Here is a 57671-nt window from a genome sequence, read left to right on the forward strand (position 1 = left end):
GTTCCGTTGCCGGTCCGAATTCGTTTCCGATTCCCCGTCGGAGGGGGTTTTGCCGCGCCTTTCGGCGTGTTCACTACGTTAGCGGAATTCCTCGTTGACGCATAATCACGCCGCGGTCCGAATTTCGGCATGCCGAAATTGTTCCCGGTGAGGGGCCGTGCAGTAGTGGTGTGCCGCGAGGCGGCGGGATGGTCGCGCGGGGCCGGTCGGCTCCGCGGCAACTCGGAGAACAGTACACGAGCGGGTGAGGTGCTTCAAACCCGTGCCGGGCACGGGTTTGCGCGGTACTTTGGGCGGCATGACTGCGCATGCGCTCGTACAGCAGTGGTGGCCCGCCTGACGGCGGCCGACCACAGTGCATGCATGACCACGGCCGCCGCCTCGGCGGCCGTTCGCGTTTCTGCTTCTCGTAACCGGCCGGCGAGGTCGGCGGTCTCGATGCGCACCCCGGGAGTTCCGGGAGTGCGGGAATCGGGAGAGACGGCGGATGAGTGAACTGGTGAGGGAGCAGGCCGGCGCGGCCGGGGGCGACCTGGTGCGGGGGCGCGGCGGTCGCGTGCGGGTGTTCAGCGGGGTGCAGCCGACGGGGCATCTGACGCTGGGGAATTACCTCGGGGCGATCCGTCGGTGGGTGACGGAGGACCAGCACCGGGCGGACGCGCTGTTCTGCGTGGTGGACCTGCATGCGCTGACCGTGGAGCACGATCCGGCGCGGGTGCGGCGGCTGAGCCGGCAGGCCGCGTCATTGCTGCTGGCCGCGGGGCTGGATCCGGAGCAGTGCACGGTCTTCGTACAGAGCCACGTCGATGAACATCTGCGGCTGGCGTTCCTGATGGAGTGCACCGCCACCGACGGGGAAATGCGGCGCATGATCCAGTACAAGGAGAAAGCGGCGCGGGAGCAGGCGCGCGGCGGGAGTGTGCGGCTGTCGCTGCTGACGTATCCGACGCTGATGGCGGCGGACATCCTCGCGTACGGGACGGACGAGGTGCCGGTCGGGGACGACCAGACCCAGCATGTGCAGCTGACGCGGGACGTCGCGGTGCGGTTCAACCAGCGGTACGGGCCGACGTTCGTCGTACCGAAGGCGACGTCTCCGAGGGTGGCCGCGCGGGTGATGGATCTGCAGGATCCGACGTCGAAGATGGGCAAGTCGCACGCCCGGACGGCGGGGACCGTCTTTCTGCTGGACGAGCCGGAGGCGGTGCGGAAGAAGGTGATGCGGGCGGTGACCGACGGCGGCGATGACGTCGTCTACGAACGGGAGGCGCGGCCGGGCGTCGCGAACCTGCTGGATGTGCTGGCGGCCTGTACGGACGGGGATCCGGAGCGGCTGGCCGAGGGCTTCGCGTCGTACGGGGCCCTGAAGAAGGACGTGGCGGACGCGGTGGTGGAAACGCTGCGTCCGGTACGCGAACGCCACGCGGAACTGGCGGCCGACCCGGCGTACATCGACGAAGTCCTCCGCACCGGCGCCGACCGCGCCCGCACCCTGGCGAAGCCACGGGTGGACGCGGCGTATCGGGCTATGGGGGTGGGGGTGGGGGGTTAAGGACTGGAGGGCGTTGGGGGTTGTGGGTGCCCGCCTGGGGGGCGGGCACCTCGTGCCGGGGCGGGGGAGGCGGGTACGCGCGTCTCTTGCGGGGGGGGGGGAAGAGATGCCGGGCGCCTCGGGGAGGCAGGTACGGGCGCCTCGGGGGTCTCGCTTGGGGGGGGCGTACTCGTACCGCCAGCGGGCGGCACCCGTAACCGTCAGCCGTTGCCGGTGGCCAGTTCGCGGCTGCGGTCGCGGGCGGCTTCGAGGGCGGCGATGAGGGCGGCGCGGACGCCGTGGTTCTCCAGTTCGCGGATGGCGTTGATGGTGGTGCCGGCCGGGGAGGTGACGTTTTCGCGGAGTGTGACCGGGTGTTCGCCGCTGTCGCGGAGCATCACGGCGGCGCCGATCGCGGCCTGGACGATGAGGTCGTGGGCCTTGTCGCGGGGCAGGCCGAGCAGGATGCCGGCGTCTGTCATGGCCTCGACGAGGAAGTAGAAGTACGCGGGGCCCGAGCCGGAGAGGGCGGTCGCGGCGTCCTGCTGGCTCTCGGGGACACGGAGGGTCTTGCCGACGGTGGAGAAGATCTCCTCGGCAAGGGTGAGGTGGGCGGCGGTGGCGTGGGTGCCGGCGGAGATGACGGACATCGCCTCGTCGACGAGGGCCGGGGTGTTCGTCATGACCCGGACGACCGGGGTGCCGGTGGCCAGGCGCTCCTCGAAGTACGAGGTGGGGATGCCGGCCGCACCGCTGATGACCAGGCGATCGGTGGGGACGTGCGGGGCCAGCTCGCGGAGCAGGGCGCCCATGTCCTGGGGCTTGACGGTGAGGATCAGGGTGTCGGCGGACTTGGCGGCCTCGGCGTTGCTGACCGCTTCGACGCCGTAACGGTCGTGCAGCTGGGCGGCGCGCTCCTGGCGGCGGGCGGTGACCAGCAGGTCGGACGGGGCCCAGCCGCCGCGGATCATTCCGCTGAGGAGGGCTTCGCCGATCTTTCCGGTGCCGAGGACTGCGACCTTCTGGGTCATGGTGCCGGTTCGCCTTTCCGCTGCGCTGTGCCGGTGCTGCTTGTGCCTGGGTGTGGGGCGGGTGGGGTGGCTGGGCCTCCGGTCGGCCAACCGCCTCCATCCACGTGCCTGATGTCGTTCGTGCCGGACGCCGTCATCCTCGCACCGCGGGTTGGTCGGTGGCGGCGCGTTCCGCTGGGTGGACCGCGGCGTGGCCTGTCTCCACATGGCCTGTCACCACGTCACGTGAAGCGCGGAGGGATGGCGGAGGACGCGGGGTGGGTGGGCCGGGGACGGCGCGAGGGGTCGGGGAGGCGTTGCGGGCCGATGGTCGGGGGCAGGTCCACGGTCAGCGGGTGGGGTGAGGCGGGCGGTTGGTGGGGCGGGGGCTGGTGGCGGCGGAGGTGGGGCGGCGTCGGTTTGGTGGGGGTGGGGTGGGGCGTGGGGTGGTGATTGTGCGGTGGGGGTGGCTGCGGGGGTGCCTTGGGGCCGGGCCGCCGCTGCCTCCTTAATCCGGCAACGATTACGGAGAGTGATTAGTTCCTGTTGAGAGTAGCAGAGAGTGGCGGAGTGGTGTGGGTGGCTGGGGAGGGGGATTCACCTGGGCTGTTGTGGGGCGGGGTGGGGCTGGAGTGCGGGTGGAAGAGGGGTGCGGTGGGGCGCGTGGGGGCGGGTTTGGGGCGCCGGCGGGCGCCGGAGCGAACGGAACCATTCCGTCCTGTTGGATAACTCCGCGTTTACAGGGTGGTTACCTGATGAGTTGCGGCTCGGCGGCTCGTTCTCGACACAATGGGGTGACCTGTCCAGCCGCGCCGGAGGGGGCGACGATGGCGAAGATCCGGGTCGGCGGCCTCGGCCGGCTCTTGTTGATCGTCGTGATTGTCGTCGTGGCCCTCGTCGTGGCGTTCGTGCCCGTGCCGCCGTCCAGTGGCTCCAATGGCTCGGGTGTATACGGAGCGGTGGGTGGGCGGGGTGGGCCGGCCTCCCCGGTCACGTACGGCGAGGCCGAGGCGGCCGGATACACCGGATACAGCGGCCCCTATGCGGTCGATTACGACGCCCCCGACACAGTCGATTACGGCGTCCACGATGCGGTCGCACGTCGCGTCGGTGAGTCAGGGCGGTGGGCTGAGTCGGGGTGGTCGTCCGCGCCAGGGAGGTCGGCTGGGGCGGAGCGGCCGTCCGCGTCGGGGTGGTCGGCTGGGGCGGGGCGGTCGTCCGTGGCGGAGCGGTCGGTGGTGGACGGGCCGGTGGTGGGGGATGGGTTGGGGCATCCGCAGGCCGTTGGGGGGCGTTGTCCGGCGCGGCGGGGTGGGCGGTCCACCGGTTCGCTGTGTGCTCCGGTGCCCTCGGGGACCGTCGTGTCGACCGCCGCGCCCGTACGGACCGTTGAGGGCGGGCCTGCCATCACTGTGCCAGTGACGGGGCGTCGGGCCGTGCCGGTGTCGAGGTCGGGCGAACTGCCCGTACACCACCTCGTTTTCCGCTGCTGAGATTTTCCGCTGCTGAGAGCTGAGAGCTGAGAGCTGCCCCAGGGCCCTTCCCCGGCCCGCGCATCCGACGGAATCCAGCCGTCATCGCACCGCACCTTTCATGGCGCCTGCCGCGTGGTTCGCGCGTGCCGGTGCGGACCCGTACGCGCTCATGTGCGGCCTTGTGCCCGCCTCCGGCCGTGCTGGTTCGTGCCTGCCGTGTGTGTCCGCGTGCCGGGGCGCCGCATTCCGATTCGCTGGAGGCATCTCATGCGTAGGTTCCGAGTCCGCCGCGGTCGTTCCGTCCAGCCGTCCATACCGTCCCGTGACCGCACACCGGCCAGTGAACACACCACGGCCAGTGAACACACCACGGCCAGTGACCGCACACCGTCCCGCGACCGCTCCCCGGCCAGTGAGCACACCACGGCCCGTCACGACGCCCCGACTCGTCAGGACGCCCCGGCCAGTGAGCACACCCCAAACCGGTCGGACACCCCGACTCGTCAGGACACCTCGGCCCGGCCGGACGCCCCGGCCCGGCACGTCGCCTCGTTCCCGCACGGTGCGCCAGGACACGAGGTCGGGGAGGGGTGTGAGGCACCTGAGGTGGGTGAGGTGCGTGAGCCTTGTTCGGCTCGTCCGGCCAGGCCGGTCGCGCCGGCCCCCGTCCGGTCGGGCCGCCTCCAGCCATCCCGCGTCCGGCTGTCCCGCCTCCGGCCGTCCCGCGTCCGGCCGTTCCGTTTCCGTTCGGCCTCTGGCCGGCCGTTGCGCGTCCGGTCGTCGTACGTCCGGGCCGATGTCACGGCCTCGCTCGTGGTCTTTCTCGTGGCGGTGCCGCTGTGTGTCGGGGTGGCCGTGGCGTCCGGGGTGCCGGCCGAGTTGGGGCTGGTCACCGGGATCGTCGGGGGGTTGCTCACCGGGTTGCTGCCGGGGAGCAGTCTGCAGGTCAGCGGGCCGGCCGCGGGGCTGACCGTGCTGGTTTACGAGGCCGTGCAGGAGTACGGGCTCGGTGCGCTGGGCGTACTGGTGCTGAGCGCCGGGGTGCTGCAGCTGGTGATGGGGGCGCTGCGGCTGGGGCGCTGGTTCCGGGCGATCTCCGTGGCGGTCGTCCAGGGGATGCTGGCCGGCATCGGGCTGGTGTTGATCGCCGGGCAGCTGTACGCCCTGGTGGACGCCAAGGCTCCGGGCAACGGGCCGGCGAATCTGGGCGGGCTGCCGGACCTCGCGGTGGACACCATCGGGTCCGACCCGGCGTTGGTGGCGTTGGCGGTCGGGGCGTCGACGATGGCGGTGCTGGTGTTCTGGCCGAAGTGGCGGCGGGCGGCGCGGGTGCTGCCCGCGCCGCTGGTCGGGGTGGGGCTGGCCACCGTCGCCGTGGCGGTGCTGGAACTGCCGGTGGCGCGGGTCGAGGTGTCGGGCCTCCTGGAGGTGGTCCAGCCGCCGGGCGGGGCGGATGTCGCCCGGCTGGTGGAGGCCGGTGCGGTGGCCGGGGTACTGGGCACGGTGCTGGCCTTCGCGTTGATCGCGTCCGCCGAATCGCTGTTCAGTGCGGCGGCGGTGGACCGGCTGCACGACGGGCCGAAGACCCAGTACGACAAGGAGCTGATGGCCCAGGGGGCCGGCAACACGGTGTGCGGCCTGCTCGGGGCGCTGCCGATGACCGCGGTGATCGTACGCAGTGCCGCCAATGTGCAGGCCGGGGCGCGGACGAAGGCGTCGCGGGTGCTGCACGGGGTGTGGCTGCTGGTGTTCGCGGCGGCGTTCCCGGTGGCGCTGGGTGTCGTCCCGATCGCGGCGCTGGCTGCCGTACTGGTGCATGCGGGCTGGAAGTTGCTGCCGGTACGGACGTGGCGGCCGCTGTGGCGGGAGCACCGGGGCGAGGCCGTGGTGCTGGCGGCGACGGCGGTGGCGATCGTGGCCACCAACATGTTCGAGGGGGTGCTGCTCGGGCTGCTGCTGGCGGTCGCCAAGTCGGCGTGGGCGACCTCCCAGGTGCACCTCGAGGTGACCGGCCTGGAGGGGAGCGGGGCGATCCGGGTACGGGCCGTGGGCCATGCGACGTTCCTGCGGCTGCCGAAGCTGCTCGACCAGTTGGAGGCGCTGCCCCGGGACCGGGAGATCGAGCTGGATCTGTCCGGACTGCGCCACCTCGACCACGCGTGTGCGGCCGCGCTCGGCAACTGGGAGCAGCAGCGCCGCGGCCCGGACGGCACGGCGCGGCGGTCGACGCGGTCGGTGGCGCCGTAGGGGCGGGGCGGGGGCCGGGGCCGGGGCGTAGGCCTCGGCCATGGGCCTGTGAGCCCGGTGGGCCGCTGGCCCTGTGAGCCGGTGGGCCGGTGAGCCGGTGAGCCGGCGAGCCGGGAGGCCCGTAAGCCTGCCGCCTGGGGAAGGACCCGAAGGCCGGCAGCGGGCCGTGGTCGCCAGCGGGGGGCCGCAGTCGCCGGCGCCGGGCCGTCATCTCCGACAGCGGGCCGTAGTCTCCGACAGCGGCCCGTTGCCGCGCCGACGGCCCGTTGCGGCGACCAACAGCCCTTACGGGAGCCCTTACGGCCCCTTACCGCCCTTACGGCGGCGAAGGCCCCTTACCGCGAACAGAGCGGCGTTACGGCGGAAAGGACCGTAAGGTCGGAGGGCTGGTGACCACCGACCCGAGGAGCGAGCGCTGTGAACCGCCGGCCCCTTCGTCGCTGCGGGGCGACCGCCGCCCTGTCCGTCGCCCTGCTGCTGTCCTCCTGCACCGGTGCCGCCCTGAGCGCCACCGGGGCGGCGGGCAGCGGCGGGGTGGGCGACCCGCTCTTCCCGGCGCTCGGGAACGGCGGTTACGACGTACGGCATTACGGCCTCGACCTGGACTACGACGTCCGGCGCAAGCATCTGGACGCGACCGCGGAGATCACCGCCCGGGCCACCCAGGACCTGCGTTCCTTCAAGCTGGACCTGGAGGGGCTGCGGGTGTCCGCGGTCCGCGTCGACGGCGAGGACGCGTCGTTCTCCCGCAAGGGCCACAAGCTCACGGTGCGGCCGCCGGTGGGCATCGCGAAGGGCGCCCAGTTCCGTACCACCGTCGACTACGCGGGCACGCCGCGGGAGCTGAAGGATCCTGACGAGTCGACGGAGGGGTGGGTCAAGACGTCCGACGGGGCGTTCGTGTCGGGGGAACCGGCCGGGGCGATGACGTGGTTCCCCGGCAACAACCACCCGGAGGACAAGGCCACCTACGACTTCCGGATCACCGTTCCGCGGCGCTACACGGCCGTCGCCAACGGGGAGCTGCGGTCGCAGAAGGTGTCCAAGGGGAAGACCACGTTCACCTGGCACAACCGGGAGCCGATGGCCAGCTATCTGGCGACCGCCACCATCGGCACGTTCGACGTCCACACCTCCCGCACGCCCGACGGGCTGCCGCTGTACGTCGCGGTGGACCCGGCGGAGGCCGCGGCGAGCCGGCGGCCGCTGGCCCGGCTGCCGGAGATCATCAAGTGGGAGAGCGGGCTGTTCGGGAAGTACCCGTTCTCCTCGGCGGGCGCGATCGTCGACCACACCCCGTCGCGGATCGACTGGTCCGCGCTGGAGTCCCAGACCAAGCCGGTCTACGCCGGGGCGCCGGACACCGTGACCGTGGTGCACGAGATGGCGCACCAGTGGTTCGGCGACTCGGTGACGCCGAAGACCTGGCAGGACACCTGGCTCAACGAGGGCTTCGCGACCTACGTCGAGTGGCTGTGGGAGGAGCACGAGGGCGGCAAGACGCCCCAGCAGCAGTTCGACGCGCTCTACAAGGACGACCCGCACAACGAGCGCTGGGACTTCCCGCCGGGCCGCCCGGGCGCGGCGAAGAACGTCACCGGCACGGCCGTGTACGAGCGCGGCGCGATGCTGCTGCAGCAGCTCCGCAAGGCCGTGGGTGACGAGACGTTCTTCCGGATCCTGAAGGAGTGGCCGGCCAAGTACCGCTACTCCAACGCCGATGCGAAGGACTTCATCGCCTTCTGCCAGGCGCGCACGGACGTGGACCTGAAGCCCCTCTTCGACGCGTGGCTGTACGGGAAGGGGAAGCCGGAGCGCGTCTTCTGAGGGGGCCTCGCAGAGGGGGGCTCGTAGATGGGGCCTCGCATCGGTTCGGCTCTCGTACTGACTCGGCTGTCCTCGATTCGGCTGGTGTTAGCGGAAGTTGGGGATCAGGCGGACGGCTGCGGGGTGGCGGGCCGTGAGGGTCAGGAGGTGGCGGGTGGAGCGGACCACCTGTTCCTTGACGTGGGCTGCCGGGCGGCCGGTCAGTACCGTTTCGCGCGGGGTGTCGTCGGCGCGTAGGGACTGGATCAGGGCGTCGTGCCGGCCCAGGCTCACGCACTGCACGAAGTACGAGAACGACAGCGGCCGGGGCTGCCGGCCGCGGAGTTCGGCGATGATGCCGCCGGCCGCGTGGGCGCCGGTCGGCAGGGCGGTGGCGCAGGCCATGCGGAGGGTGCCGCCGCGGGGGGATCGGGATTCGGCCGCGTCGCCGGCGACATAGACGTCCGGGTGGCTGACCGAGCGCAGGGCGGCGTCGACCCGGATGCGGCCGGTTGCCGGGTCGGTGTCGAGGCCCGCGTCCCGGGCGAGGTCCCCGGTGGCCCGTAGGGCGGCCGTCCAGACCACGGCGTCCGCGTCCAGGTCGTCCGCGTCGGCGACGCGTCGGCCTTCGGTGACGCGTACCCGCAGCCGGTCGAGGACGGTCCGTACGTGGGCCCGGCCGCGGGCCGACAGCCCCGGGCCGAGTTCGCCGGCGGTGAGCAGCCGGATCTCCCACTCCGGGTGGGCCTCGGCGAGTTCGGCGGCCATCTCGATGCCGGTGAGGCCGCCGCCGACCACGGCCAGTGCGCCGCCGGGTCCGGTCAGCAGCCGCTGGTGGAGGGCGGTGGCGGTCTCGGCGGTGAAGGACCGCCGGCCGGCGCCGCGCGGGTCGGTGTGGCTGCCGAGGGCGTAGACCAGACGGTCGTAGAGGAGGGTGCGGCCGCGGTCGGTGTGCACGGCGCGGGCGTCCGGGTCGAGGGCGGTGGCCCGGGCGGCGAGATGCTCGACGCCGGTGCCGCGCAGCAACTCCGCCCGGGAATGGGCGACTTCGGGTCGTCCGGCGGCGACTTCGTGCAGCCGTACGCGTTCGGTGAGCCGGTCGCCGGGGTCGACCAGCGTCACCCGCGCGTACGGGGCGAGCCGCAGCGCGGCCATCATGCCCGCGTAGCCACCGCCGAGGACGACGACCCGGCCGCCTGCGGCCTTACGGGGGTGGGGGCGGGGGCTGGGGTGCGGGTGGGGGTTGGGGTGGTGGCGTGCGCGGTGCGGCTGCTGGTCCGGCGTGTTCGGCTGGGCCGGGGGGTTCGGCTGGTCCGGCGGGTTCGGCTGCTGGTCCGGCGTGTTCGGCTGGTCCGGCGGGTTGGTCTGGTCCGGCAGGTTGGTCTGGTCCGGGGTATTGGGCATGGCGTCCTCCTGGGTGGGGCGCCGCACCGGGGTGGTGCGGCGCCGTAAGGGGGACGACGCGGGCGGCGGGAATGTGACAACGGGGGCACGAGCCGGGACGGGCGTGGAGAGGCGGGGGCGGGCAGGGCGGGCGTACGGGCCGGGGCGAGCCGGTACCCGCCGGGACGGTTGCGGCTTCGGGGCTATGGGGCTTTGGGCTTCGGGGCTTTGGGGCTTACCCCTTGGGACGAAGTGGCGGGGCGGCGTGTGACACCGGTGGGCGGCGGGCGACGGTGAGGTCGAGGGCGTACGCCTCCTCGACCGTGCCGTCCGGGAAGACGTCCAGCAGGGCGGCCCGTTCGGCCTCCAGGACGGGGGCGGCGGCCGCCGGGCCGAGGGCCGCGAAGTACGAGCGGCTGCCGAGCATGGCGAGGTGGGTGTCGAGGGACACCCGCCGGGTCCAGTGCAGGACGCGGAGTTCCGGGTGCAGGCCGAGTTCCAGGCCGCGGAGCAGGTCGCCTGCCTGCGGTGCGACCGGGTGGGCGTGGTAGCCGGGCAGCCGGCGGGCGAGCCTGGCCTCCTGTTCGGCGGCCCAGGCGACGTCCGGGTCGGGCACGTTCCACCACAGCGCGAGCGCGCCCCCGGGACGCAGTACGCGCAGCGCCTCCGGGACGGAGCGCGCCGGGTCGGTCCAGTGCCAGGCCTGGGCGTAGCCGACGAGGTCGAAGCCCGCGTCGTCGGAGAAGGGGAGTGCCTCGCCGATGCCGCGGACGAGCGGGACGTCCGGGTGGGCGGCGCGCAGTTGGGCGGCCATGGCGGCGCCCGGCTCCACGGCCGTCACCCGCGCGCCGCGCGCCGTGAGCAGTCCGGTCGCGATGCCCGTTCCGGCCCCGACGTCCAGTACCCGCGCCCCGGCCAGCGGCCGTCCGGCCAGTTCCTCGATGGCGGCGAAGAGGGCCGGTGGATAGCCGGGCCGGGCGGACGCGTACTGCCCGGCCACGGCGTCGAAGGAACGGGCGAGGGTGCCCGGGGGCGGCGGCTGGACGGGCGGGTGCGGGGTGCCGGTCATACGGGCATGCTGCCGCGCGCCCGGCCCGTCGCGCCGCCGATTGACGAGAAAGTCATCGCTTGCCCAGAAAGTCGGCGCTTCGCAGGAAGCCATGCACCGTCCTACCGTGCCCCCGTGCCCCCGTGCCCACCGCGCCCGCCGGGCCCACGTGTCCACCGCGCCCGCCTTCCCCCATCGCGCCCATCGCACCCTCGCACCCATCGCGCCCATCGCGCTCCAAGAAAATCCAGACTCGGTTCATTTTCATCCCCGGTCTAGGTACAGTCCTGCCATGGCTGGTTTGCGGGAGCGGAAGAAGGAGCGGACCCGGCAGCGAATCGCGGCCGTGGCCTGGCAGTTGTTCGCGGAGCGCGGGTTCGAGGCGGTGACGGTCAACGAGATCGCGGAGGCCGCCGAGGTCGCCAAGGCGACGCTGTTCGCGTACTTCCCGACGAAGGAGTCGCTGGCGCTCCAGGGGGTCGGGGACGACGACCTGGCGGGGATCGTCACCGGGCGGCCGGCCGGACAGTCGCCGCTGGAGGCGCTCCGGTCGTATTTCCGGGCGTTCGCCGCCGGCCCGATGACCGGGTTCGATCCGGAGGTGCTGGTCTCCCGGGTCCGCGTGATCTTCGACAGTCCCGCACTCAGCGCCGCCGCCAATGCCCTGCTCTACCAACAGCGGCAACAGCTCGCCGAGGCCCTCAAGGCGGAAGCCGTAACGGTCGAGGCGGAAGCCGAGGAAGTCAGGGTGGAAGGCCGGGCGGCCAAGGGGGAAGGCGGGGAACGGGACGCCGGCGGGCGGTGGGAGATGGCGGCCGTCCTGATGGCGGCGCAGATCAGCGCGTCACTGGTCACGCTCCAGGAGACGTTCTTCCGTCGGCTCGCCGACGGCACCTCCGTGGACGATGCCCGCCAACTGCTCGCCGAGGACGTCGAGTTGGCGTTCTCCCTGCTGGCGGACGGCCTTGAGGCACATATGCCGCCCACCGCACACGCGTAACAGCACAAGGGCGTAAACAGCACACGGCGTAACAGCACAGCGGCGTAAACAGAACTCACGGGCGCACGCACACGCACAAAGCGCAGAGGACCGAGCGCAGAGCACAGAGCGCGGAGCACGCCCAGCAGACACCGACCCGAGGGGACACTGAACAGATCATGCGCGCACGGGGCATCAACTACGACACCGGATTTCTTCCCGGCGAGGACTTTTCGCGCAAGACCTTCACCGAGGAGGCGGTCCGCAAGGACATGGCCGTCATCGCCCGGGAGCTGCACTGCGACGCGGTGCGGATATCGGGCGGCGACCCGGAGCGGCTGACCGTGGCCGCCCGCTGCGCGGCGGAGGTCGGCCTGGAGGTGTGGTTCGCGCCGTTCCCGGTGGACCTGGGGCCGGCCGAGCTGCGGACGTTCTTCGCGGACTGCGCGGACCGCGCCGAGGCCGTACGGGCCGGCGGGGCCGAGGTGGTGTTCGTCACCGGCTGCGAGATCAGCGCGTTCTGCTCGGGATTCATCCCCGGCGAGAAGTACGGCGAGCGGCTGGACGCGATGGTGGCCGGGGACCGGGACTGGTGGATGTCGCTGGGACCGGTGCAGGAGCGGCTCAACGCGTTCCTCGGCGAGGTCGCGGCGCTGGTGAGGGGCCGCTTCGGCGGGCGGATCACGTACGCCTCGGGCCCCTGGGAGAAGGTCGACTGGCAGCCCTTCGACCTGGTGGGCGTGGACGCGTACCGGGCGGCGTACAACGCGGCGAGGTTCCGCGAGGAGGTGCGCGAGCACTTCGCGCACGGCAAGCCGGTCGCGGTGACCGAATTCGGCACCTGCGCCTACCGGGGCGCGGGCGAGCGGGGCGGGATCGCCTGGCAGCCGCCGGCGGGTGCGGTGCCGGACGAGGGCGAGCAGGTGCGTTACTTCGGCGAGCTGCTGGACGTCTTCGAGGAGGAGGGCGTGGACACCGCACTGTGGTTCACCTTCGCCGCGTTCAACACCCGTAAGGGCGCGGACCTTTCGTCGTACGGCGTGGTGACGATGCTCGACGAGACGCATTGGGAGCCGCGGGAGGTCTTCGGGGCGATGGCGGCCCGGTACGGGGAGACCGGCCCTCGATAGGTCGCGTCGGCCTATCGAGAGGTCGCGTCGGCCTATCGAGAGGTCGCCTCGGGGGCGGCCCTCAGCCGGCGGACTTGGGGGCGGGGCGCGGTCGACAGCCCTCAGCCGGCCCTCGGTAGGAGGCCTTGGGGGCGGAGCGCGGTCGGCAGCCCTCAGCCGGTGCTCATCGGGTGGCCCCCGGCTCCGCCCGGTTGGCGCCCGGTGGGTGCCCCGGCTCCCCTCGGTGGGTGCCCCGGCTCCCCTCCATGGGTGCCCGGCTCCCCTCCGTAGGTGCCCCTAGGGTGCGGCCGAACAGATCCCGTAGGGGATGAACGCGCCCCCTGCGGGGCCACAACGCCGGCCGGGTGATGGCGTATTCCACACGAGCACCCGTCCGTCACCGTGCAACCTGGCGGGCCCAACTGGGCAGGGGCGCAGTCCAGGACGCCCGCCCGTCACTGTTTGCGAGCGCCGGTGGCCGTGGCCGCCGGCTTCCTCGTCCGGGCGCGGCCGAGGGACCATGCGACCAGGCCCGTCAGTACGGCCGCCCCGGCGCCGTACACGGGCAGCCACAGGGTCGTGGTGGCCGACAGGCAGTCGGCAACGGCGACATGGCTCTGCGCTGCCTGCGCATGGGCCAGGGCGGCGCCGTCGCGACCGGCGAGGCCCGCGAGCGCGGCCTCCGCCCGGATGCCCTCGTACCTGCCCACCGCAGGACACGCGGCACGAGTCCCCGGCATCGGGAACAGCCATGCCCAGCGCTGCAGCACGGGCGCCAGGGTGATCGCTACGCACAGGCCGACGACCAGCGAATACGCCACCAGGTTCGCCAGGTACGCGGATCCGAGGCCGGGCCGCCACGTCGGCAGACGGTAGAAGCAGAAGATCAGCGCAAGGAGCGTCACCCCGATGTAGGTGGAGAACCACTGCCAGGAGCCCTGCGCGAGCGCGGCCGTCAGTACGGCTGCGAGCGCGATGCCGATGACCCCCGGCTGACCGGGAGTGTCATGGCCCGCAGCGGTGGAACTCGCTCGACGGGCCTCCTGCAGGCCGGAGTGGTCGCCCATGGTCTCTCCTGCGTGGGGGTCCGGAGGCCCTCAGCATCCGGGCCCCGCGCGCCCTGGCACGACGCCATGCCGGACCGGCTCGCGAGCCCCGCCCGGTTGGCGGGCTTACGAGCCCACCGGCCTGGGACGGCCGCGGCCCGGAAATCCACACCACGATCCGCACCACCCGGTCACGATCCGCACCACCCGGCCCGTCAATGTCAATGACGGTTCTTGGGACCCTTGGAATTCCTCGGACTCTTGGAGTCCTTGTGACCCTTGGGGTTCTTCTGATCCTTGGGGCTCTTCTGTTCCTTGGGCTTTCGGGCCGCCGGGTTGCCCGTACGGGTGCTGCGGCGGCGTTCGTGGCGCTCGCGGGCGGCCGCGTACTCGGCCCGGTGCAGCCGCTCCCCCGGGGCCTCGACGAGGCTGCGGCAGAAGTACGCGAGCAGCGACCCGATGAAGCCGATGAGCATCAGGCTCTGCCCCGACGTGTCACCCGCACCCGCCGCCGACGACGAGCCGGGGCGGCGTACGAAACCGTCCCAGGTGCGGCGGAAGGCCAACGCGCTGCAGATGGCGAAGCCGGCGACCACCAGGATGCCGACGAACGGGCCGACCGCGGCGATCTCCAGCCCCTGGAACGCGAAGCGCAGCACGACGGCCCCGGCCGCGGCGAGCGCCAGCGAACCCACCGCGACGCCGGCCCGGCGCAACGCGTACCCGCCGTCGTGGTGGACCCAGGTGGTGCCGAAGAAGCGGATCGGCTCCGGCTGCGGTCCACCGCTCACCGGGGCCTCCAGGGCTCCCGGGGCTGGCAGGACTCCCGGCGCTTCCGGACCGCGTCCGCCACTCTCCGGCTCGCCGCTCTCCGGCCCGCCGCTCTCCGGACCACCCGCCTCCGGACGGCCGGAGGCCGGCGTCTGCTCGTCGCTCATGGCACCGATTATCCCCGGCCAGCCGTCGGCAGCCCGTGGCCGCTCAGCCCATGCACCAGCTCACACGCCACCGCACACGCCATACGACGCCCAACCCACGGCACCAACCCGCGCACCACACGACGCCAGCCCGCGGCACCAGCCTCCACGCCACACGGCGCCCAGCCCGCCCCGCGCCCCGCCGCTCAGCCCATGCAGCGCGGCGCGACCATTCCGTCGCTGCCGGTGTGGACGTACGTGTCGGAGATGTACTGGCCGGGGCCGATGCTGTCCCAGATGTCCGAGGTGCCGTACGGGCCGCTGACCCGCTCGCCGCGCCGCTGGCAGCGGATCTCGATCCGTGCTCCCTCCGCCAGCCGCCGGACGACCGGGTAGCCGGTGCCGGGGCCCTTGCGGACCTTGACGCGGTAGCCGGGCGCGACCGGATAGCTGAGCCCCCCGGCCGCGGCGAGCACCTGCCCACCGTCGACCGGCTCCGCGGATTCCTGTGTCGTCATGTGCGTTCCCCCGTTGACGATGTCCCCATGTTCGTTCCCCCCGTTGACGATGTCCCCATGTTCGTTCCCCCCGTTGACGATGTCTCCGGCCGGCGGTGCCGGGCCGGTTGGGCCACGCCCGGCGGTGCCCGGCCGGTTGTGCCACGCGCACGCTAGCAAGCCTCACCGCTTTCGTACGTGCCATCGACTAGGCTCCGCGCGTCGCACCTGCGACCGATTGGCACGGGGAATGACACGGGGGTGGAACCATGCCAGCGCTGCGCGATTCCGGCGTCGGGCCGGAAGCGGAGCGTCCGGAATACGCCGGGAAATACCGGCTGGAAGCGCGGCTCGGGGCCGGCGGTATGGGCGTGGTCCATCTGGCCCGCTCCTCCTCCGGACTGTTGCTCGCGGTCAAGGTCATCCATGCCGAGTTCGCCCAAGACCCGGAGTTCCGGGGGCGGTTCCGGCAGGAAGTGGCGGCCGCCCGCCGGGTCAGCGGGGCCTTCACGGCCCCCGTCGTGGACGCCGACCCGGACGCCGGACGCCCCTGGATGGCCACCCTCCACATCCCCGGTCCGACGCTCTCCGAGCATGTGAAGCGGAACGGCCCGCTGACCCCCGGCGAGGTGCGCCGGCTGGCCGCCGGACTCGCCGAGGCGCTGCGCGACATCCACCGCGCCGGGGTCGTGCACCGCGACCTCAAGCCGGGGAACGTACTGCTCGCCGCGGATGGGCCGAAAGTCATCGACTTCGGCATCTCGCGCCCGTCGGACAGCGATATGCGCACCGAGACCGGCAAGTTGATCGGGACGCCGCCGTTCATGGCGCCCGAGCAGTTCCAGCGGCCGCGCGAGGTCGGCCCGGCGGCGGACGTCTTCGCGCTGGGCTCGGTGCTGGTGCACGCCGCCACCGGGCGCGGCCCGTTCGACTCGGAGAGCCCGTACATCGTCGCCTACCAGGTGGTGCACGACGACGCGGATCTCGCGGGCGTACCGCGGGAGTTGGTGCCGCTGATCGAGAGCTGCCTGGCGAAGGAGCCGGCGGACCGGCCGACGCCGGACGCCCTGATGGAGCTGCTGCGGACGGACGCGCCGGAGGACGCCCCGGTGCCGGGCACGGTGGCGGGGTTGCGGACGGGGGTGCCACCGGGGGAGGCCGGGGCGCGGGGTGCGCCGCGCTCGGCCGCGTCGCTGCCGTCGTCGCAGGCCGCAAGCCTCATGCCGGACCCGAACCCGGACTCGGAACCGGCCCCTGCTGCGGACCCGGGACCGGGCTGGGGCATGCCCCCCGGCCCGAACCCGGAGAGGGACATGGGCAGTACGGGTCCGCGCATACCCGAGCAGCGCGGCGGGGCGGTACGGGCCGCGGCCACCCCCTCACGGGCGGAGACCACCCACGTACGCTCCCCCGCCCCGATACCCCAGATGCCCCCGGTACCCCTACCCCTACCCGTACCGGAGTCGCCCGCACCGACGGGAACGACCGCCGCACCGCCGGAATCAACCGCCGCACCGACGGCCGCGCCGCCGGGCGCACCGGCAACGCCCGTGCCCCCTAAGGACGCCCACGCCGCGGGCCGGGAAGTACGGACCTCCCGCCGCCCCCTGCTCCGGCTCCGGCTCCGGCTGCTCCCCCGGCGCCGCGCCACGCTCCTCGCCGCGGCCCTGGCCGTCACCGTCACTGGCGCCGCCGTCTTCGCCGGCGTACGACTCCTGTCCCCCGGTTCCGGCCAGGACCCCGCGCTCCAGACCCACGCACCGCGCACCGCCACCGGCGACGCCCGCCCTTGGCGGATCACGCTCACCCCGCGCCCCCGGGGCCACGACGCCGAGATGGCGTACTGCACCGGCGGCTCCGGCGCCGTCTTCTGCGGCCAGTCCGGCCTGCCGGCCGCCCGGCTCGACCCGGAAACCGGCCACGTGGCCTGGCGGCACACCGGCGCCCCCGCCGGCAAACGGGCCACGACCCCGACCCCGCCCGTGCTCTCCGGCGGCCTGCTCTACGTCTTCTCCGCCGACGGCAAACGCCTCACGGCCCTCGACCCCTCCCCCACCGGCCGGGGCGCCACCCGTTGGAGCAAGGACGTCTCCGGCTACGAGGGCGGGGCCGCCGTCATCGGCGACCGCGTACTGCTGACCGCCTCGGACGGCGCGGTCACCGCGCTGGACAGCACCACCCATCAGCAGCGCTGGCACCGGCGCTTCGCGGGCCACGAACTGCCGCTGTTCACGGCGTTCGCCGGCGCCCCGCACACCGCGTACGCGGCCGAGCCGACCCCCGACGGCACCCACTCCCAGGTCACCGCCATCGACCCGGCCACCGGCACGGTCCGCTGGGCGCGCCGGCTCCCCGGCCTCCTCACCCCGGCCGGACCGGCAGGACCAGCCAGAGGGGCAGGACCAGCCAGAGGGGCCGGACCGGCAGGAAGGTCCACGGGGGCGGGAAACAGCACCGCTGATGCGCTGTTCCTCACGGTCACCGACCCCAAGCTGTCGTACCGCACCACCGCCGTCCTGCGGTACGACCCCGCCACCGGCCGCACCCGCACGCTTCCGGTGACCGGCTCACCGGACCAGGTGTCGGCCGTGGTGCACGGCGAAACGGTGTATCTCCTGGGCGAGGGCGGCGCGTTGCAGGCCACCGGGGCACACCACTGGTACACCGAGACGTCGGTGAGCCGGGGGTCGGCGCCGGTGGTGAGCGGCGGCCGGCTGTTCTTCAGCGCGGCCGACGGGCGGCTGATCGCCGTGGACACCGCCAACGGCGGGGTCGTGGGCCAGACCCGGCCACGGCTGTCCGGCACGCGCAGCAACGGCTTCCTGGAGACGGTGCCCGCCCCCTGGGCCGACCCCCGCCGCGGCCGGATCTACGCGGCGGCGCCCGACGGCACGGTGTTCTCCGCCTCGCTGAAGGACCCCGCGAGCTGGTAGGGCCGTACGGGCCGCAGCGGCGTGTCGATGAACATCGGCCCGCTCATGGCGTCGTACGCGTACGGACTCCGGTGCCGCGGCAACGGCACGCGGGGCGGCACCGGCGCGCGGTGTGGCACTGGGGCGCGGTGCGGCAGTGGCGCGTGGTGCGGCATCGGCACGCGGTGCGGCAGTGCCGTGCGGTGCGGGGGCGGCACGCGGTGCCCGTGCCGCGCGGTGAGGCGCGTCGAGGGGCCGCTCACCGCCCCGCCGCCTTCCTCAGCGCCGCGATCAGCTTGAACGTCGTCTCCAGGTTGCACCGCCCCAACTCGATCAGCGGACGCGGGTGTTGATAGCTGTACGACACCGGGTCGACGCTCAGCGACGGCAGCACGATGCCGGTCCGCGCCAACGCCTTCATCAACTCATCACGCGCCTCTTCCGCCGCCGCGTTCCCGCTGAACCGTTCCGCCGTCATGGACGACCAACCCTTCCGTCGTTTCCCTGCGTTTCCCTGTCGGGACTCCGAAGGCCGACTACTCTGCGTATTCCAACCCTCACCAGAATGCATGCCGAGAAGGACGCAAATCCCCCTTGCGGGGCGTACTTCGCCGCGCTGAGACGTACGTTCCACACCTTCCACGGAGGAGGTCGCCATGCCGCCGAGACGAGCGGTCACCGGCCGCAGCCAGGAGCCGCGCCAACGCTTCGTGGAGGAACTCCGATTACTCCGCTCCCGCAAGGGCGACACCCTCCGCCAGCTCGGCGAGACGCTGGGCTGGGACTGGTCCCTCTTCGGCAAAATGGAATCCGGCCACACCCTCGGCAGCCCCGAGGTCGTCGAAGCCCTGGACCAGCACTACGGGACACCTGGACTCCTGCTGACCCTCTGGGAGTTGGCAGCGGGCGACCCTACGCAGTTCCGCGAGCGGTACCGGCGGTACATGACGCTGGAGGCGGAGGCGGTGAGCTTGTGGCATTACGCGGTGAGCGTTCTCCCTGGCCTTCTCCAAACCGAGGCGTACGCCCGCGACCTGCTGTCGGCAGGAGGCAGTAGAGGTCAGGAACTGACACGCCAGGTGCAAGCCCGCATAGGGCGTCGCGAGTTGCTGGACGGTGACGCAGCCCCGCGCTTCCGCACCATCTTGTCCGAGGCGGTGTTGCGCACTCCCTTGGAGAATGCCGAGGAGTGGCGTGCGCAGCTTGAGCACCTCGTGGCCTTGGGCGAGCGCCCGAACGTCATCGTGCAGGTCGTGCCACAGGAGCTCGGTCTCCACGCCCTGACGAACACGGACACGATGTTCTTGCGGCTGCCTGACGGACACACCGTGGCGTGGGTGGAGACCGGGTATTCGGGCCAACTTGTCGAAGAAACGGCCGCAGTCGAACGACTTCAGCTCAGCTACGATCTGGTTCGCGACCTAGCCCTATCACCAGTTGAATCACGGAAGTTCATCAGGCGGACGTTGGAGGGAGACTCGTGCGAGCCATCGACCTGAGCGCACTCACCTGGCGAAAGAGCTCATACAGCAACCAGGACGGCGGCCAGTGCATCGAGGTGTCCGACGACCTTCTGACGGCTGCCACCTGGCGCAAGTCCAGCCACAGCAACCCCGACGGCGGCGCCTGCGTCGAAGTCTCCCCCGACCTCCCCGCCCTCGTCCCCGTCCGTGACAGCAAGGACCCGCACGGTCCCGCGCTCATCTTCCCCGCGGCCGCCTGGGGCTCGTTCGTCAGCGCCGTGAAGGGCGGGGCGCTGCCAGGCGCCTGACGCCGCGGAGGTCCCGCGAACAGGAGGGAGCCCCCACCGAGGTGGGGGCTCCCTCGCGTCCGATGTCCGCCGTGCGGAGCCGGGGCTCAGCCCAGCAGGTTCACGTCGCGGACCGCGCCCTTGTCGGCGCTGGTGGCCATCGCCGCGTACGCGCGCAACGCCGCGGAGACCTTGCGTTCGCGGTTCTTGGGGGCGTAGACGCCGCCGAGGGCCGCGCGGCGGGTGGCCAGTTCCTCGTCGCTGACGAGGAGTTCGATCGTGCGGTTCGGGATGTCGATGCGGATGCGGTCGCCGTCCTCGACGAGGGCGATCGTGCCGCCGCCGGCCGCCTCGGGGGAGGCGTGGCCGATGGACAGGCCGGACGTGCCGCCGGAGAAGCGGCCGTCGGTGATCAGTGCGCAGGTCTTCCCCAGGCCCCGGCCCTTCAGGTACGAGGTCGGGTAGAGCATCTCCTGCATGCCGGGGCCGCCCTTGGGGCCCTCGTAGCGGATGACGACCACGTCGCCGTCCTTGACCTGCTTGTTCAGGATCTTCTCGACGGCCTGTTCCTGGGACTCGCAGACCACGGCCGGGCCCTCGAAGGTCCAGATCGACTCATCGACACCGGCCGTCTTCACGACGCAGCCGTCGACGGCGAGGTTGCCCTTGAGGACCGCGAGGCCGCCGTCCTTCGAGTACGCGTGCTCGGCGCTGCGGATGCAGCCGTTCTCGGCGTCCTCGTCGAGGGCCGCCCAGCGCTCGGACTGGGAGAAGGCCTCGGCGGAGCGGACGCAGCCGGGGGCCGCGTGCCACAGTTCGACGGCCTCCGCGGAGGGCGAACCGCCGCGCACGTCCCAGGTCTTGAGCCAGTCGGCGAGCGACGGACTGTGGACGGAGTTCACGTCCTCGTTGAGCAGTCCGGCGCGGTGCAGCTCGCCGAGGAGGGCGGGGATACCGCCGGCGCGGTGCACGTCCTCCATGTAGTACGTGCGGTCCTTGGCGACGTTGGGCGCGACCTTGGCGAGGCACGGGACGCGGCGCGAGACCGCGTCGATGGCCTCCAGGCCGAACGGGACGCCGGCCTCCTGGGCCGCGGCGAGCAGGTGCAGGATCGTGTTCGTCGAGCCGCCCATGGCGATGTCCAGGGCCATGGCGTTCTCGAACGCGTCGAAGGTGGCGATGTTGCGCGGCAGGACCGACTCGTCGCCGCCGTCGTAGTAGCGCTTGGTGAGCTCGACGACCGTACGGCCGGCCCGCTCGTACAGGGCCTTGCGGGCGGTGTGCGTGGCCAGCACCGAGCCGTTGCCCGGCAGCGAGAGGCCGATCGCCTCGGTCAGGCAGTTCATCGAGTTGGCGGTGAACATGCCGGAACAGGAACCGCAGGTCGGGCAGGCGTTCTCCTCGATGCGGAGGATGTCCGCGTCGGAGATCTTGTCGTTCACCGCGTCCGAGATCGCGTCGACCAGGTCGAGGGTGCGGACCGTGCCGTCGACGAGGGTGGCGCGGCCGGACTCCATCGGGCCGCCGGAGACGAAGACGGTCGGGATGTTGAGCCGCAGCGCGGCGTTCAGCATGCCCGGGGTGATCTTGTCGCAGTTGGAGATGCAGATCAGCGCGTCCGCGCAGTGCGCCTCGACCATGTACTCCACGCTGTCCGCGATCAGGTCGCGGGAGGGCAGGGAGTACAGCATGCCGCCGTGGCCCATGGCGATGCCGTCGTCGACGGCGATGGTGTTGAACTCGCGCGGGATGCCGCCGGCCTCCTTGACCGCCTCGCTGACGATCCGGCCGACCGGCTGGAGGTGGGTGTGGCCCGGCACGAACTCGGTGAAGGAGTTCGCCACGGCGATGATCGGCTTGCGGCCGATGTCCGCGCCCGCTACGCCCGAGGCGCGCATAAGGGCGCGGGCGCCCGCCATGTTGCGGCCATGGGTAACGGTGCGGGACCTCAGCTCGGGCACGATGGTCACTCCCTCGGGATACGTACGTTCAGCCGTACAGCAGCAGCGGCATACCGCAGCTGGTCCCGAGGTTACGCTCTTGATCCAAGATCCGGACAGTGACTCCGGGATGTGAGACGGGTGACCGGAGTACGGACGGCAGCCCGGCCGGACTGGCCGGACTGACGGGAGGGGCCGGGCTGGCTGGACGGGCCGGACCGGCTGGACGGGCGGGAGGGACTGGAGGGGCTGGAGGGGCCGGACCCGCTGCGGCCCCGTCGTCGGCTATCTCGCCCCCTTCAGGACCCCGACACCCACGTCGGTGAGGCCAGGTGGAGGCGGGTGAAGGCCAGCGCCTCGGCCAGGTCGGCTTCGCGTTCGGCGGCGGACATCGCCCGGCGGGTGTTGACCTCGACGACCACGTGCCCGGAGAAGTTGGTGGCGGCCAGCCGCTCCAGCACCTCGGCGCAGGGCTGGCTGCCGCGGCCCGGTACGAGGTGCTCGTCCTTGGCGGAGCCGTTGCCGTCGGCGAGGTGGACGTGCGCCAGCCGGTCGCCCATCCGCTCCACCATCTCCAGCGCGTCGTTACGGGCCGTCGCGGTGTGCGACAGGTCGACGGTGAAGTGCCGGTAGTCGTCGTTGGTGGGGTCCCAGTCCGGGGCGTACGCCAGCATCTCGCGGTCCCGGTAGCGCCACGGGTACATGTTCTCGACGGCGAACCGCACGTCCGTCTCGTTCGCCATCCGCCACACCCCGCGGACGAAATCCCGGGCGTAGCTGCGCTGCCAGCGGAACGGCGGGTGCACGACGACCGTGGAGGCGCCGAGCTTCTCGGCGGCGTTGCGGGCGCGCTGCAGCTTGACCCACGGGTCGGTCGACCAGACCCGCTGGGTGATCAGCAGACAGGGCGCGTGCACCGCCAGGACCGGCACACCGTGGTAGTCGGAGAGCCGGCGCAGCGCCTCGATGTCCTGACTGACCGGGTCGGTCCACACCATGACCTCGACGCCGTCGTACCCCAGGCGCGCGGCGATCTCGAAGGCCGTCGCCGTCGACTCCGGATACACCGAGGCCGTGGACAGCGCGACCTTCGCATCCGGGATGCGCACCACAGGCTCTGTCACGAGGGACAGCGTACGGGCCGGAGCTGTGCACAGGGCAGGAGGTCCGGGCCCCCGGCGCCCGGCGTTGTGGCTTGTGGGGCAGGGGGTACGCAGGTGACGGGGCTGATCGGGCGCGTGACGAGTCTCACGTGCGTGTCTTCGCCTCCGCCCGCAGACCGGGGCCGTCCGGCAACCGCCGCAGCCACCCTACGCACCGCCTCCCCGGAGCCGCCAACGCCGACGGGGCAGCCCCTACGGCAGACGGCCGGCCACCCCCTACGCAGACAGCCCGGCCCTACGGAGACGGTCCCCCTTACGGCAGACGGCCCTACCCCTACGGCAGATGGTCCAGCCGCCGCAGGATGACGCCCTCGCGCAGCGCCCACGGGCAGATCTCCAGGGTCTCCACCCCGAACAGGTCCATCGCCGCCTCGGCCACCAGTGCGCCGGCCAGCAGCTGCCGCGCCCGCCCCTCGGACACCCCGGGCAGCTCCGACCGCTCCTGCGCGGACATGCCGGCCAGCCGCGGCACCCACTCCTCCAGCTTCTTGCGGGTCAGCTCGCGCTGGACGTAGAGGCCCTCGGCGGAGCGGGCCGCACCGGCGATCCGGGCCAGCTGCCGGAACGTCTTGGACGTGCCGACGATCCGGTCGGGCGTGCCGTAGCGACGGAACTCGCTCACCACCCGGGCGATCTCGGCCCGGATCCGGCGCCGCAGCGTGCGCACGTCCTCGGTGTCGGGCGGATCGCCGGGCAGCGCGGTCGCGGTCAGCCGGCCGGCGCCCAGCGGCAGCGACACCGCCACGTCCGGGTCCTCGTCGAGGCCGTAGGCGACCTCCAGCGAACCGCCGCCGATGTCGAGGACCAGCAGCCGCCCGGCGGACCAGCCCAGCCACCGGCGGGCGGCGAGGAAGGTGAGCCGCGCCTCGTCCTCACCGGACAGCACCTGCAGCTCCACCTCGGTCTCCTCGGCGACCCGGCGCAGCACGTCCTCCCCGTTGGAGGCCTCCCGCACCGCGGACGTCGCGAACGGCAGCACGCTCTCCACGCCCTTGTCCTCGGCCACCTGCAGCGCTTCGAGGACGGTGGCCACCAGCCGCTCCACCCCGGCGTCACTGATCGCGCCGTCGTCGAGGAGCTCGGCCAGCCGCAGCTCGGCCTTGTGCGAATAGGCGGGCAGCGGGCGTGCGCCGGGGTGTGCGTCCACCACCAGCAGATGGACCGTATTCGAACCCACATCGAGGACACCGAGTCTCATACGGGGAAACCTACTGCGACGCCCGACCGGGCTCGTCGGCGCGGTCCGTACCGTGGGGCGGAGGGGTGCGGCCGGCGGCTCCGGCGCGGTGCGTGGCCCGTCCCGTCCGGGTGTCGTGCGGCGCGCCTTACGCTGGAGTCGTGGCAAAGACGAAAAAGGCGAAGCACGAAAAAGCGCCGAAGAAGGCAGAAAAGCGGCGCGCCCAGGCGGCCGAGGGGAACCGGCCCCCGGCCGACGAGGTCGGACTCGACTTCGCCCGCGCCTGGGTCACCTTCCCCGACCCGGCCGACGACGAACAGATCTTCCGCTGCGACCTGACCTGGCTGACGTCCCGCTGGACCTGCATCTTCGGCAGCGGCTGCCAGGGCATCCAGGCCGGCCGGGCGGACGACGGGTGCTGCACGCTCGGCGCGCACTTCTCGGACGACGACGACGAGAAGCGGGTCGCCGGGCACGTGGCGCGGCTCACACCCGACCTGTGGCAGTTCCACGACGTGGGCACCGAGACCGGCTGGGTCGAGGTCGACGAGGACGGCGAACGGCAGACCCGCCGCTGGCAGGGCTCCTGCATCTTCCAGAACCGCCCCGGATTCGAGGGCGGCGCCGGCTGCTCGCTGCACATCCTCGCGCTGCGCGAGGGCCGCGAACCGCTGGAGACCAAGCCCGACGTCTGCTGGCAGCTGCCGATCCGGCGCACCTTCGACTGGATCGACCGGCCCGACGACACCCAGGTGCTGCAGGTCACCATCGGCGAGTACGACCGGCGCGGCTGGGGCCCCGGCGGCCACGACCTGCACTGGTGGTGCACCTCCGCGACCTCGGCGCACGGCGCGGGCGAACCGGTCTATGTCTCGTACAAGCCGGAGCTGACCGAGCTGATGGGCAAGAAGGGCTACGCCAAGCTCGCCGAACTGTGCGAACAGCGGCTGGCGTCGCAGCTGCCGATGGCCCCGCACCCGGCGGACCCCCGTCCGTAGGTGCGTTGGCCTGTAGGGGCCTCGGGCCGTGGGTCGCTCGGCCCGTAGGTGCCTCGTAGTTCGCTTGACCCGTAGGTGCCTTGGTCCGTAGGCCCCTTCGTTCGTAGGTCCCTTGATCGTGTCCCCCGCCCGGTCCGCGGCTCAGCGGGGCGGGCGGGTCGTGTGCGACGGGGTGTCCGAGGGCTTGAAGGGCGTCGGCCCGGTGCTCGCGGTGGGCCCGCTCGGGGACGGGGTCGGCGTCGGGTCCGAGGGGCCGGGCGTCGGGCTCGTCGGCGTCGGCGTCGGCGTCGGGTGCGTGGGCGACGGGTTCGTGGGTGTCGGGTGCGTGGGTGTCGGCGTGTGGTGCGGGGGACGCGACGGCGACGGGCCCTGCGGGCCGGTCTCCGGGCCGGTGCCGCCGTAGCCCTCCAGCGTGACCGTGGTGCCGCCGGGCCGGATGGCGATCCGGGTCCGCCAGCGCCCCGCCGGCTCCCGGTCGTGGTCCACATAGACCGTGACCGTCGTGGTCTGCCCGGGCTGCAGATAGCCCGCCGTCTGGCTCATCTGCAGCCATGCCGCGCCCGGCGTCGCCGTCCAGTGCACCGGCTCGCCTCCGGACGCGCTGATCGTGATCACCGTCGTGCCGCCGCTGGGCTGCGCGGCGACCGTCAGCCGCCCCGGACCCGTCGCCGTACGGCCCGACTCGCCCGGCCGCAGCGGGGTGCCGTCCGCGCCGATCACCGCGACCGACACGTCCGGCGTCCGGGCGTCGCCGCTGGTGGCCGGCGACGGCGTGGTCCGGGCGTTCCCGGCGTTCTCGTACGGGCGGCCGTCCAGCCGCTCCCCGGCGTCGGTGTCGCTCGCCGTCACCGAGGGCGTCCCGGCCGCCGCGGTCTCCCCCGTGGCGGGCGCCCCGCGGTAGGCCGCCCACAGGGCCAGCACCGGCGCCGCGATCACCGTGGCGACCACCGTCGTGGTCAGCGCCCGGGCCCGCAGCCTGCGCCGCCGGGCCGCCCGGTCCGGCGGCGGGCCCACCGGGAAACCGCTGCGGTCGTAGCGAGGAGAACCGTTTGGCCCACCCGACCGGCCCCCGCGCCCGGCCGCCGCGGAGCCGTCGGCCCGCCCCGTACGGGACCGGCGGGCCGCCGCCAGCGCGCCCAGCACCGCCTCCTGCGGCGCGCCGACCAGCGGCAGCGAACCCCGGGCCGCCGGCGCGGTGCCCGGCCACGACCCCGGCGCGGTGGCCCGCTCCGCGGTCCGCCGGCAGACCGCGCAGTCGTCGACATGCCGCACCAGCTCGCGGCTCAACGCCACCCCCAGCAGCACCTTGCTGTCCCCCGCCAGCTGCGCCACCTCCTTGCACCGGCCGGACTCGACGACCGCCAGCGCCGCCCGGGTCCGTTCGACCTCGCAGGAGGCGGTGGCGAGCAGCGCGCGGGTGGCGATCGGGTCGGCGCCGAGCACCGCGGCGACCTCGTCGGCGGAGAGCCGGTGGCGCACCGACAGCTCCAGCGCCTCCCGCTGCTCGGGAGAGGTGCCGGCGGCCTCCGGCCAGGCCAGCACGGCCAGCTCACGCTGCCGCCGCTCACCGTCCCGGGGCGCGGCGGGGCCGGTGCCACGGCCGGAGCCACGGTCGGTGCCGGTGCCACGGCCGGTGCTGCTGCCGGTGCCACGGCCGGGGCCGGTCCGCTCGGCGAGCCGGCGCAGGCACGCCCAGCGGGCCAGTGCGTACAGCCAGGCGCGGTGCAGCGCCGGGTCGGCCGGGCGACGGTGGTGGTGCCGCTCGGCGAGCGCCAGCATCTCGCCGAGCACCGCGGTCGCCGCGTCGTGCTCGCACAGCACCGACAGGCAGTAGGTGAACAGGCCGTCCAGATACGGCTGATAGCCGTCACCGGGCTCGTCCGGGGCGCCCGAGGCGGACGGGGCGCCCGGGGCAGACGGCTGAACGGGCCGGGGAGACGGCTGGGCGGACTTCGGACGGCTCCGGCGCCGGTCGTCGCCGCGCGACCGGTGTGCGCCGGTGGAGTGCGTGGGGTGCTCGGGCCTGCTGCTCATCACCCCGGCGACGGTAGGGGGATGATGCAGCCGGACTTACTCTCCCGGACCACTTTTAACCCTTACGGGTGACCATCTCCCTCAAAAGGGGACACGAGCCGGCCGCTGCGCCCGGAGCCCACGCGGGGCGCACCACCCGGTCGGAGCAACGGACGGCGGGGCGGCGGACGACGGGGTGGCGGGGCGGCGGACGACGGGGCGACGCCTGTCGCCACCACGACGCGGTGCCCGGCGTCCGCGGTCCGGCGGCGGGCACGGCGTTGTCGGACCCCGCCGCTACGGTGACCCCATGGCAACTCGTAAAGCGCCGGGCAAGGAACGCCCCTCGTACCGCTGCACCGAATGCGGCTGGACCACCGCCAAGTGGCTCGGCCGCTGCCCGGAATGCCAGGCGTGGGGCACGGTCGAGGAGTTCGGCGGCACCCCCGCCGTCCGCACCACCGCGCCCGGCCGGGTCACCACCGCCGCCCTGCCCATCGGCCAGGTCGACGGCAAGCAGGCCACCGCCCGCACCACCGGCGTCGACGAGCTCGACCGCGTCCTCGGCGGCGGCCTGGTCCCCGGCGCGGTGGTCCTCCTCGCCGGCGAGCCCGGCGTCGGCAAATCCACCCTCCTCCTGGACGCCGCCGCCAAGTCCGCCTCCGCCGAGCACCCCACCCTCTACGTCACCGGCGAGGAATCCGCGAGCCAGGTCCGGCTCCGCGCCGACCGCATCGGCGCCCTCGACGACCACCTCTACCTCGCCGCCGAGACCGACCTCTCCGCCGTCCTCGGCCACCTCGACACCGTCAAGCCGTCCCTGCTCGTCCTGGACTCCGTGCAGACCGTCGCCTCCCCCGAGATCGACGGCGCCCCCGGCGGCATGGCCCAGGTCCGCGAGGTCGCCGGCGCCCTCATCCGCGCCTCCAAGGAACGCGGCATGTCCACCCTCCTCGTGGGCCACGTCACCAAGGACGGCGCCATCGCCGGCCCCCGCCTCCTGGAACACCTCGTCGACGTCGTCCTCCACTTCGAAGGCGACCGGCACGCCCGCCTCCGCCTCGTCCGCGGCGTCAAGAACCGCTACGGCACCACCGACGAGGTCGGCTGCTTCGAACTCCACGACGAGGGCATCACAGGCCTCGCCGACCCCTCCGGCCTCTTCCTCACCCGCCGCGCCGAACCGGTCCCCGGCACCTGCCTGACGGTGACCCTGGAGGGCCGCCGCCCGCTGGTCGCCGAGGTGCAGGCGCTCACCGTCGACTCCCAGATCCCCTCACCCCGGCGCACCACCTCCGGCCTGGAGACCTCCCGCGTCTCGATGATGCTCGCCGTCCTGGAACAGCGCGGCCGGATCAGCGCCCTCGGCAAACGCGACATCTACAGCGCCACCGTCGGCGGCGTGAGGCTCACCGAGCCCGCCGCCGACCTCGCCGTCGCCCTCGCCCTGGCCAGCGCCGCCAGCGACACCCCCCTGCCCAAGAACCTCGTCGCGATCGGCGAGGTCGGCCTCGCCGGCGAGGTCAGACGCGTCACCGGCGTCCAGCGCAGGCTCTCCGAAGCCGCCCGGCTCGGCTTCACCCACGCCCTCGTCCCCACCGACCCCGGCAAGATCCCCGACGGCATGCGGGTCCTGGAGGTCGCCGACGTCGGACAGGCACTGACCGTCCTGCCCAAGCGCGTACGCCGGGAGGCCCCACAGGAAGAGGGTGTGCGCCGGTAGACTTTGCCCTGGTCTCGCCCGTCACCGCAGAATTGCCTGTCGGCCACGTACGCTCCGCTGGTACGTCAACCACAGTCAAGGGCCGGGCGGCCCGCGGACCGACAGACCGTGCGACGGAGGAGTGCAGTGGCAGCCAACGACCGGGCATCGGCTCCCGGCAGGTCCGGCGGGGGATCCGGCACCGAGAGTCTGATGCGCGCCTCGCTGAGCGCCGTGGCCCCCGGCACGGCCCTGCGCGACGGCCTGGAACGCATCCTTCGCGGCAACACGGGCGGACTGATCGTCCTCGGCTTCGACAAGACCGTCGAGTCCATGTGCACCGGCGGCTTCGTCCTCGACGTCGAATTCACCGCCACCCGCCTGCGCGAGCTGTGCAAGCTCGACGGCGCACTGGTCCTCGACAAGGACATCACCAAGATCCTCCGGGCCGGCGTCCAGCTCGTCCCCGACGCCTCCATCCCCACCGAGGAGACCGGCACCCGCCACCGCACCGCCCAGCGCGTCTCCATCCAGGCCGGCTTCCCCGTCGTCTCCGTCAGCCAGTCCATGCGGCTGATCGCGCTCTACGTCGACGGTGAGCGCCGCGTCCTGGAGGAGTCCGCGGCGATCCTCTCCCGCGCCAACCAGGCCCTGGCCACCCTGGAGCGCTACAAGCTCCGCCTCGACGAGGTCGCCGGCACCCTCTCCGCCCTGGAGATCGAGGACCTGGTGACCGTACGCGACGTGACCGCCGTCGCCCAGCGACTGGAAATGGTCCGCCGCATCGCCACCGAAATCGCCGAATACGTCGTCGAACTCGGCACCGACGGCCGGCTGCTCTCCCTCCAGCTCGAAGAACTCATCGCCGGCGTCGAACCGGAACGCGAACTGGTCGTCCGCGACTACGTCCCCGAGCCCACCGCCAAGCGCGCCCGCACGGTCTCCGAGGCCCTCGCCGAACTCGACTCCCTCACCCACGCGGAACTCCTCGAACTCCCCAACGTGGCCCGTGCGCTGGGCTACAGCGGCGCCCCCGAGACCCTCGACTCCGCCGTCTCCCCCCGCGGCTTCCGCCTCCTGGCGAAGGTCCCCCGCCTCCCCGGCACCGTCATCGACCGCCTCGTCGACCACTTCGGCGGCCTCCAGAAACTCCTCGCCGCCAGCGTCGACGACCTCCAGACCGTCGACGGCGTCGGCGAGGCCCGCGCCCGCTCGGTCCGCGAGGGCCTGTCCCGCCTGGCGGAGTCGTCGATCCTGGAGCGGTACGTGTAGGGAGTGCGTGCAGGTCGTGCCTTGCTGGATCCTGGAGCGGTACGTGCAGGTCGTGCGTGGTGGAGCTGCGTGCAGGGGGTGGGCGGGGGAATAACCCGCCGCCCCCTTGCCGTTGTGGCCTCGCAGGGGGCCCGCCCACCCCCTACGGGATCCGTTCGGCTGCCCCCTAAGGGACCCCTCCCGGCCGCCTCCCTCCCCCCTTCCCCGCCCCTGGCCCGCGCGCCCCGGCCCTACCGCAGCACCGCCGACTCCTTCTCCGCCGCCAGCCCCACCACCGGCCGGTCCGGACGCTGCGGCGCCACCCCGCCGATGCTCCGCAACCACGCCCACGTATCGGCCACCGTCTCCGCGACCGGCCGGCACCGCAGCCCCGTCGCCAGCGCCCGCGACACATCCGCCCCGTACATCGCATCCCGCAACTCACCAGGCGCCAGCCACACCGGCAACTCGGTCCACGGCTCCACCCCGGCCGCGAGCACGTCCTCCGGCGCCGTCCACCGCAGCTCCGCATCCGAGCCGGTGACCCGCACACAGCTCTCCAGCAACTCCCCCATCGTGGCGTGCCCGACCTCGCTCACCAGGTTGTACGCCCCGCCGAGCCCGCCCTCCAGCGCGCCCAGCGTCCACTCCGCAAGATCCCGCACATCGATGTACTGCAGCGCCATCTCCCGCGGCCCCGGCGCGAGAACCGGCCCGCCCCGGGCGATCCGGTCCAGCCACCACGGCAGCCGCCCGATGTTCTCGTACGGCCCGAGGATCAGCCCGGCCCGCACCAACAGCGCCCGCTCCCCGAACGCGTCCAGCGCCGCCAGTTCCCCGCCGCGCTTCGCCGCCGCGTAGTCCTCGGCGTCCGTGTCGTCCGCGGACCCCGCCACCAACGGCCCGTCCTCGTCGAGCCCGTACGCGGCCGGGTACGCGTACACCGACCGGCTGGACACGTACGCATACCTGCCGACCCGCCCGGCCAGCAGCCGCGCCGCATCCCGCACCGCCGAGGGCGCGCCGCTCCAGGTGTCCACAACGGCGTCCCACTCCCCCTCCCGCAACGCCGCGAGACCCTCCGGCCCCGCGCCCTCCCCTCGTTCACCATCTCCCCGTTCACCACCCCCACGTTCACCGTGCAAGGCCGTCACGCCCTCCGGCGCCGCGTGCCTCCCCCGGTGGAAGACCGTCACCTGCCAGCCCCGCGCCACCGCCGCCTCGGTGACCGCCCGCCCCACGAACTCCGTACCGCCCAGCATCAAGAGCTTCATACGGCCGACTGTGCCGGACCCCGTCGCCCCGAACCAGCACCGCACGCCGTCAGCGGAATCCCTACCAGCGGAATTACCGGAGCGCCGCCCTCCGGACCACGGACGACCCGCTTCCGGGCCAGCGGAAGCAGCGGCACCGGGCGGTCGGGGGGATGCTGCACGGTTGGGGGGCGTTGCTGGGCGGTTGGGGGGCGTTGCTGGACGGTGTGGGGCGTTGCTGGACGGGCGAGGTGTCGTGACGAGCCCGCGGCGGCGGCCGGCCGGCGAGGACGGCCACGGTCAGGGGCACGACAGGGACGGAACGTACGGCAACCGGCCAACGGACAACAGCGAACGGCCAACGGCCAACGGCCAACGTGCAACGTGCAACGCCCAATTAGCGAACAATCAACGCCGGAACGGCGAACGGCCAACAGCCACCGATCACAAACCGACGAACAAACGCGCTGAACGCTCAGTCCTCGTCCAGAACGAACGACGTATGGGCGGACTTCAGCCCCGGCACCTTGGCCTCGATCCGGTACTTGCCGGCCGGCACCGTGGCCGAACTGGGCGTCGCGCACTGCGGTCCGCTCGCCCGCCGGTCCCACTCGACGGTGCGCTTCACGGAGCCGTTGGCCGGCACCTGCAACAGCGCCGGCGCGGTGCCCGAGGGGCAGTCGTTCGAGGCCCACACCCGGTCGTCACCCGCGGCGTCGCTGATCGTGAGAACCGCCGCCTTCTGCCCGAGGTCCACCTTGCAGGCCGCATCAGCGGTGTTCTTGACGGTCAGCTCGAACGTCGGCTTCTTGTCGGGCGCGTACGAGCTCTTCACGCTCCGCAGCACCAACTCGACATCCGGGTCAGCGCAGTTGGGCAACGAAGAACTGGCCGGAACACCCTTCCCGGACCCCTGCCCGATCGGCCCGCCGGCTCCTGCACCACCGCCCGACGCACCGCCCCCGGAACCACCATCGGCCCCGCTGTCCTCACCGCTGCCGCCACCCGAGGAACCCGCACCACCACCGGACCCGGAGTCCTCGCCCGACTCCCCTCCGGACCCCGACTCCCCGCGCCCGCCCGGCTTTTGGCTGATCGCCGGGCCTGCGGACGAGGGTCCGGGCGTGATCGACGTCGCGGGGCCCTTCCCGTGCGCACCGCCCTTGCCCTCGTCGCCGCTGTTGCCCCCGCCGCCCAAGTTGAGGGCCCACACGACCAGTACGGCGAGCAGCACGACGATGGCCAGCGCAACGGCCCTCCGCCGCCAGTAGATGGAGGAGGGAAGCGGCCCGATCGGATTGCGCAGTGATCCCACGCGGAAACTCTACGAGAGATCAGCAGTCGCACCGGCCACTACCCGCCGCATCAGACTGCAACTTTTCCCATGATCAGCCCGGCCCCCACCTCCCACACCCACCCAACTCCCCACACACATCCCTTCCACCCCCTGAACCCCACCCATCCACCACCGCCACACCCACCCACCCCGCCCCATCCATCCCCCACCGCCCAGCCCACCACCGCGACGGCTTCGGGCGACACCACCGCTACCGGTGCGGGCGACACCACCGCTACCGGTGCGGGCGACACCACCGGCGCCGCCCCCCAGCTTCTACGCCCGCCCTCTCCGGCCGCCGCCCAGCGCCTACGCCCCCTCCGGACGCCGCCACTCCTCCTTGTGGCCGAAGCCCTGGCCGTTGTCGATCAGCCGTAGCCAGTCGGGGCGCAGTTCCCAGAGGGTGGTGCGTTCCAGCGCGGCCCGGAGCCGCTCATCCGCTTCGACGAAGGGGAAGCGCCGGGTGTAGGCCCGCCAGCCGACGGCCCGCTCGGCGCCCGACAGGGGCCGGCAACGGCCGCGACCCTGAATCCCCGTCAGCCCGCTCCACTCCTGGCCGTCGCGCTGCGCCGTGAAAGCGACCCGGGCATCTGTGCCGGCCAGGGCCCGGCCGTGGCGGGTCGTGGTCGACGTGACGAAGTACAGCACCGGGTACCGCGCCGGCCCGCCGCCCGCGCCTGCCGCTGCCGCTACCTCCGCCTCCACCCCCTCCTCCACCGCCACCTGCCCCACATCGGTGGCCTCGGCGGTATCGGTGCTGTCGCTGGCGTCGGTGGCATCGGTGGCGTACAGCACCGCGCAAGCCTGGGGGCCACTCTCGTCCACGTACGCCAGGGTCATCGTCGTGTGGGCTGCCAGTGCCTGCTGGATCGAGGACGGGCAGCGCGTCGGGCCCGCAGCCAGTTCGTCCAGCCCGGGGTCACTATCGCCAGCGCCCGCCTCAGCCGTACCCCAAGCGCCCGGCTCCGCCGCACGCCGGTCGCTCGCTTCGGGTGTCTGCGTCTGTGGCATCTGCTTCTCGCTGTCGTTCGTCTCCGCCATGTCCGTATCCCGGCCTTACGCCTAGTACCTGGTGTCTTGCCCGGCGTTCCTCGCCCCCGACGTACCTTGCCCCAGCGGGCCTCGGCATCGGCGTACTGGCTCGGGTTGTCAGCGCCGGCGATGTCTCCGCACCGCCTGCCGCGCACGGGCCTGCGCCTGCCGCGCACGGGTCGCGTGCGTCGCGTGCGTCGCGTGCGTCGCGTGCGTCGCGTCCACTGCTTCTCGCGTGTCTGCTCAGCTGCGTCTCGCGGATCTGCGTCGGCCTGCGCTTCGCTCTGGTCTCCGCTCGCCTCGGCTGGCCCTGGGCTCGCCCCGCGCGACCGCGCCCTGCCTCGCCTCGTCGTGCCTTGTCTCGCCTCTTGCCTTGTTCGCCACTTGTCCTTGTTTCGCCTCGGCGCCTCCCTGCCCCCCTTGCCTCCTTGCCTCCCTGCCTCCTTCCTCTTCCGGCAACGACTACGGAGAGTAATCAGTTCCCCGGATTGTAGTGAGTTTCCGGGGCGAGTTCGGGCGAGTCCGGGGCGAGTTCAGGAACGAGCTGCGGAGGGAGCTGCGGAGGGAGCTGGGGAGTGGGTGGCCGGAGTAGGTGTTCGGAGTGGGTTCCTGGAGGGGGTTTTCCGGAGTCGCGGGGGTCGGTTGCGGGGGTGGCGTACCGGCGGTAGCGGCCAGGCGTGCGTATGTGGTCGTCCTGCGAGTGGGTGGGCGTGCGGCGGGGCGCGGCCGGTGCGTTTCCTGGGCGCGTGCGGACGTGCCAGGATCGTCGGTGCCATGACTTCGACGCCTGTCACCTCATCTGCCCCGACCGACGCCGCCGAGACCGCTTCCGCCGCCGCTCCGGCCGCGGAGGCCGCAGACGGGACCGCGCTGCACGGGCCGGTCACCGACTGGTTCGACGAGCACGCCCGCGATCTGCCCTGGCGCCGCCCCGAGGCGGGCGCCTGGGGTGTGATGGTGAGCGAGTTCATGCTTCAGCAGACGCCGGTCAGCAGAGTGCTGCCGGTGTACGAGCAGTGGCTCGCCCGCTGGCCGCGCCCCGCCGACCTGGCCGCCGAGGCGCCGGGCGAGGCGGTGCGCGCCTGGGGCCGGCTCGGCTATCCGCGGCGCGCGCTGCGGCTGCACGCCGCCGCGTCCGCCATACAGGAGCGGCACGGCGGTGACGTACCGCGTGAGCACGCCCAGTTGCTGGCGCTGCCCGGCGTCGGTGAGTACACCGCGGCGGCGGTCGCCTCGTTCGCGTACGGGCAGCGGCACGCGGTGCTGGACACGAACGTGCGGCGGGTGTTCGCGCGGGCGGTGGCCGGCCGGCAGTACCCGCCGAACGCCACCACCGCCGCCGAGCGCAAGCTCGCCCGCCAACTGCTGCCCCAGGACGAGAGGCTGGCGGCGCGCTGGGCGGCGGCCACGATGGAGCTGGGCGCGCTGTTGTGCACGGCGCGCACGCCGGAGTGCCATCGTTGCCCGATCGCCTCGCAGTGCGCGTGGCGGCTGGCCGGTTCCCCGGCGCACGACGGTCCGCCGCGGCGCACCCAGACGTACGCCGGTACCGACCGGCAGGTACGCGGAAAGCTGCTCGCGGTGCTGCGGGAGGCGGTGGCTCCGGTGCCGCAGCAGGTGCTGGACGCCGTGTGGGACGAGCCGGTGCAGCGCGCCCGGGCGCTGGACGGGCTGGTCTCGGACGGCCTGGTGGAGCCGCTGGGCGGCGGACGGTACCGGTTGCCGCTGTCGTAACCCACCAGCAGAGGACACACATACATGCATACACACGCACGCACTACATAAGGACACGCGCGCACAGGGTCTACGCGTAACAGGGTCCACGCGTACACAGGGACGGCTGCATTCGCAGCCGTCCCTGACTGTCTTTCACGGCCGAAAAGGGTCACTGATTGGCTGGATGGTGATTTTCCGGCCGGGCGGGTGCGGCACGGGAGTGCGCTGTGACGTGCGCTGTGACGGGTGCGGTGACGTGTGCAGTGACGGGTGCCGTTGCGCTCGTCGGCCTTTTGGTGGGGGTGTTGTCCGTCCGGAGTATGACGGGGCGGGGGCCGCCGTCCCCCCGAGGTATGACCCCTGGCGGGCTGTTACACAACCGAGGGTTTTCCGTGCACTCGCTGTGGGGCCCACGCACATTACGCCGCAACACCCCCTCCGTAGCGTCATCCCCGTGCTGGAGATGACCGCCAGCGCAGTCAACGTGGGGAATCGCAAGCGGATCGGAGGCGTCGGGATGGCGACCAGCGGCGGCAAGGTACTGGACTTCGAAGAGTACGTGCGGACGCGGCAGGAGGCCCTGCTGCGCAGCGCCCGGCGCCTGGTGCCCGATCCGGTCGACGCGCAGGACCTGCTGCAGACGGCCCTGGTGCGTACGTACGGCCGTTGGGACGGGATCGCGGACAAGTCGCTGGCCGACGCCTACCTCCGCCGAGTCATGATCAACACTCGTACGGAGTGGTGGCGGGCCCGCAAGCTGGAGGAGGTGCCCACCGAGCAGCTGCCGGACGCGAGCGTGGACGACGGCACCGAGCAGCGCGCGGACCGGGCCCTGCTGATGGACATCCTCGGGGTGCTGGCTCCCAAGCAGCGCAGCGTCGTCGTGCTGCGGCACTGGGAGCAGATGAGCACGGAGGAGACGGCTGCCGCGCTCGGGATGTCCACGGGTACGGTCAAGAGCACGCTGCACCGTGCGCTGGCGCGGCTGCGTCAGGAGCTGCAGGCCCGGGACATCGACGCGCGGATGCTGGAGCGGGGCGAGCAGGAGCGGTCGCGGCAGGACCAGGAGCGGTGCGCGGCCTGACGGCGGAGGGCGTCGGCCGGTGCGCGGCCTGCCGTGCGGGTGGAGCCCCCCGGCGATCACCCGCAGGACGGACCACGTGCGCGCAGGACAGACATGCGGGACGGACCACGCGCAGGACGGCCCACACGCAGGGCAGACCACGTGCAGGACGGACCACATGCAGGGCAGATCCCGCACGGGATGGATCACTCGCATGACAAATGTGTGAAAACGGTCACGTGGTCGGGAGTCGTACGGTTCAGAGGTCGAGGCGTCACAATCACCTCAGGGACGACTTCGTCGAACGGCATCACGTAGCAACGAATACCTTCACTTCAGTCACGTCAGTCACCTCAGTCACGTAGTCACTTACGAACAGCAGCGGGATCGGCGGCTGTGCGAGCAGCACGGTGAGCAGGAGCGGATTGTCCAGGAACAGGTTGACCAGGATCGGGTTGACCAGAGGCGGCGCGGCCACGGCGGGGGTGGCCGCCGTCGGCCTTTTGCTGGCCGGGTGCAATCCGGGGGGCGAGGGTGTGCGCAGCGAGGGGTCGGCCAGCACCACCCCGGCGCCCAAGGGGGCGGCCAGCACCGTGCCGAGTCCGACCTCGTCGGCCGGGTACAAGAAGGTCGACGCGGTCCAGCTGATGCGGAATGATCCGAAGGTCGGCGCGGACGTGAAGAAGTCCCTGTACAAGCCGTGCGCCGCCGACGAGTATCCGGTCGAGGTGACCTATGCGCCCCTGACCGGCGGATCGTCGCCCGATGTCATCGTCAACGTCATGACCTGCGCGGATTCCGTGGGGATCGGGTCCTACGTGTACCGCAGGGACAGCGGGGCGAAGGACGGGTATGACAACGTGTATGCCAATGAGCAGCCGTCGGTCTCGGCCGCGGTCAACAAGGGTGAGCTGGAGGTCTCCACGCAGACCTACGCGGCCGGCGACCAGGTGTGCTGTCCGTCCGGGGAGGACGTGATGAAGTACCGCTGGGTGGGCGGCCGCTTCGCCCAGTACCGCCAGTACCACACCGACTACAGCAAGACCACCGTCGACAGCTTCCCGGCGCCGGAGGACAGCGGCGCGGGATCGGAGGGTTGAGACAACCGCATGGCCGACACCCATGTGCTTTTCGTCGAGGACGACGACGTCATCCGTGAGGCGACGCAGCTCGCGCTGGAGCGGGACGGATTCGTGGTCACCGCGATGCCTGACGGGCTCGCGGGGCTGGAGGCGTTCCGTGCGAACCGTCCGGACATCGCGCTGCTCGATGTGATGGTGCCGGGGCTGGACGGGGTCAGTCTGTGCCGGCGGATCCGTGACGAGTCGACGGTTCCGGTGATCATGCTGTCGGCGCGGGCCGACTCGATCGATGTGGTGCTGGGCCTGGAGGCGGGGGCGGACGACTACGTCACCAAGCCGTTCGACGGGGCGGTACTGGTGGCGCGGATCCGTGCGGTGCTGCGCCGGTTCGGCCATGCCAGCGGCCCGGACGGCGCCAAGCCGGCCTCGGCGGCGGACGACGGGCCGGACGAGGCGGTGCTGCGCTTCGGTGATCTGGAGGTCGACACCGAGGGCATGGAGGTCCGCAAGGGCGGCGAGAACGTGGCGCTGACGCCGACCGAGATGCGGCTGCTGCTGGAGTTCTCCAACGCGCCGGGTACGGTCCTCTCGCGCGACCGGCTGCTGGAGCGGGTGTGGGACTACGGCTGGGGCGGTGACACCCGGGTCGTGGACGTCCACGTCCAGCGGCTGCGCGGCAAGATCGGCCAGGACCGGATCGAGACGGTCCGCGGCTTCGGATACAAGCTGAGAGGCTGACGCCGCCGGTGGTGAGGCTGGCCCTGCGGACGGGGCTGAGATGGAAGCTCAGCGCCGCGATCGCGCTCGTCGGAGCGCTGGTCGCGATCGCGCTGAGCCTCGTCGTGCACAACGCGGCCCGCCACTCGATGCTCGACAACAGCCGGGACGTGCAGGTCGAGCGGCTGAACTTCACCCAGAAGATCTTCGAGTCGACCAACCGGCTGCAGTTCGGAGCGCGGATCGACGATCCGACGCTGCCGGAGCCGCTGCGCCGGGAGGTCGCGGAGAACGAGCGCGCGACGTATCTGCAGGACACCGGGGAGACGGCGCCGGAGGTCTGGGCGGCGACGCCGTTGAGCGACGGCCGGGTGCTGTCGATGCACGACCGTTTCCCGGACCGCTTCGCCGTTCTGGACGATCTCGACCAGGCGCTGCTGATCGGCTCGACCGCCGTGGTGGTGGGCGGCTGTGCGCTGGGCGTACTGGTCGGTGGGCGGCTGTCCAAGCGGCTGCGGAAGGCGGCCGCGGCGGCCGGGAAGCTGGCCGACGGGGACCGGTCGGTACGGATCCGTGACGAGGTCGGCGGCCGGGTCCGGGACGAGACGGACGATCTGGCGTGGGCGGTGGACGCCATGTCGGACGCGCTGCAGGAGCGCATCGAGGCCGAGCGGCGGGTGACCGCGGACATCGCCCATGAGCTGCGGACGCCGGTCACCGGTCTGCTGACCGCGGCCGAACTCCTGCCGCCGGGCCGCCCGTCGGAGCTGGTCCGGGACCGTGCGCAGGCGCTGCGGACGCTCGTCGAGGACGTTCTGGAGGTGGCCCGGCTGGACGGTTACGCCGAGCGGGCCGAGCTGCAGGACGTGGTGCTGGGCGAGTTCGTCACCCGCCGGGTGCGGGCGCTGGACCCGGACATCGTGATCGATGTCGTACGGGAGGCCGAGGTGACCACCGATCCGCGCCGGCTGGAGCGGATCCTGGGCAATCTGATCGCGAACGCGGCGCGGCACGGCAAGCCGCCGATCGAGGTGACGGTCGAGGGCCGGGTGCTGCGGGTGCGCGATCACGGGCCCGGTTTCCCGGAGGCGCTGCTCCGCGAGGGCCCGAGCCGGTTCCGCACCGGCAGCAGCGACCGGGCGGGCCGCGGGCACGGCCTGGGCCTGACGATTGCCGCCGGTCAGGCCCGCGTGCTGGGGGCCCGGTTGACCTTCCGCAACGCGGACGAGCTCACGGACGGCTCGACCGGCGCGATCTCCGTCCTCTGGCTGCCGGAGAACGCCCCGACGAATACGGGGAGCTTTCCGGTGATCCACCTTCCGGATCGCTAGTCCACCTACCTGGCTTTCCCGCCGCGGGTCTCGCCGTTCCGCTGCGCTTGGCTTGGCCTCCCACGTACCTGGCTTTCCCGCCGCGGGTCTTGCTCGCCGTTGCGCTTTGCGGCGCCCCGCACGTTGTCGGCTGTCCCGCCGCGGGTCTTGCTCGCCGTTGCGCTGCGCTTTGCGGCGCCTCCCACGTACTTGGCTTTCCCGCCGTCGGGGTTGCTCGCCGTTGCGCTTTGCGGCGCCCCGCACGTTGTCGGCTGTCCCGCCGCGGGTCTTGCTCGCCGTTGCGCCTGGCGGCGGGCGGTTGTTTGTCGGGTGCGGTGCCGGCCCTCCAGACTTCGTCCTCCGGTCCAGCCCCTCCCGTGGGTGGGGGGGGTGAGAGGCCGGTGGGGGCGGGCGTTGTCGTTCGGCAGTGTCTTGCGTCATGCGGTGTCGGGAATACCGCCCCGGCCCGCCGAGTTGAGGCCCGCAAGGGGCGCCCGTATCCCTTACGGGATCTGTTCGCCCCCGCCCTAAGGGACCCCGCGCCCACCCCCACCGCCCTTAACTTCCCCCCAACGGGAGGGGACGGGCCGGAGGGGCCGGTTGTGTGGACGTAAAGCGAAGCAGTCCACACAACCGGCCCCGGAGGTCCGTCACCGCACCCGACACCACCCAGCCCGCCGCAGGCGCAACGGCGAACAACCCCGACGGCGGGACAGCCAAGTACGTGCGAGGCGCCGCAAAGCGCAACGGCGAGCAACCCCCGCGGCGGGACGGCCAAGTACGTGGGAGGCGCCGCAAAGCGCAACGGCGCAGCGCCCCGCGGCGCCGCAGACAGCTACGTGGGAAGCCAGCCAAGCCGCAGGCGTCAACGTGGCCCGTACTTGCGGCCCGTCCGTGAAGTAAGCCCGCCCAGCAGCCCCCGCGGCGCCAGTTTCACCGCGCCCATCAGGGCCTTGTAGCGGGGGTCGGGGATGGACAGGGACTTGCCGCGCAGGAGGTCCTTCATCGCCGCGTCGACCAGCTTGTCGGCGTCCAGCCACATCCAGCCGGGGATGTTGTCCGTGCCCATGCCGGCCCGCTGGTGGAACTCGGTCCGTACGAAGCCGGGGCACAGCGCCATCAGGCGCACCCCGCTCCCGGCCAGGTCGCGCGCCGCGCCCTGCGTGAACTGCACCACCCACGCCTTGCTCGCGCCGTACGTGCCGCGCGGTACGAACGCCGCCACCGACGCCACGTTGACCACCGCACCGCGCCGCCGGTCCCGCATCCCGCGCACCCCGGCCGTGGTGAGCCGCAGCACCGCCTCGCAGTGGACCTTCAGCATCGTCAGCTCGTCGGCCATCGACACTTCGAGGTACTCGCCCTTGTTGCCGAAACCGGCGTTGTTCACCAAAAGATCGACCGGGCGTTTGGCGTCCGAGAGCCGCGCCTCGACCGTCGCGATGCCGTCGTCCGTGGACAGGTCGGCGCTGAGCACCTCGGCCTCGATGCCGTGCCGGTCGTGCAACTCGGTGGCCTGCTCGCGCAGTCGCTTCTCGTCGCGTGCCACCAGCACCACGCTGTGGCCGTCGCTCGCCAGCCGCCGGGCGAACGCGGCGCCGATGCCCGCCGTCGCTCCCGTGATCAATGCAGTCGTCATACCGGCACGCTATCCGCCCGGAGCGCGCCACCTGAGCCCCAACCCCCGGCCGCGCCAGGTCCCGCCGCCCCGGCCCCCTCTCTCATCGGCGCCCCAGATACTTCGTCACCTGCCGCCGGGTCTCCTCCGGGAGCGCCTCGCCAGCCTCCAGGAGGCGCGGCAGCAGCTCCCGTCGGCCGGTCAGCGCCCGGAACACCAGACGGACGGTCACCTCATGGTCCGGCCGGTGCTCCCGGAGGACGGGGTCCCCGGCGCGGATCTCACCCGGCTCGATCACCCGGAGGTACGCGCCGGGCACCGCGGCCCCCATGAACCGCTTGATCCAGCCGGGCTCCCCCATCCGCCCCTGGAACGTACGGCAGGGGACCCGCGGCGCCGACACCTCCAGCAGGACCTCGCGGCCGATCCGCCAGCGTTCGCCGATCCGTGCGTGGGTGACCTCGACCCCCGAGGTGGTGAGGTTCTCGCCGAAGACCCCGTTGGACAGCGCGCGCCCCAGCTCGTGCTGCCAGGCGTCCAGGTCCTCGCGGGCGTATGCGTAGACGGCCTTGTCGTCGCCGCCGTGGTGGCGCCGGTCGACCACCGCGTCACCGGTCAGCCCACTGCCGCCAACGCCTCTGGGCCCGGGGGAACGGACCGTCACGGGGCCGTTCACGGGTCGTTTGAAGATGCCCGTGCCGGCCTCGACGGCGGCGTGCGGGGACGGGGTGGGATGTCCCATGTTCACGGTCAGCAGCTTCATACGGAGCTCCGATGCCCGGTCGCGGCGGCACGATGCGGCCCACACACCAGCGTGACCGCTCTGCGCCCCGACACGCCTCGCACACTCCCGCGCGTCCCCGAGCTTCCGACGCCCTCACCCGTGCACCCGCCGCGCCCCCTGCCCCGAGCGCCGCCCCCGTGCCTCCGTGCGTGCGCCCCGGTGCCTCAAAGAAACCCACCGGTTTTTCCTGGTCGACCCAAGACGCGCTTATGCTCGAAACATGATCGAGGCCCGTCATCTCCGCGTGCTGCGCGCCGTCGCCACGACCGGCTCGTTCTCCGGTGCGGCGCGGGAGCTGGGCTGCACCCAGCCGGCCATCAGCCAGCAGATGAAGGCGCTGGAACAGTCCGCCGGGACCCCGCTGCTGGTACGGGCGGGCCGCGAGATGCGGCTGACGCAGGCCGGCGAGGCGCTCGTACGGCATGCGGTCGGCATCCTGGCCGGGCTGACCGCCGCCGAGGAGGAGGTCGCGGCCATCGCCGGCCTCCGGGCCGGGCGGGTGCGGCTGGTGTCGTTCCCCTCGGGCAGTTCGACGCTGGTGCCGACCGCCCTGGCGAAGATGCGTGCCGCCCACCCCGGCACCCGGGTCTCCCTGGTGGAGGCCGAGCCGCCGCGCTCGATCGAGATGCTGCGCAACGGCGACTGCGAGATCGCGCTGGCGTTCCGGTACCCGGAGGTGCGCGGGGCGGACCCGGCGGCCGGTGCGGAGTGGGGCGACCTCGTGGTGCGGCCGATCCTGGCGGACCGGCTGATCGGCCTGGTGCCGGACGGCCACCGGCTGGCGAGGGCCGGCCGCGCGCGCTTCACCGACCTGGCCGACGAGCCGTGGATCGCGGGCTGCCCGCGTTGCCGCCGGCATCTGGTGGAGGTCTGCGAAAGCGCGGGCTTCACGCCCCGCATCGACTTCGCGACGGACGACTACCCGGCCGTGATCGGCCTGGTCGGGGCGGGGCTGGGGGTCGCCGCGCTGCCCGAGCTGACGCTGGCGTCGGTACGTCCCAAGGGCGCCACCGCGATCCGGATGGACCCCGCCGTGCACCGGGAGATCGTCGCGCTCACCCTGCCGGACCTGGCACGGGTCCCGGCCGTCGAGGCCATGCTCGACCAGCTGGTGGACGCCGCGGGCCGCTGACCCCCGCGGCACGCACGCAGGCAGGCGGGCGGACGACCAGCAGGCGGACAAAGAGCTGGCGGACGAACAGCTGGCGCCCGAAGACAGGCGCACCCCCACACCCGCACCCCATCCCCGCACCTCAACCGCCGCCGCCCCCATCCCCCATCACCGAAATCACCGAACCCACACCCACACCCACCCCAACACCAACACCCACACCGAGTCCAAGCCGCATCCCCGCCCCGCCCCCCGTCCCCGTCCCTGCCCCCCGCCGTCGCATCGCAGGCGTGAGCAGACCTTCCGTGCAGACTTTTCTGCAGGAACGTTTCTTCCCCGAGCTCCGCGTGCTTCTCCTTAGTGGCCGGGCGTTCCCGGCCGGCCCGTCATCGAGTTCGCGGGTACCAGCCGGTGGCGGGCCCGGCCCATCAGTTCTTCCCGTTCGTCCTCGGTCAGGCCGCCCCACACCCCGTAGGGCTCGCGGACGGCCAGCGCATGCGCCGCGCACTCGGCCCGCACGGGGCAGCGCATGCACACCTCTTTCGCCGATGTCTCACGCGCGCTGCGAGCCGCTCCGCGCTCGCCCTCGGGGTGGAAGAAGAGTGAGCTGTCCACGCCGCGGCAGGCGGCCAGCAACTGCCAGTCCCAAAGATCTGCGTTCGGGCCCGGGAGGCGGGAGAAATCTGCCATTGCTTGTCCCCTCGAAGCGATGCGGATTCGGGCTCGGTGCTCACGACCGTACATCTACTGTCGAAGTAGATGTAAATATGACTCATTGCGAATCTAGTCATAGTCAACGCGAAAATGGAAGAAAGGGAGCCAAATAGGGCATAGGGTGCACGCGCGGATGCCGGTCGCCCGATGAGTCGTCTGCGTATCCGGCTCCTCACGGAGCGTGCTGAACTCGGTCGCCGAAGCCGTAACTCTTTCGGGTGACCGTCGTTGAGTGTGCGGAGGCGATTGGCAGAGGTAGCCCTCGGGCAGGTGTCCGAGGCGGCCGTCAATCGCACAGGTGACGATACGTACCAGCCTGGAGGCTCAAGGTGACGCGCATCAGCTGCGGAGGGCGGTCATGACATCCGTCCTCGTCTGCGACGACTCCCCGCTTGCCCGAGAGGCGCTCCGTCGGGCGGTTGCGACCGTGCCCGGCGTCGAGCGTGTGACGACCGCGGCCAACGGCGAGGAAGTCCTCCGCCGCTGGGGTGCCGATCGCTCGGATCTGATTCTGATGGACGTACGGATGCCCGGCCTCGGCGGTGTCGAGACCGTGCGCCGGCTGCTGTCCGCGGATCCGGGCGCCCGGATCATCATGCTCACGGTGGCCGAGGACCTCGACGGCGTCGCGCTCGCGGTCGCCGCCGGTGCCCGCGGCTATCTGCACAAGGACGCCTCGCGCGCCGAGCTGCGGGCGACGGTGACCCAGGCGCTCGCCGATCCGACGTGGCGGCTCGCCCCGCGCCGGCTGCGGTCCGCCGAGATGGGTGCCGCACCGACGCTCACCGCGCGCGAGATCCAGGTGCTGGAGGGCATGAGCCACGGCCGTTCGAACGCCGAGATCGGCCGTGAGCTCTTCCTGTCGGAAGACACGGTCAAGACGCACGCCCGGCGGCTGTTCAAGAAACTTGGCGCCTCCGACCGGGCCCATGCGGTGGCGCTCGGCTTCCGCTGGGGACTGGTCCGCTAAGGCCTTGTGACGTGCATCGATGCGGGGGAGTGAAGATCCCCGCCCGCCCTGTGGCGGGCGGGGCGGCATGGTGCCCCGCATGCCCCGGTCGGCGACGACGGTCCGATTCGCCGCGCGGTGCCGCATCCTTGACGTATGGAGTTCCTCGGGGACGGGCCGCTAGGGCACGAGGGGAGGGCGCGGGAGATGACTGCCGGCGCACCTGCCGCTCATAACGCTTCAGTGCACAACTATGGACCTGGTGCCGCGGACCGTGCGGCGCCAAGGCACCATGGACCGATGCGCGACGACGGGAAGCAGGAGATCGGCGATCTCGTCGCACGCGCCGTCGAGGGGGACCAGCGGGCCACCCATGACCTCCTGGCCCATGTGCACCCCCTCGCCCTGCGCTACTGCCGCACCCGGTTGTCCCGGCTGCCCGGCGACGCCCGGCACTTCGTCGAGGACCTGGCGCAGGAGGTGTGTGTCGCGGTGCTCTGCGCCCTGCCGCGCTACCGCGACACCGGCAAACCCTTCGAGGCGTTCGTCTTCGCCATCGCCGGCCACAAGGTCGCCGATCTGCAGCGGGCCGCGATGCGCCACCCCGGCAGCACGGCCGTGCCGTCCGACGAGATGCCCGAGCAGCCCGACGACTCCCTCGGCCCCGAGGAGCGGGCGCTGCTGAGCAGCGATGCCGAGTGGGCCAAGAAGCTGCTGGCGAACCTCCCGGAGAACCAGCGCGAGCTGGTGCTGCTGCGGGTCGCCGTCGGGCTGACGGCCGAGGAGACCGGGCAGATGCTGGGGATGTCGCCGGGTGCCGTACGGGTCGCGCAGCACCGTGCACTGAGTCGGCTGCGGGCGCTCGCCGAGCAGTAGCCGTGGGCGGCGCGAAGGCGCCGTAGGAAAGTACAAGTGACGAGGCCCTCATTGCTCGTGGAATGGGCCACCCCCGTAGGCCGTTAGCATGGGAGTCCGCGCTGAGGCAAGAGCATTGGGGAAGGTGTCATGAGTGACAACGTCGACGGTATGCCCGCCAAATTCGCCATGCTCGGGCTGACATACGACGACGTGCTGCTGTTGCCCGGCGCGTCGGAGGTGCTGCCCAACGCGGTGAGCACCGCGTCCCGGGTCTCGCGCAACGTCACGGTGAACATCCCGCTGCTCTCCGCCGCGATGGACAAGGTCACCGAGGCGCGGATGGCCATCGCCATGGCGCGGCAGGGCGGCGCGGGTGTGCTCCACCGCAATCTCTCCATCGAGGACCAGGCCAATCAGGTCGACCTGGTCAAGCGCTCCGAGTCGGGCATGGTCACCGACCCGATCACGGTCCGCCCGGACGCCGACCTCGCCGAGGCCGACGCGCTGTGCGCGAAGTTCCGGATCAGCGGGGTGCCGGTCACCGATGCCGCGGGCAAGCTGCTGGGCATCGTGACCAACCGCGACATGGCCTTCGAGATGGACCGCCGCCGGCAGGTCCGCGAGGTCATGACCCCGATGCCGCTGGTCACCGGCAAGGTCGGGATCTCCGGTGACGACGCCATCGAGCTGCTGCGCCGCCACAAGATCGAGAAGCTGCCGCTGGTCGACGACGAGGGCGTGCTCAAGGGCCTGATCACGGTCAAGGACTTCGTCAAGGCCGAGAAGTACCCGAACGCGGCCAAGGACGCCGAGGGCCGGCTGGTCGTCGGTGCCGCGGTCGGCGTCGGCGACGCGGCCTACGAGCGGGCCCAGGCGCTGGTCGAGGCCGGTGCCGACTTCCTCGTCGTGGACAGCGCGCACGGCCACAGCCGCGGCATCCTCGACATGATCGCCAAGATCAAGTCGAACATCAGCGTCGACGTGGTCGGCGGCAACGTCGCCACCCGCGACGGCGCCCAGGCCCTGATCGACGCCGGCGCGGACGGCATCAAGGTCGGCGTCGGCCCCGGCTCCATCTGCACGACCCGGGTCGTCGCCGGTGTCGGCGTGCCGCAGGTCACCGCGATCTACGAGGCGGCGCAGGCCGCGAACGCGGCGGGTGTCCCGCTGATCGGCGACGGCGGCCTGCAGTTCTCCGGCGACATCGCCAAGGCCATCGCGGCCGGCGCGGACACCGTCATGCTGGGCTCGCTGCTGGCCGGCTGCGAGGAGTCGCCGGGCGAGATGGTCTTCATCAACGGCAAGCAGTTCAAGTCGTACCGCGGTATGGGCTCGCTGGGTGCGATGCAGTCCCGCGGCCAGGGCCGGTCCTTCTCCAAGGACCGCTACTTCCAGGACAACGTCCTCTCCGAGGACAAGCTGGTGCCCGAGGGCATCGAGGGCCAGGTCCCCTACCGCGGCCCGCTCGCCTCGGTCGCCCACCAGCTCGTCGGCGGTCTGCGCGCCTCCATGGGCTACGTCGGCTCCGCCGACATCCCCGAGCTCAAGGAGAAGGGCCGGTTCGTGCGGATCACCGCCGCGGGCCTGAAGGAGAGCCACCCGCACGACGTCCAGATGATCACCGAGGCGCCGAACTACACCCGGCGCTGACGCCCCGCAGGTAGCCCCGCGCCTCGTACGCCCCTACCGTGAGCCCGCGGCCGCACCCCGGCCGCGGGCTCCGGTGCGTCGGGGATACTGGAGACGCAGACGCAGAAGGAAAGGCCACACACGTGACTGAGATCGAGATCGGGCGCGGCAAGCGCGGCCGCCGGGCATACGCATTCGACGACATCGCCGTCGTACCCAGTCGCCGCACCCGCGACCCGAAGGAGGTCTCGATCGCCTGGCAGATCGACGCCTACCGCTTCGAGCTGCCGTTCCTGGCGGCCCCCATGGACTCGGTGGTCTCCCCGCAGACCGCCATCCGCATCGGTGAGCTGGGCGGCCTGGGCGTCCTCAACCTCGAAGGGCTGTGGACCCGCTACGAGGACCCGGAGCCGCTGCTCGCCGAGATCGCCGAGCTGGACGAGGCCGACGCGACCCGCCGGCTCCAGGAGATCTACGCGGCCCCGATCAAGGAAGAGCTGATCGGTCAGCGGATCAAGGAGGTGCGCGACGCGGGCGTGGTCACCGCCGCGGCCCTGTCGCCGCAGCGCACCGCACAGTTCTCCAAGGCCGTCGTGGACGCCGGCGTGGACATCTTCGTCATCCGCGGCACGACGGTGTCGGCGGAGCACGTGTCGAGCGCGGCCGAACCGCTGAACCTCAAGCAGTTCATCTACGAGCTGGACGTCCCGGTGATCGTCGGCGGCTGCGCCACGTACACCGCGGCCCTGCACCTGATGCGTACCGGCGCGGCCGGTGTCCTGGTCGGCTTCGGCGGCGGCGCCGCGCACACCACCCGTAACGTCCTGGGTATCCAGGTTCCGATGGCGACCGCGGTCGCCGATGTCGCGGCCGCCCGCCGTGACTACATGGACGAGTCCGGCGGCCGTTACGTCCACGTCATCGCCGACGGCGGTGTGGGCTGGTCCGGCGACCTGCCCAAGGCGATCGCCTGCGGCGCGGACGCGGTGATGATGGGCTCGCCGCTCGCCCGCGCGACCGACGCGCCGGGCCGCGGCCACCACTGGGGCATGGAGGCGGTCCACGAGGACGTGCCGCGCGGCAAGCGGATGGACCTGGGTGCGGTCGGCACGACCGAGGAGATCCTCCTCGGCCCCTCGCACACGCCGGACGGTTCGATGAACTTCTTCGGCGCCCTGCGCCGGGCGATGGCGACCACCGGCTACTCGGAGCTGAAGGAATTCCAGCGCGTCGAGGTCACGGTCGCGCCGCGGCGGTAGCCCGTGCGGTAGTCCGTAGGGCACGTACGAAGGGCCGGTCATCCTGGTGGGTGACCGGCCCTTTCGCATGCCCAACTGCCTTTGGCCGGGGGCGGCGCCTTGTGCGATGCGGGGGCGCACGGTTGTCTTCGCGGCATATGCGGGCCGGTCAGCGGGGCCGGGCCCGATAGCGTTCACGTGGCGCCCCGGCCTTTCGGGAGCGCCCCCTTCCAAGGACTTGGTTCCGGGCCCCGGCCGTCGGGGCCCGGCCCGATTTCCGACGGACCGTCCTACCGGGCCAATGGGCGGTGTCGTGGAAGGGGGCGGCGCCCATGGGACCCCACCGCAAGCCCACTCGCTGGGACCGGATCCGTCTTCGGATGGTGAAGTGCCGGAGGAGGTGGATCTTGCGGATCTTTGGATGGTGAGCGGCCGCCCCCACAAAGGCTAGGGGCGGACACCCGTGATCCATCAGGAGCCTGCCGCAGCTAGCCCCTGCGGTGGGCTCCACCTGTTGCGGTGATGGTGAGCGGCCGCCCCCAAGGAAGGTAGGGGCGGACACCCGTAATCCATCAGGAGCCTGCCGCAGTACCCGCTGCGGTGGGCTCCACCTGTTTCCGTAAGGTACCCGCGCTGCGCGCCCGGTGCCACCAGCTCCGGGGTCCGGGCCGCCGCGCGCGCCCCCTTCACAGCCGGTGCGCCGCCCCCGTGGGTGTGGCGCCCCTCGTGTCCAGCAGGAGCTGGGCCTTTACCGACAGGCCCTGGAGGTCGTAGGTGCGGTGGGGCTGGAGGAGGAGGGTCAGGTCGGCGGCGGAGGCGGCGTCGTAGAGGGAGTCGGCGCGGGGGACGGGGCGGCCGTGGACGGTCCAGTGCGGGACGTGCGGGTCGTGGTACGTGACGTGGGCGCCGAGTTCGCGGAGGCGGGCGGCGATTTCCCAGGCGGCGGAGCCGGTCTGGTCGGCGACGTCCGGTTTGTAGGTGACGCCGAGCAGGAGGATGCGGGCGCCGCGGGCGGACTTGCCGTGTTCGTTGAGGAGGGTGGCGCAGCGCTGGATGACGTAGTGGGGCATCCGGCCGTTGACCTCCTGGGCGAGTTCGACCATCCGGAGGGGGAGCGGGAGGGTGGGTGAACTCGCCCGTGAGGACAGGGAGTTGGGGTCCACCGCGGGGGCGTGGCCGCCTACGCCGGGGCCGGGGCGGAAGGACTGGAAGCCGAACGGTTTGGTTTCCGCGCAGCGGATGACGTCCCACAGGTCGACGCCGATGTCGTGGCAGAAGACGGCCATCTCGTTCATCAGGGCGATGTTGACGTGGCGGTAGTTCGTTTCGAGGAGCTTGGCGGTCTCCGCCTCGCGGGGGCCGCGGGCGCGGACGACCTTGTCGGTGAGCCGGCCGTAGAAGGCGGCGGCGGCCTCGGTGCAGGCGGGGGTGAGGCCGCCGATGACCTTGGGTGTGTTGGCGTAGTGGTGGGTGCGGTTGCCGGGGTCGTGGCGGCCGGGTGAGTACGCGAGGTGGAAGTCGCGGCCGGCGGTGAGGCCGGAGCCCGCTTCGAGCAGGGGGCGCAGGAATTCCTCGGTGGTGCCCGGGTACGCGCTGGATTCCAGGATCACCGTGGTGTGCGGGCGCAGTTGTGCGGCCAGGGTGCGGGCGGCGTCGGCGACCGCGGAGAGGTCCAGGGCGCGGTCCTCGCCGAGCGGCGTGGGGGCGCAGATGACGGCGGTGCGGACCCGGCCGAGGGCGGTGGGGTCGGCGGTGGTGCGGAAGCCGGCGGCGAGCAGCCGGCGGAGTTCGGTGGCGGTCAGCGGCCCGTCGGTGGCGGCGTGCGGGTCGGGGTCGTAGCCGAGGGTGCCGATGCCGGCGGTGGTGGCGGCCTGGGCGAGGGGGAGGCCGAGGTGACCGAGTCCGATGACGGCGAGATCTGCGGGCATGCTGCGACCGTCCTTCCCGAGCGGAGGGGTGGCGGGTGGTGTGCGGGGGCGGGAAGTGCATGACGTATGCGAAGAGTGCATAAGTAGACTAAGCGGATATTTGGCCCAGAATAGGGATTGATGGATCAAGGTGGCCGGGGTGTTGCCGTGTGGGCGAGGGGGGATAGCGGCAAGGAGCGCGGTCAGAATCGACGGACGGGGCAGGGCCCCGGTCACGGTGGCCCACACCACAGCGGGAGGCAGCGGTGAGGACAGCGATACTGGGACCGGCACAGCGGGCCGAGGCGCTCGCCCGAATGGCGGAGCGGGAGCTGGACGTTCTCGTGGTCGGTGGGGGTGTCGTCGGCGCGGGGACCGCACTCGACGCGGCGACCCGCGGGCTGGACACCGGACTGGTCGAGTCCAGGGACTGGGCCTCCGGCACGTCCAGCCGGTCGAGCAAGCTGATCCACGGCGGTCTGCGGTATCTGGAGATGCTGGACTTCGCGCTGGTGCGGGAGGCGCTGAAGGAGCGTGGGCTGCTGCTGGAGCGGCTGGCGCCGCATCTGGTCAAGCCGGTGCCGTTCCTCTATCCGCTGCAGCACAAGTTCTGGGAGCGCTGGTACGCGGGCTCCGGTGTGGCGCTGTACGACGGGATGTCGGTGTCGTCGGGGCACGGCCGCGGGCTGCCGGTCCACCGTCACCTCTCGCACAAGAGGGCGCTGCGGGTCGCGCCGTGCCTGAAGAAGGACGCGCTGGTCGGCGCGCTCCAGTACTACGACGCGCAGATGGACGACGCCCGTTACGTGGCGACCCTGGTGCGGACCGCGGCGGCGTACGGCGCGCACGCCGCCAACCGGGCGCGGGTGGTGGGTTTCCTGCGCGAGGGCGAGCGGGTGGTCGGGGCGCGGGTGCAGGACGTCGAGGGCGGCCGGGAGTACGAGGTCCGGGCGCGGCAGATCGTCAACGCCACCGGCGTGTGGACGGACGACACCCAGGCGCTGATCGGTGAGCGCGGGCAGTTCCACGTACGGGCCTCGAAGGGCATCCACCTGGTCGTCCCCAAGGACCGCATCCACTCGACGACCGGGCTGATCCTGCGGACCGAGAAGAGCGTCCTGTTCGTCATCCCCTGGGGGCGCCACTGGATCGTGGGGACCACGGACACCGACTGGGACCTGGACAAGGCGCATCCCGCGGCGTCCAGCGCGGACATCGACTATCTGCTGGAGCATGTGAACGAGGTCCTCGCCACCCCGCTGACCAGGGACGACGTCGAGGGTGTGTACGCCGGGCTGCGGCCGCTGCTGGCGGGGGAGTCGGACGCCACCAGCAAGCTGTCGCGGGAGCACACGGTCGCGCACCCGGTGCCGGGCCTGGTGGTGGTCGCCGGCGGCAAGTACACGACGTACCGGGTGATGGCCAAGGACGCCGTCGACGAGGCGGTGCACGGGCTGGACCAGAGGGTCGCGGAGTGCGTCACCGAGGAGGTGCCGCTGCTCGGGGCCGAGGGGTACCGGGCGCTGTGGAACGCCCGGGCCCGGATCGCGGCCCGCACCGGACTGCACGTGGCACGGATAGAGCACCTGCTGAACCGCTACGGCGCGCTCACCGAGGAACTGCTGGAGCTCGTGGTGGGCGATGCTTCACTGGGCGAACCGCTGACCGGCGCGGACGACTACCTGCGCGCCGAGGCGGTCTACGCCTGTACGCACGAGGGCGCGCGCCACCTCGACGACGTGCTGACCCGGCGCACCCGGATCTCGATCGAGACCTTCGACCGCGGCACCCGCTGCGCCCGCGAGGTCGCCGAGTTGATGGCGCCGGCCCTCGGCTGGGACGACGACCAGGTCGAGAAGGAGATCACGCACTACCGCAAGCGGGTCGAGGCGGAACGCGAATCGCAGCGCCAGCCGGACGATCTGACGGCGGATGCGGCGCGGCTGGGGGCACCGGACATCGTGCCGCTGTAGGCGCCGCGGGCCCGGCAGGCGTCCCTCTGTGTGTCCCTATGTGTGCCGGGCGCAGAACTCGGCGCTCAGCACCGCGGTGGTGTCGGCCGGGTCCAGCCGGTCGTCCGTGTTCACGCGGTAGCTGACGACGTGTCGCCCGCCGACGGTGCCCGCGGACTGGGCGAAGGACCCGTTGATGTCGCCGTTGTGGCCCCAGACCGTCACCCCGCAGGGCAGCCGGGTCGCGTAGAGGCCGAGGCCGTAGGCGCCGCCGGTGTGCTGCTCGCTGCGTATGGCGGCCATCTGGCGCGGCGGCAGGAACTTCCCGCCGAGCAGGGCGGAGAAGAAGCGGTTGAGGTCGCCCAGGGTGGTGACCATCTCGCCGGCCGCGCCGGCCCGGCTGGGGTCCAGCGAGGTGGCGTCCACCCGCCGGTCGCCGATCCGGGAGTACGCGCGGCCGTGCGGCGCCGGCAGCGCCGGGTCGGTACCGGGGAAGGAGGTCTGGTCGAGCCCGGCCGGGAGCAGGATGCGGCGGCGGATCTCGGCGGCGTACGGGTGGCCGGTGACCGCCCGGATGACCAGGCCGAGCACCAGGTAGTTGGTGTTGGAGTAGGCGTATCGCGTGCCCGGGGCGGCCGACGGCGGGTGGGCGAGGGCGATCCGCAGCAGTTCGGCGGGGGTGTGGCTGTCGTAGCGGTGGGCGCCGAAGCCGGGGCCGTACAGCCTGCGGAAGAGCCGCGGGTCCTGGGTGTAGTTGAACAGGCCGCTCGTGTGGTCGAGCAGCTGGCGGACCGTCACCTTCCGCAGGTCGGCGCCGCCGTTGCGGCCCCTGACCGGTACGCCCCGCGGGAGGTGCCCGGCCGCCGGATCGGACAGCCGCAGCCGCCGCTCGGCGACGAGCTGCAGGATCACCGTCGCCACCAGGGGCTTGGTGAGACTGCCGGCCCGGAAGTGGTCCGCCGCGGTCATCCGGCGCCGGCTGCGCAGATCGGCGAAGCCCGCCGTGGCGAAGCGCGAGGCGGGGAACCGACCGTCGCGGGTGATGAGCGAGGCCGCGCCCGGGGCGCCGTCCGCGACCAGCCGGCGCAGTGCGGGCACCGTGGTGGCCGGCGGCCGCGCGACGGTCCCCACCGGCGGCACACGGGGGGTGGCGGCCCGGCCCGCGCAGGCCACCAGGGACAGCGCGGCGACTGCGGCCAGCGCCGCCGCCACGGCCGCCCGGGGCGGACGCATCGTCATGGGGGCTCCCGTTCGTCGGGGCCATCATGACGGGTGGTCGGTGCCGCCCGGCACCGACCCGGGCCTTCCGCACGGCCGCGGATGAGGGAGAATGAAGGCTCTGCCAGGGTGGGTTGTCCGAGTTGGGTCAGTTTGGCGATCGATGCGATGTCAAGGCTGCCAACTCGGCTGGATTGCCGAGGGGATTCAGTGGGCGACGAGGTCGAGATGGACGGCAAGGAGGGCAGGCTGCTCGCCGGCCGGTACCGGCTCGCCGATGTTCTCGGCCGGGGTGGCATGGGCACCGTCTGGCGGGCACGCGACGAGGTCCTGGGCCGTACGGTCGCAGTCAAGGAACTGCGCTTCCCGGGCGGGGTCGAGGAGGACGAGAAGCGCCGGCTGATCACCCGCACGCTGCGCGAGGCCAAGGCGATCGCCCGGATCCGGAACAACGGCGCGGTGACGGTCTACGACGTGGTCGACGAGGACGACCGGCCGTGGATCGTGATGGAGCTGGTCGAGGGCCGCTCGCTCGCCGAGGTCGTACGGGACGACGGTCCGCTCACCCCGCGCCGTGCCGCCGAGGTCGGCCTCGCCGTGCTCGACGTGCTGCGCGCCGCGCACGAGGCCGGCATCCTGCACCGCGACGTGAAGCCGTCCAACGTCCTGATGTCCGACGACGGCCGGGTCGTGCTGACCGACTTCGGCATCGCCCAGGTCGAGGGTGACCCCTCGGTGACCTCGACCGGCATGCTCGTCGGCGCCCCCTCCTACATCTCCCCGGAGCGCGCCCGCGGCCAGAAGCCGGGCCCGCCGGCCGACCTGTGGTCGCTGGGCGGCCTGCTGTACGCCTGCGTCGAGGGCGTCCCGCCGTACGACAAGGGCTCGGCGATCGCCACGCTCACCGCGGTGATGACCGAGCCGGTCGAGCCGCCGAAGAGCGCCGGCGCGCTGCAAGAGGTCATCTTCGGGCTGCTGGTGAAGGACCCGGCGGCCCGGCTGGACGACGCCGGTGCGCGGTCGATGCTGCTGGACGTCATCCACGCGCCGGAGAAGACCGAGCCGCCGATGGACGCGACCCGGGCGATGGCGCTGCCGACCGTGCCCGGCGAGCGCACCCCGGCCACGCCGAAGGACGCCCCCAAGCCCAAGGCGGCCGCGAAGCCGAAGGCCGCCAAGAGCGGCGCCTCGTCGCGGCCGCAGCGCAAGCCGAAGGAGAAGCCGGCCGCCGCGCCGGCCGCGGCGTCCGGGGCCACCGCGTCCGCCGGTGCGTCCGCGAAGGCGCCGGCCCGTCCGGAGCAGAAGCCCGCCGCGGTCGCCACGGAGCGGCCGGCCGCGGGCGGCCCGGCGGCGGACCGCCCGTCCGGTGGCCGCCCCGGCTTCGACGGCGAGGCCGCCAAGGAGCGGATGCGCGCCGCCCTCAAGTCCGTACGCAACGCCGCCACCGCGGCCGCGGCCCGGGCGGACTCCAGACCCGACGACGGGGACCGCCCGTCCGCCCCGCGTGCGTCGCTGACCGATGTCGTCCCGCGCCGCACCCTGATCACCGTGGCCGTGGTCGTCGTCCTCGCGGTGCTGGGCACGGTCCTGGCGCTCTCCCTCAGCGGCGACGACGCCGGCGCGAAGGGCAGCGGCTCCTCGGGCAAGGACGGCAAGGGTTCCTCCGCGGCCCGCGGCAAGCCCTCGACCGACGCGGCCGACGCGAACGGTGACCACGCGAACGAGGGCGACGGGAACAGCGCCGGCCCCGACCGGCCGGGCCCGGCGCCGAGCGCCGACCAGGCCGGCGACAAGGGCGGGGCGGACGGCAACGGCGGTGACGGCGGCGACGGGAAGGACGGTGCGAAGCTGCCGGACGGCTACGCCCAGAAGACCAACGGCACGTTCCACTTCCGTATGGCCATGCCCAAGGGCTTCCACCAGACCGGTACCGCCGGGCAGGGCTCCGGCGCCATATACAGCGCCTCCGACGACGGATTCCCGCGTGTCCAGGTCGACTACAACGCCAAGCCGGGCACCGACGCCGCGGCCTCCTGGCGCAGCCTGGAGCCGAGCGTGCGCGGCTCCAGCGAGGACTACCACCTCATCGGCATCAAGACGGTGAAGTGGCGGGGCTATCCGACCGTCGCCGACTGGTCGTTCACCCGCACCCAGGGCGGCCAGAAGGTACGGGTCCTCAACCGCGGCTTCCGGGCCGACGACGACCACGGCTACGCCATCATGATCACCTGCAAGGCGGACAGCTGGTCGGGCAAGGAGTGCCAGCAGGTCATCGCCACCGCGTTCAAGACCTTCGCGGTGAAGGACTGAGCGGACGCGGGCCGGCCGGGGCGCGGACGGACGCATCAACGGGCCGGGCGGGCGCACCGTCCGGCCCGGGCACGTATCGTGAGACATCGAAGACCGTACGCATCCGCATTCGACGGGCACACGACCGGAAGTGACCGACGGTCCGCGCCGGCGGACGGCGGAGGCGGGGCGGTACCACAGCACGCGCTGCGGGGAGGCGTCGTGGACGAGTACGCAGGGCGAGTGCTCGCCGAGCGCTACCGCCTGCCCGTGCGCCCCCTCGGCGACGACGACTTCGCCGAGTCCCGGGCGTTCGACACGTTCAGCGGGCAGGAGGTGCTGGTCCGTCAGGTGCCGCTGCCGGAGGTCGTGGAGGCCGAGGTCCTCGAGGCGGAGGCGGTGGGCGCGGGCCAGGCCGGTTCCGGCGAGTGGAGCGGCGGCGGCCGCTTCGGCGGCTTCCGGGCGACGGGGGTGGCCGACCGCAGCCCCCGCGACCCCGCCGTACGCCGTGCGCTGCAGGCCGCCACGGCCGTGGCGCAACTGCCCGACCACCCCCGGCTGGAGCAGGTCTTCGACGTCTTCGCGCAGGACGGCAGCCTGTGGATCGTCGGTGAACTCCTCGCCGCCCGCCCGCTGTCCGCCCTGCTCGCCGAGCGGCCGCTGACCCCGCACCGCGCCGCGGAGATCGGCGCCGACCTGCTCACCGCGCTGCGGGTGCTGCACGCGGCCGGCCGGCTGCACCGCAACATCACCGCCCGCACGGTCCTGATCTGTGCCGACGGCCGGGCCATCCTGACCGGGCTGGCGGCCGGCGCGGCCCAGGAAGCACTGTGCGGAGACGATTCGCCTGCCGGGGACGACACCGACGGGGCCCCGCCCCGCACCGGGCTCGCCGCCGAACGGGCGTGGCAGGCGCGGCTGACCGTCGTCGGCCCGGTCACCGAACGCTGGGCGCCCGAACAGGCCGCGCCGGTGGGCGAGGACGCGCCGTCCGCGCGCCCGGGCCCGGCCGCCGATCTGTGGGCGGTCGGCGCGCTGCTGTTCCGGAGCGTGCAGGGCCATCCGCCGTTCCCCGAGGACAGCACCGTCGAACTCGCCCGGCTGGTCCGGTCCGGGCCGCCCCTGGACGCGGCGGGGTGCGGGCCGCTGCGCCCGGTCGTCGAGGCCCTGCTGCGCCGGGACCCCGCCGAGCGCCCGGAGCTCGCGGAGGTGCGCGACGCGCTCCGCGCAGTGATCCGTACGGCCCCGGAGCCGGAGGCCGAGCGCCGGCTGGTGACCATGCCGGCGTTGGAGCAGGGGGGCGCCCCGCGGTGGCTGCCGATCGTGCGGCGGCGGGGCGAACTCGTCCGCAAGGGGCGGCACAAGAAGGGCCGGCCGGCCGGACGTTCACCGCATCCGGCCCCGGCGGCGGCCGCCCCGGCACCGCCCGCCGCGCGCCCTCCGCATCCGCGCCGGAGGCCGCCGGCCGAGGAGCGGACCGCCCCCGCCCCGAGCTCGACGGAGCAGGGGGCACCCCCCTCGCCGCCGGCCCGGCTGCCCCGCCCGCCGAAGCAGCCCAAACCGCTCCGGCAGCCGAAGCCGTCCCGTGCGGCCCGGCCCGCCAAGCCGCCGCGGCACACCGCCGCCCCGCACCGCGACACGTACGAGCCGGACCTGCTGGCCTCCGGGCCGCGGCCGGCCGGGCCCCGCCGCGGTGCGCCGCGCCACCTCGGCCGGCTGCTGCTCGGCGCGATCCTGCTGCTGCTCGTCGGCGCGGTCGCCTACGCCATGGCGTTCCTGCCGAAGGCGGGCGAGGACGCCAAGGACGGGCGGCGCGGCGCGGACCGGACCGCCACCTCCGGTGCACCGCCCGCCACCGGCCCGGCCCCCACCCCCTCGGGCGGCAAGGACGGCGGTGCGCCGGACACCGGTGGGCCGCGGCCCACCGCGCCCGCCGACGTC

The 57671-nt window shown here is 72.7% G+C and carries 44 protein-coding genes (1 of these 44 running past the window's edge); 24 read left to right on the forward strand and 20 right to left on the reverse strand.

Annotated elements, in window-relative coordinates:
• Positions 1–487 precede the first annotated feature (487 nt).
• A complete protein-coding gene (gene trpS, locus ACFV1J_RS27835) occupies positions 488–1552 on the forward strand; it encodes a tryptophan--tRNA ligase (protein WP_385862504.1) in 1065 nt (354 codons plus the stop codon).
• 200 nt (positions 1553–1752) lie between these two features.
• Here trpS and proC read toward each other — a convergent pair whose 3' ends face one another.
• On the reverse strand, positions 1753–2562 hold the full coding sequence (proC, locus tag ACFV1J_RS27840; protein WP_385862506.1) for a pyrroline-5-carboxylate reductase: 810 nt from the start codon (positions 2560–2562) through the stop codon (positions 1753–1755).
• A gap of 2219 nt (positions 2563–4781) precedes the next feature.
• Here proC and ACFV1J_RS27845 point away from each other — a divergent pair.
• Together ACFV1J_RS27845 and ACFV1J_RS27850 are read left to right on the forward strand one after the other, a co-directional pair.
• Positions 4782–6263, forward strand: a complete 1482-nt coding sequence (locus ACFV1J_RS27845; protein WP_385862508.1) for a SulP family inorganic anion transporter — start codon at positions 4782–4784, stop codon at positions 6261–6263.
• Positions 6264–6680: 417 nt separating this feature from the next.
• The gene (locus tag ACFV1J_RS27850) at positions 6681–8090 is read left to right on the forward strand and encodes a M1 family metallopeptidase (protein ID WP_385862512.1); all 1410 of its coding nucleotides are present in this window, start codon (positions 6681–6683) and stop codon (positions 8088–8090) included.
• A gap of 87 nt (positions 8091–8177) precedes the next feature.
• On the opposite strand, the gene ACFV1J_RS27855 is transcribed toward ACFV1J_RS27850, so the two are convergent.
• Entirely contained in the window at positions 8178–9473 is a 1296-nt protein-coding gene (locus tag ACFV1J_RS27855) for an NAD(P)/FAD-dependent oxidoreductase (protein WP_385862514.1), read from the reverse strand.
• A 214-nt stretch (positions 9474–9687) separates the two neighbouring features.
• Complete coding sequence (locus tag ACFV1J_RS27860) at positions 9688–10521, reverse strand: class I SAM-dependent methyltransferase (protein WP_385862516.1); 834 nt, start codon at positions 10519–10521, stop codon at positions 9688–9690.
• 271 nt (positions 10522–10792) lie between these two features.
• Between ACFV1J_RS27860 and ACFV1J_RS27865 the strand changes: the two genes are divergently transcribed.
• A complete protein-coding gene (locus ACFV1J_RS27865; RefSeq protein WP_385862518.1) occupies positions 10793–11500 on the forward strand; it encodes a TetR/AcrR family transcriptional regulator in 708 nt (235 codons plus the stop codon).
• Positions 11501–11658: 158 nt separating this feature from the next.
• Positions 11659–12609 carry a hypothetical protein gene (locus tag ACFV1J_RS27870; RefSeq protein ID WP_385862520.1) on the forward strand — a complete coding sequence of 317 codons (951 nt, stop codon included), beginning with the start codon at positions 11659–11661 and terminating at the stop codon, positions 12607–12609.
• Positions 12610–13043: 434 nt separating this feature from the next.
• Here ACFV1J_RS27870 and ACFV1J_RS27875 read toward each other — a convergent pair whose 3' ends face one another.
• The 3 genes from ACFV1J_RS27875 to ACFV1J_RS27885 all read right to left on the reverse strand — a co-directional run bounded on the left by ACFV1J_RS27875 (position 13044) and on the right by ACFV1J_RS27885 (position 15069).
• Positions 13044–13655, reverse strand: a complete 612-nt coding sequence (locus ACFV1J_RS27875; protein ID WP_385862522.1) for a hypothetical protein — start codon at positions 13653–13655, stop codon at positions 13044–13046.
• Positions 13656–13855: 200 nt separating this feature from the next.
• Positions 13856–14572: a hypothetical protein gene (locus ACFV1J_RS27880; RefSeq protein WP_385862524.1), complete on the reverse strand. Its 717-nt coding sequence runs from the start codon at positions 14570–14572 to the stop codon at positions 13856–13858.
• 185 nt (positions 14573–14757) lie between these two features.
• A complete protein-coding gene (locus ACFV1J_RS27885; protein ID WP_385862526.1) occupies positions 14758–15069 on the reverse strand; it encodes a peptidase in 312 nt (103 codons plus the stop codon).
• Positions 15070–15317: 248 nt separating this feature from the next.
• Between ACFV1J_RS27885 and ACFV1J_RS27890 the strand changes: the two genes are divergently transcribed.
• Positions 15318–17981 (forward strand): PQQ-binding-like beta-propeller repeat protein, encoded by a 2664-nt coding sequence (locus ACFV1J_RS27890; RefSeq protein ID WP_385862529.1) that lies wholly within the window; start codon positions 15318–15320, stop codon positions 17979–17981.
• 238 nt (positions 17982–18219) lie between these two features.
• Here ACFV1J_RS27890 and ACFV1J_RS27895 read toward each other — a convergent pair whose 3' ends face one another.
• Positions 18220–18438: a hypothetical protein gene (locus ACFV1J_RS27895; RefSeq protein WP_385862530.1), complete on the reverse strand. Its 219-nt coding sequence runs from the start codon at positions 18436–18438 to the stop codon at positions 18220–18222.
• A gap of 178 nt (positions 18439–18616) precedes the next feature.
• On the opposite strand from ACFV1J_RS27895, the gene ACFV1J_RS27900 reads away from it, so the two are divergent.
• Together ACFV1J_RS27900 and ACFV1J_RS27905 are read left to right on the forward strand one after the other, a co-directional pair.
• Positions 18617–19459, forward strand: coding sequence for a helix-turn-helix domain-containing protein (locus tag ACFV1J_RS27900; protein WP_385862532.1), 843 nt, complete (start codon positions 18617–18619; stop codon positions 19457–19459).
• Entirely contained in the window at positions 19441–19731 is a 291-nt protein-coding gene (locus ACFV1J_RS27905) for a DUF397 domain-containing protein (RefSeq protein ID WP_385862534.1), read from the forward strand. Before ACFV1J_RS27900 ends, ACFV1J_RS27905 begins: the two co-directional genes overlap by 19 nt.
• Positions 19732–19817: 86 nt before the next feature.
• Here the strand turns inward: ACFV1J_RS27905 and ilvD are convergent, their stop codons facing one another.
• From ilvD to ACFV1J_RS27920, 3 genes are all read right to left on the reverse strand, one after another.
• Positions 19818–21671, reverse strand: a complete 1854-nt coding sequence (ilvD, locus tag ACFV1J_RS27910; protein ID WP_385862538.1) for a dihydroxy-acid dehydratase — start codon at positions 21669–21671, stop codon at positions 19818–19820.
• 278 nt (positions 21672–21949) lie between these two features.
• Positions 21950–22774: a sugar phosphate isomerase/epimerase family protein gene (locus ACFV1J_RS27915; RefSeq protein ID WP_385862540.1), complete on the reverse strand. Its 825-nt coding sequence runs from the start codon at positions 22772–22774 to the stop codon at positions 21950–21952.
• Positions 22775–23087: 313 nt separating this feature from the next.
• The gene (locus ACFV1J_RS27920) at positions 23088–24011 is read right to left on the reverse strand and encodes a Ppx/GppA family phosphatase (RefSeq protein ID WP_385862542.1); all 924 of its coding nucleotides are present in this window, start codon (positions 24009–24011) and stop codon (positions 23088–23090) included.
• A 140-nt stretch (positions 24012–24151) separates the two neighbouring features.
• Between ACFV1J_RS27920 and ACFV1J_RS27925 the strand changes: the two genes are divergently transcribed.
• Complete coding sequence (locus ACFV1J_RS27925; protein ID WP_385862544.1) at positions 24152–24988, forward strand: hypothetical protein; 837 nt, start codon at positions 24152–24154, stop codon at positions 24986–24988.
• 141 nt (positions 24989–25129) lie between these two features.
• Here the strand turns inward: ACFV1J_RS27925 and ACFV1J_RS27930 are convergent, their stop codons facing one another.
• On the reverse strand, positions 25130–27022 hold the full coding sequence (locus ACFV1J_RS27930) for a sigma-70 family RNA polymerase sigma factor (protein WP_385862547.1): 1893 nt from the start codon (positions 27020–27022) through the stop codon (positions 25130–25132).
• A 289-nt stretch (positions 27023–27311) separates the two neighbouring features.
• Between ACFV1J_RS27930 and radA the strand changes: the two genes are divergently transcribed.
• Positions 27312–28724: a DNA repair protein RadA gene (gene radA, locus ACFV1J_RS27935; RefSeq protein WP_385862549.1), complete on the forward strand. Its 1413-nt coding sequence runs from the start codon at positions 27312–27314 to the stop codon at positions 28722–28724.
• A 126-nt stretch (positions 28725–28850) separates the two neighbouring features.
• Entirely contained in the window at positions 28851–29975 is a 1125-nt protein-coding gene (disA, locus tag ACFV1J_RS27940; protein WP_385862551.1) for a DNA integrity scanning diadenylate cyclase DisA, read from the forward strand.
• Between the two features lie 230 nt (positions 29976–30205).
• Here disA and ACFV1J_RS27945 read toward each other — a convergent pair whose 3' ends face one another.
• The 3 genes from ACFV1J_RS27945 to ACFV1J_RS27955 form a co-directional block, all read right to left on the reverse strand.
• Positions 30206–31228, reverse strand: a complete 1023-nt coding sequence (locus tag ACFV1J_RS27945) for an NAD-dependent epimerase/dehydratase family protein (protein WP_385862553.1) — start codon at positions 31226–31228, stop codon at positions 30206–30208.
• Between the two features lie 454 nt (positions 31229–31682).
• The gene (locus ACFV1J_RS27950) at positions 31683–32522 is read right to left on the reverse strand and encodes a hypothetical protein (RefSeq protein ID WP_385862556.1); all 840 of its coding nucleotides are present in this window, start codon (positions 32520–32522) and stop codon (positions 31683–31685) included.
• Positions 32523–32852: 330 nt separating this feature from the next.
• Positions 32853–33584, reverse strand: coding sequence for a hypothetical protein (locus ACFV1J_RS27955; protein WP_385862558.1), 732 nt, complete (start codon positions 33582–33584; stop codon positions 32853–32855).
• A 765-nt stretch (positions 33585–34349) separates the two neighbouring features.
• Here ACFV1J_RS27955 and ACFV1J_RS27960 point away from each other — a divergent pair.
• Both ACFV1J_RS27960 and ACFV1J_RS27965 read left to right on the forward strand, forming a co-directional pair.
• Positions 34350–35309 carry an A/G-specific adenine glycosylase gene (locus tag ACFV1J_RS27960; RefSeq protein WP_385862561.1) on the forward strand — a complete coding sequence of 320 codons (960 nt, stop codon included), beginning with the start codon at positions 34350–34352 and terminating at the stop codon, positions 35307–35309.
• Between the two features lie 499 nt (positions 35310–35808).
• The gene (locus tag ACFV1J_RS27965; RefSeq protein WP_385862645.1) at positions 35809–36375 is read left to right on the forward strand and encodes a SigE family RNA polymerase sigma factor; all 567 of its coding nucleotides are present in this window, start codon (positions 35809–35811) and stop codon (positions 36373–36375) included.
• A 289-nt stretch (positions 36376–36664) separates the two neighbouring features.
• Here the strand turns inward: ACFV1J_RS27965 and ACFV1J_RS27970 are convergent, their stop codons facing one another.
• Entirely contained in the window at positions 36665–36946 is a 282-nt protein-coding gene (locus tag ACFV1J_RS27970) for a hypothetical protein (protein ID WP_385862563.1), read from the reverse strand.
• Between the two features lies 1 nt (position 36947).
• Here ACFV1J_RS27970 and ACFV1J_RS27975 point away from each other — a divergent pair, with 1 nt between their 5' ends.
• The 3 genes from ACFV1J_RS27975 to cseC are packed head-to-tail and all read left to right on the forward strand — an operon-like array spanning position 36948 to position 39484.
• Complete coding sequence (locus tag ACFV1J_RS27975) at positions 36948–37454, forward strand: hypothetical protein (protein ID WP_385862566.1); 507 nt, start codon at positions 36948–36950, stop codon at positions 37452–37454.
• Positions 37455–37463: 9 nt separating this feature from the next.
• Positions 37464–38174: a two-component system response regulator CseB gene (cseB, locus tag ACFV1J_RS27980; RefSeq protein WP_385862568.1), complete on the forward strand. Its 711-nt coding sequence runs from the start codon at positions 37464–37466 to the stop codon at positions 38172–38174.
• Positions 38175–38182: 8 nt separating this feature from the next.
• Positions 38183–39484 (forward strand): two-component system sensor histidine kinase CseC, encoded by a 1302-nt coding sequence (cseC, locus tag ACFV1J_RS27985; protein WP_385862569.1) that lies wholly within the window; start codon positions 38183–38185, stop codon positions 39482–39484.
• Between the two features lie 844 nt (positions 39485–40328).
• Here the strand turns inward: cseC and ACFV1J_RS27990 are convergent.
• On the reverse strand, positions 40329–41102 hold the full coding sequence (locus ACFV1J_RS27990) for an SDR family NAD(P)-dependent oxidoreductase (RefSeq protein ID WP_385862570.1): 774 nt from the start codon (positions 41100–41102) through the stop codon (positions 40329–40331).
• An 82-nt stretch (positions 41103–41184) separates the two neighbouring features.
• Positions 41185–41844 (reverse strand): MOSC domain-containing protein, encoded by a 660-nt coding sequence (locus tag ACFV1J_RS27995; RefSeq protein WP_385862572.1) that lies wholly within the window; start codon positions 41842–41844, stop codon positions 41185–41187.
• 241 nt (positions 41845–42085) lie between these two features.
• On the opposite strand from ACFV1J_RS27995, the gene ACFV1J_RS28000 reads away from it, so the two are divergent.
• Entirely contained in the window at positions 42086–42997 is a 912-nt protein-coding gene (locus tag ACFV1J_RS28000; protein ID WP_385862574.1) for a LysR family transcriptional regulator, read from the forward strand.
• A gap of 336 nt (positions 42998–43333) precedes the next feature.
• Here ACFV1J_RS28000 and ACFV1J_RS28005 read toward each other — a convergent pair whose 3' ends face one another.
• Entirely contained in the window at positions 43334–43666 is a 333-nt protein-coding gene (locus ACFV1J_RS28005) for a WhiB family transcriptional regulator (protein ID WP_385862576.1), read from the reverse strand.
• Between the two features lie 382 nt (positions 43667–44048).
• On the opposite strand from ACFV1J_RS28005, the gene ACFV1J_RS28010 reads away from it, so the two are divergent.
• The 4 genes from ACFV1J_RS28010 (at position 44049) to ACFV1J_RS28025 (ending at position 48385) form a co-directional block, all read left to right on the forward strand.
• Positions 44049–44660: a response regulator transcription factor gene (locus ACFV1J_RS28010; RefSeq protein ID WP_003948568.1), complete on the forward strand. Its 612-nt coding sequence runs from the start codon at positions 44049–44051 to the stop codon at positions 44658–44660.
• Between the two features lie 279 nt (positions 44661–44939).
• Positions 44940–45515 carry a sigma-70 family RNA polymerase sigma factor gene (locus ACFV1J_RS28015; RefSeq protein WP_018090849.1) on the forward strand — a complete coding sequence of 192 codons (576 nt, stop codon included), beginning with the start codon at positions 44940–44942 and terminating at the stop codon, positions 45513–45515.
• Between the two features lie 129 nt (positions 45516–45644).
• A complete protein-coding gene (guaB, locus tag ACFV1J_RS28020) occupies positions 45645–47147 on the forward strand; it encodes an IMP dehydrogenase (RefSeq protein WP_385862578.1) in 1503 nt (500 codons plus the stop codon).
• A 122-nt stretch (positions 47148–47269) separates the two neighbouring features.
• The gene (locus ACFV1J_RS28025) at positions 47270–48385 is read left to right on the forward strand and encodes a GuaB3 family IMP dehydrogenase-related protein (RefSeq protein WP_030416369.1); all 1116 of its coding nucleotides are present in this window, start codon (positions 47270–47272) and stop codon (positions 48383–48385) included.
• 665 nt (positions 48386–49050) lie between these two features.
• Here the strand turns inward: ACFV1J_RS28025 and ACFV1J_RS28030 are convergent.
• Positions 49051–50292 carry a nucleotide sugar dehydrogenase gene (locus ACFV1J_RS28030; protein WP_385862580.1) on the reverse strand — a complete coding sequence of 414 codons (1242 nt, stop codon included), beginning with the start codon at positions 50290–50292 and terminating at the stop codon, positions 49051–49053.
• A gap of 245 nt (positions 50293–50537) precedes the next feature.
• Between ACFV1J_RS28030 and ACFV1J_RS28035 the strand changes: the two genes are divergently transcribed.
• On the forward strand, positions 50538–52244 hold the full coding sequence (locus ACFV1J_RS28035) for a glycerol-3-phosphate dehydrogenase/oxidase (RefSeq protein ID WP_385862583.1): 1707 nt from the start codon (positions 50538–50540) through the stop codon (positions 52242–52244).
• A gap of 36 nt (positions 52245–52280) precedes the next feature.
• On the opposite strand, the gene ACFV1J_RS28040 is transcribed toward ACFV1J_RS28035, so the two are convergent.
• Positions 52281–53462: a serine hydrolase domain-containing protein gene (locus tag ACFV1J_RS28040; RefSeq protein ID WP_385862585.1), complete on the reverse strand. Its 1182-nt coding sequence runs from the start codon at positions 53460–53462 to the stop codon at positions 52281–52283.
• Positions 53463–53651: 189 nt separating this feature from the next.
• Here ACFV1J_RS28040 and ACFV1J_RS28045 point away from each other — a divergent pair, with 189 nt between their 5' ends.
• Positions 53652–55751 (forward strand): serine/threonine-protein kinase, encoded by a 2100-nt coding sequence (locus ACFV1J_RS28045; RefSeq protein ID WP_385862587.1) that lies wholly within the window; start codon positions 53652–53654, stop codon positions 55749–55751.
• Between the two features lie 201 nt (positions 55752–55952).
• A protein-coding gene (locus tag ACFV1J_RS28050) for a protein kinase (RefSeq protein ID WP_385862589.1) crosses the window boundary here: on the forward strand, positions 55953–57671 show its 5' portion. It continues 453 nt past the right edge of the window; only the first 1719 of its 2172 coding nucleotides appear in the window; the start codon lies at positions 55953–55955; the stop codon falls past the right edge of the window.

It is taken from the genome of Streptomyces sp. NPDC059649, from assembly GCF_042734445.1.
GTDB lineage: Bacteria > Actinomycetota > Actinomycetes > Streptomycetales > Streptomycetaceae > Streptomyces.

Bases quoted from the DNA above. Each gene is read 5' to 3' on its own strand.
- trpS (WP_385862504.1), top strand. From the start codon at position 488: ATGAGTGAACTGGTGAGGGAGCAGGCCGGCGCGGCCGGGGGCGACCTG.
- proC (WP_385862506.1), bottom strand. From the start codon at position 2,562: ATGACCCAGAAGGTCGCAGTCCTCGGCACCGGAAAGATCGGCGAAGCC.
- ACFV1J_RS27855 (WP_385862514.1), bottom strand. From the start codon at position 9,473: ATGCCCAATACCCCGGACCAGACCAACCTGCCGGACCAGACCAACCCG.
- ACFV1J_RS27860 (WP_385862516.1), bottom strand. From the start codon at position 10,521: ATGACCGGCACCCCGCACCCGCCCGTCCAGCCGCCGCCCCCGGGCACC.
- ACFV1J_RS27865 (WP_385862518.1), top strand. From the start codon at position 10,793: ATGGCTGGTTTGCGGGAGCGGAAGAAGGAGCGGACCCGGCAGCGAATC.
- ACFV1J_RS27870 (WP_385862520.1), top strand. From the start codon at position 11,659: ATGCGCGCACGGGGCATCAACTACGACACCGGATTTCTTCCCGGCGAG.
- ACFV1J_RS27875 (WP_385862522.1), bottom strand. From the start codon at position 13,655: ATGGGCGACCACTCCGGCCTGCAGGAGGCCCGTCGAGCGAGTTCCACC.
- ACFV1J_RS27880 (WP_385862524.1), bottom strand. From the start codon at position 14,572: ATGAGCGACGAGCAGACGCCGGCCTCCGGCCGTCCGGAGGCGGGTGGT.
- ACFV1J_RS27885 (WP_385862526.1), bottom strand. From the start codon at position 15,069: ATGACGACACAGGAATCCGCGGAGCCGGTCGACGGTGGGCAGGTGCTC.
- ACFV1J_RS27890 (WP_385862529.1), top strand. From the start codon at position 15,318: ATGCCAGCGCTGCGCGATTCCGGCGTCGGGCCGGAAGCGGAGCGTCCG.
- ACFV1J_RS27895 (WP_385862530.1), bottom strand. From the start codon at position 18,438: ATGACGGCGGAACGGTTCAGCGGGAACGCGGCGGCGGAAGAGGCGCGT.
- ACFV1J_RS27900 (WP_385862532.1), top strand. From the start codon at position 18,617: ATGCCGCCGAGACGAGCGGTCACCGGCCGCAGCCAGGAGCCGCGCCAA.
- ACFV1J_RS27920 (WP_385862542.1), bottom strand. From the start codon at position 24,011: ATGAGACTCGGTGTCCTCGATGTGGGTTCGAATACGGTCCATCTGCTG.
- ACFV1J_RS27930 (WP_385862547.1), bottom strand. From the start codon at position 27,022: ATGAGCAGCAGGCCCGAGCACCCCACGCACTCCACCGGCGCACACCGG.
- radA (WP_385862549.1), top strand. From the start codon at position 27,312: ATGGCAACTCGTAAAGCGCCGGGCAAGGAACGCCCCTCGTACCGCTGC.
- ACFV1J_RS27945 (WP_385862553.1), bottom strand. From the start codon at position 31,228: ATGAAGCTCTTGATGCTGGGCGGTACGGAGTTCGTGGGGCGGGCGGTC.
- ACFV1J_RS27955 (WP_385862558.1), bottom strand. From the start codon at position 33,584: ATGGCGGAGACGAACGACAGCGAGAAGCAGATGCCACAGACGCAGACA.
- ACFV1J_RS27960 (WP_385862561.1), top strand. From the start codon at position 34,350: ATGACTTCGACGCCTGTCACCTCATCTGCCCCGACCGACGCCGCCGAG.
- ACFV1J_RS27965 (WP_385862645.1), top strand. From the start codon at position 35,809: ATGGCGACCAGCGGCGGCAAGGTACTGGACTTCGAAGAGTACGTGCGG.
- cseB (WP_385862568.1), top strand. From the start codon at position 37,464: ATGGCCGACACCCATGTGCTTTTCGTCGAGGACGACGACGTCATCCGT.
- ACFV1J_RS27990 (WP_385862570.1), bottom strand. From the start codon at position 41,102: ATGACGACTGCATTGATCACGGGAGCGACGGCGGGCATCGGCGCCGCG.
- ACFV1J_RS27995 (WP_385862572.1), bottom strand. From the start codon at position 41,844: ATGAAGCTGCTGACCGTGAACATGGGACATCCCACCCCGTCCCCGCAC.
- ACFV1J_RS28000 (WP_385862574.1), top strand. From the start codon at position 42,086: ATGATCGAGGCCCGTCATCTCCGCGTGCTGCGCGCCGTCGCCACGACC.
- ACFV1J_RS28005 (WP_385862576.1), bottom strand. From the start codon at position 43,666: ATGGCAGATTTCTCCCGCCTCCCGGGCCCGAACGCAGATCTTTGGGAC.
- ACFV1J_RS28010 (WP_003948568.1), top strand. From the start codon at position 44,049: ATGACATCCGTCCTCGTCTGCGACGACTCCCCGCTTGCCCGAGAGGCG.
- ACFV1J_RS28015 (WP_018090849.1), top strand. From the start codon at position 44,940: ATGCGCGACGACGGGAAGCAGGAGATCGGCGATCTCGTCGCACGCGCC.
- guaB (WP_385862578.1), top strand. From the start codon at position 45,645: ATGAGTGACAACGTCGACGGTATGCCCGCCAAATTCGCCATGCTCGGG.
- ACFV1J_RS28030 (WP_385862580.1), bottom strand. From the start codon at position 50,292: ATGCCCGCAGATCTCGCCGTCATCGGACTCGGTCACCTCGGCCTCCCC.
- ACFV1J_RS28040 (WP_385862585.1), bottom strand. From the start codon at position 53,462: ATGACGATGCGTCCGCCCCGGGCGGCCGTGGCGGCGGCGCTGGCCGCA.